Consider the following 56,731-nt stretch of genomic DNA (forward strand, 5'->3'; position numbering starts at 1 on the left):
GGCGCCGGAATGGGCAGCGGTGGATGAACTGATTCGCCGCCTGCCCCCGCAGGAGACAGAAGACCTGGCCGGCTGGCTGGGGCGCCTGCGCCGGGAAGCCGGGCTGCCGGAAAAGGAGCAGGACGAGCCGGTAGAAAAAGGTGCCGCTGCCGTGCAGGCCGGTCTGCTGCAGACCGCAGCGGAACGCTACTGGTGGCAGAACCGGACTGAGCGCCGCGAGGAGATCCGGCAGCGCTATCGCCTGGCCGGGGTGAGCTTTGACCGCCTGGACCGGGAACAGTTTGCCGCCATGCAGAAGCTGGTAATCAAGCTGGGCCGGCGGCTGGCGCACCGTCCGGGGTACCGCTACCGCCCGGCATCCCGCGGCCGGGTGGACCTGCGCCGCAGCGTGGCGGCGGCCGCCCGCCGGGGTGGTGTTCCGCTGCGCCTGTATTGCCGGCGGCGGGTGCCGGCCAGGCCGGAACTGGTCGTACTGTGCGATGTGTCCGGTTCGGTAGCCCCTTTCAGCGCCTTCATGCTGCTGCTGATTTATGCCATGCAGCATGGCTTTGCCAGTGTGCGCACCTTTGCCTTTGTGGAAGAAGTGAGCGAAATCACCCCCCTGCTGCGCCGGGCCAGACCGGAAAGCGTGCTCAGCGACATTTACCGCCAGACCGCGGTCTGGCAGAGCGGCTTTTCCGACTACGGGCGGGTGTGGCAGCAGTTTGCCGGGCAGCTGGCCGGCTTTCTCCACCCCGGGCATATCCTGCTGGTGCTGGGCGATGCGCGCAACAATTACCGCCCCTCCGGTGTGGAGTATCTGGCCGACCTGGCCCGGCGGGTGAAAAGGGTTTACTGGCTCAATCCCCTGCCGGCAGAGCGCTGGCAGGACGAGGACTGTATCATGCCGCTATATGCCGCCCATTGTGCGCAGGTGTTTGAGTGTCGCAATCTGGCCCAGCTCTCCCGGGTAGCGGCAGAAATTTTTTAAGAAATAGTGCTTGACAGTGATTCCTGGTTTATGATAACATAACTCTTGCACTGAGGAATGCGGCAGTGGCGGAATTGGCAGACGCGTAAGATTCAGGTTCTTATGGGCAGTACGCCCGTGGGGGTTCAAGTCCCTTCTGCCGCACCAGGCAGGATGCAGGTATGCCAGGCATACCTGCATTTTTGTTGTGCTGCGGGTTTTTGAACAATCATCAGCCACAGCCAAAAAAACAGCCAGCCCTGTGGAGTGGCTGGCGTTACCGGTTCAGGCGGCGTTGATGTCTTCCATATAGTAAAGCACATAGGCGCGTTCAGGATCCTGGCGGATGATTTCCATTACCTGGGGTCCCACAGAGATTTCTCCTACAAAATTAAAGCTGGCGTTAAGATCAAAATCCTCCACTTCCAGGACTTTAAAACACTCCAGTGTGGGATGGGGATCTCGGGTAGGTGATTGTAGTTTACGGTATTGGGCCCGGGCTTGTTCCGCCGAGTCTGCAAAAATGATGCGGGTGTTTGTGGGATGACGCATGGTTTAGCCTCCTGTCATTGGGGATACATTGTTGGTGTCGGATGATTATATTTTACTAAATATAAATATAGAAAACAACTATAGCAGAATTATCATAATTGTTTTATACTGGCAGACAGGAAGGAACAGGGTCGGGAAAGAATATTTTTAGTTATGCGGGTAAAGGGAGAGACGATCTTGTGCCATGGATAAAACCTGCCAGCCCACCGGTGAAATGGGCCGGCGGCAAAAGACAGCTGATTCCCCGGATGCGGCACTTTTTCCCCCGCGAGTGTCAATATAACCTGTACATTGAGCCGTTTGTGGGCGGTGGCGCGGTATTTTTTCACTTGCGTCCCGCCCGGGCCGTGCTGATTGACAGCAATGCCGAACTGATCAACTTTTACCGGGTGGTGCGGGATGAGCTGCCCGCCCTGCTGGCTGATTTTACCAGGCACCGGTTTACCAAAGAATATTACTATCAGATCAGGGATTTGCCGGTGGAAGAGATGAGTGCGGTGGAAAGGGCGTCGCGCTTTTTATACCTGAACAAGACCGCTTACAACGGTCTGTGGCGGGTCAACCGGCAGGGCAAATTCAACGTGCCCTACGGCCGCAACAGCCCTTACCGGCCCCAACCGGCATTTTTTGAGACAGTGCGGGGCGTGCTGCAGAAAGCCGAGCTGATCTGCGGCGACTTCAGTGTGGTGCTGGAATATGCTCGGGGAGAAGGCACGCTGGTGTATCTGGATCCGCCGTATCACCCCCTTTCGGCTACAGCCAGATTCACCAGTTATACCGCTGACGCCTTCAGTGAGGACGATCAGCGGCGCCTGGCCGAGGTCTACCGGGTACTGGACCGGCAAGGCTGCCTGCTCATGCTCAGCAACTCGGATACGCCGCTGATCCGGGAGCTTTATGCCGGCTACCACATCCACGTGCTGCAGGCCAGGCGCAATATCAACTGCCGGGTGCAGGACCGGGGAGAGATTAGCGAGCTGTTGATCACTAACTATCTGCCTTGAAAATATGCTTGACTTTGTTTCTGGTTGTGCTATAATAACACTTGCGGCCCGGTTGGGCGGCAAAAACATAATGCGGCAGTGGCGGAATTGGCAGACGCGTAAGATTCAGGTTCTTATGGGCAGTACGCCCGTGGGGGTTCAAGTCCCTTCTGCCGCACCAAAAAACGGTTCACTACGTTATCCGGCGTGGTGAACCGTTTTGTTTTAAACTGTTATCTTCTGCCGGGCCGCTCTAACCAGATGGAGCGGCAGCCGGGCCGTGTTCAAAACATGTGGCTATTGCTTTTTTCCTGCTTGCTCAGCTTGGTCATCAGACCGGCCAGTACCTGCCTTTCCTGCTGGTCGGCTACGCTCCACAGCTCTTTGAGTGCTTTTTGCTCCGGATTGGCCGGTTGAACGTTTTCCGCCAGCACATCGCCGGCCTGCTTGGCCAGGGAGACAATTCTCTCCCGGGAGATACCCAGTTCCTCGGCAAACTCCACCGCCTGCCCCAGGAAAGTCTTCCAATTATCCCAGCTGGTATTGATCTTGGTTCTGATATCCACAGCTTCATCCTCCCCGGTAAATTTTTCAATAGTATAAACTTTGCTCAGCAAAATTATACCATCCGGAGCAGGATCAACCGGCGGGCCGCCTGACACGAATGGCTGCAGCGATGCATATTGTAAATAAAAAAAGAGATCCTGGCGACCCTGATGGGAGGGTGGGTGTACTGATAAAATGAAAATAGGCGACATTGTGACCAGGAAGATCTTCGGCGAGGAGATGCAGTTCTGTATCCTGGGATTTTACACTCACTACGAGACAGGGGAGAAGATCGCCATCCTGGCTTTTCTGGATCCCAATCTGATTACCGAGGCTACGGTGCAGGAACTATCCCCGGTTTCCGCCCGGCACTTGTTTGCTCTGACCAGCAGTGGTCACCTGCACTGAATTGCCTGTGTTTTGCACAGGCAGTTTTTTGTTGGGTCAACAGGGATTAGCCGCGGGAAAGGGGAATAATACTAATGAAACATGGAGGTGGTTAATATTAGCAACCAGGCACAGATGGATCAGCTGGCCCGGCAGGCGCTGGAGGCAGTGCAGCGGCGGGGAGCCGGGCCGGCCGAAGTGTACATCAGCAACAACAAAGAGCTGACGGTGGAGGTGCGTCACGGCCGGGTGGAAACGCTCAAACTGGCCGAGGAGCGCGGCCTGGGTATGCGTGTGCTGGTGGGGGACAGGCTGGGTTTTGCTTTCACCACCGACCTGACACCGGGCGGCATGGAGGATGTGGCCGGGCGGGCCTATCAGAACGCTGTGGCGGCAGCACCCGACAGCCACCGCACTATACCGGAGCCGGCAGATACCTACCCGGCAGTCGATGTTTTCGACCCGGCCATCCGGAAGGCCACTGTGGAGGAAAAGACCGCGCTGGCCATGCGCATGGAGCAGGCGGCGCGGGATTACGACCCTAGGGTCAAGCTCATTGAGAGTGCAGTTTACCAGGATGGCGAGGCGGAAGTTTTTATATACAATACGCGCGGGATGCAGCTTTGCTATCGTTCGGCGGCCTGCGTGCTTTATCTGGCTCTGGTGGCCGGTCAGGGTGATGATCAGCAGACCGGTTTCGCCATTGATTATGTGCTGCGCTACGCCGACCTCAATCCGGAAAAGGTGGGGCGGGAGGCGGCACGCAAGGCCGTGGCCATGCTGGGATCCCGGCCGGTGTCCACCATGACCGGGCCGGTGGTACTGGATCCCTATGTGGCGACCAGTTTTCTGGGCCTGCTGGCTCCCTCCCTGTCGGCGGAAGCGGTGCAGAAAAACCGTTCCCTGCTGGCCGGGCGCATGGGGCAGGCTGTGGCGGCGCCCGGAGTGCGGGTGATTGATGATGGTGCCCTGCCCGGCGGGATTGCTACGGCGCCCTTTGACGGGGAGGGAGTGCCCACCCGCCGTACCGTGCTGGTGGACGGGGGGGTGCTGCAGTCCTACCTGCACAATGCCTATACGGCGGCCCGGGCGGGCGAGCGGTCCACCGGTAACGGGGTGCGCCACACCTACAAAGCCACCCCCGAAGTGGGGCCCACCAACCTGTTTATCGACCCGGGCGATACCGCCCCGGAAGCCCTGATCAAGGACATTTCCCGCGGTCTCTATATTACCGAAGTGCTGGGCATGCATACGGCCAATCCCATTTCGGGCGACTTCAGTGTGGGAGCGGCCGGCCTGCTGATTGAAAATGGTCAGCTGACCAGAGCGGTGCGCGGTGTAACCCTGGCCGGAAATATCATTGAGGTGCTGCAGAGGATCAGCGGCATCGGCAATGATCTGACCTTTTACGGAGGTAAAGGTTCGCCCACGCTGCTGGTCTCCTCTTTAACAGTGGGCGGTCACTGAAAACTGCGCTGGGGAAACTTTGCAAGGTGCCCTGACTGTGGTAAAATATCAACGTGTGTTCTGGCGGATTAACTGATGTAATGGCGGGGAGCGAATACCTTGAAGATCCTGGTTTTGCACGGGGTGAACCTGAACCTGCTGGGACAGCGGGAAGAGTCCATCTACGGCCGGGCCACCCTGGACGATATCAACAGTGAGCTGCGGGCGCTGGCCGGACAGCTGGGGGTGGAACTGGAGTGCCGGCAGTCCAACCATGAGGGGCAGCTGGTGGACTGGCTGCAGCAGGCTCCCGCCAGTTATGCGGCCGTGGTCTTCAATCCGGGCGCCTACACGCACTACAGTATAGCCCTGCGGGATGCTATTGCCGCCATCAGCATACCGGTGGTGGAAGTGCATCTATCCAACATTTATGCCCGGGAGGAGTTTCGCCACACTTCTGTGCTGGCGCCGGTGGCAGCCGGTCAGATCAGCGGGCTGGGCGCTTTAAGCTACCGGCTGGGCCTGCTGGCGGCTGTGGAACTGGGGCGCGGGAGAGGAAAAGACGGGGAGGAAAAATGTATCAAAGCAGACTGAAGAATTTGCGGTCGGCCATGCAGGAGGCCGGCCTGGCGGCGCTTTTAGTACAGGTACCCGAAAACAGGTACTATCTTTCCGGCTTTACCGGCAGTACCGGAGCGCTTTTGGTCACGCCCGGCGAGTGTTTTTTCTTTACTGATTTTCGTTACATAGAGCAGGCCACCCGGCAGTGTCCGCACTGCACAGTGGTGCGGGTTAAAGAAAGGCTGGTTGATCAGCTGGCCGACCATCTGGCCGCCTGGCCGGGCGGGGACATTGGTTTTGAAGCTCACCAGGTTACCTTTCAGCAGTATGAGCAGCTGCAGCAGAAGATTCCCCGGGTCAGCTGGCGGCCGGTGACCGATCTGGTGGAAAACCTGCGCCAGTACAAGGACGAAGGGGAAATCCGGTGCATCCGGGAGGCAGTGGCGCTGGCCGATGCCGCCTTTGCCGCCATTTTGCCCGCCATTCGGCCGGGGGTGAGTGAGCGGGAGCTGGCCTGGCAGATGGAAGCCTTTATGCGCCAGCAGGGGGCCAGCGGTACGGCCTTTCCCTTTATTTTCGCCTCCGGACCGCGGGGCGCGCTGCCCCACGGTGTGGCCAGCGAGCGGGTGCTGCAGGAGGGAGACCTGCTGACCATGGATTTTGGGGCGGTGGTCCATCATTACTGCTCGGACATGACCCGCACGGTGGCTGTGGGCAGCTACTCGCAGCGCCAGCAGGAAATCTACCAGCTGGTGCTGGTGGCCCAGCAGGCGGCGGTGGCGGCCATCAGGCCCGGGGTGAAGGCGGCCGATGTGGATGCTGCCGCTCGTCAGGTGATCACCGAGGCCGGCTATGGGGACTATTTCGGGCATGGCACCGGGCACGGTGTGGGTCTGGCGGTGCACGAGGCACCCCGCCTGAGCTGGAGCAGCGAGCAGGTGCTGCAGGCGGGCATGGTGGTGACCGTGGAACCGGGCATCTACCTGCCGGACTGGGGCGGCGTGCGCATTGAAGATATGGTGCTGGTGACCGAAAGCGGGCACGAGGTGTTGACCGCTTCGCCCCGGCAATTGCTGGTGTGCGCATAAATAATACCGAAGGGAGATGGGTAATGGATGATTTCCACCAACGATTTTCGCACCGGTCTGACCATTGAGCTGGACGGTGATGTGTATCAGGTAATTGAATTCCAGCATGTCAAGCCGGGCAAAGGAGCAGCCTTTGTGCGCTCCAAGCTGAGAAACATGCGTACCGGTGCGGTAATTGAAAAAACCTTTAACGCCGGCGAGAAAATTCCCCGGGCCCGCATTGAGCGGCGGGAGGTACAGTACCTGTACAATGACGGTACCAACTACAACTTCATGGACATGGAAACTTACGACCAGCTGGCCATGACCAGAGAGCAACTGGGCGATGCGGTGAAGTTTCTGAAAGAGAATATGACCATCAACCTGCTGCTCTTCCAGGGCAAGTCCATCGGTGTGGATCTGCCCAACTTCGTGGAGCTGGAAGTGGTGGACACCACTCCCGGGATCAAGGGCGATACGGCCAGCGGCGGTTCCAAGCCGGCCACGCTGGAAACCGGCTATGTGGTGCAGGTGCCCTTCTTCATCAATGTGGGCGATGTACTGCAAATTGATACCCGCACCGGCCAGTATATCAAGCGGGCTTGATTTTCCGGTAAACCATAAATAATGTTTAAGCTGCCCCCTGCCGAGTCATACTATAAACCGTGAGAGTTTTGCATGACCGAGGGGGTATCTGTATGCAGGAGTTAAAATCGCGGGTGGCTTATTTGAAAGGGCTGGCGGAAGGCATCAAGCTGGATACCGGCACCGACCAGGGACGCCTGATCAGCGGGATCATTGATGTGCTGGATGATGTTGCCAGTTCATTCCATGATCTGGCCGAGGCGCACGAGCAGCTGGAGGACTATCTGGAGACCATTGACCAGGATCTCTATCACCTGGAGGACCGGGTGGACGACCGGCTGGACAGCGATGCCGGGACCCTGGACTATCTGGAGGTGGATTGTCCCAACTGCGGTGAGACGGTTTGTTTTTCCGCCGAGGTGGTGGACGACGATGACATTGTCGAAGTTACCTGCCCCAACTGCGACCAGGTGGTATTTGTCAATGACGCCGATTTGACGGCGGCCGATGAGCCCGAGGTACTGGAGAACCGGACCGGCGGGAGAACTGTCACAGAGGAGGATTTTTAATTATTCAAAATGTGTAAACAATGCAGCGCGTTCGGGTGCTGCATTTTATTTTTATATAGTTATAGCGAAAACAGTGGATAATAATATCTGCAACTATTGTTGACATATGCCGGGGAGCGGCCTTAAAATAACAGCAACTGGTGTAGTAGCCAGGGCGTGGTGAGCTGTCTCTGACCGGTGCTGTGCCGGAGAATTTGAATCCGAGTGAGGTGGCGAAAATCTATGGCAGATAACCCGAGGATTGTGATCATCGGTGGGGTGGCCGCTGGCCCCAAAACTGCGGCCCGGGCCCGCCGGCTGATGCCCAATGCCGAGATCACCATTGTGGAAAAGGACGGCTACATATCCTATGCCGGTTGCGGCATGCCTTTTTATCTGGCCGGCCAGGTGCGCGATTTTAACCAGCTGTTTACGACCGCTTACGGTGTAGCCCGGGATGAGGGCTTTTTCGCCCGGGAAAAAGGCGTTACGGTGCTGACCAGGCACGAAGCGGTGGCGGTGGACCGGGAGAAAAAACAGGTGCTGGTCAGGAATCTGACCGATGGAACCGAAAAGCACATCCCTTACGACAAGCTGGTGCTGGCCACGGGCAGCAACCCGGTGGTGCCGCCGCTGCCCGGTCTGGACCTGCAGGGGGTCTACCAGCTGTACAATCCGGCCGATGCGCAGAAAATCAAGGAGCAGCTGGACGATGTGGGCGAGGCGGTGATCGTGGGAGCCGGCCTGATTGGTCTGGAGGTAGCTGACGCCCTGCGCAGCAAGAACGCTTTTGCCACCATTGTGGAACTGCAGGACCAGATTCTGCCCGGCCTGCTGGATGCCGACCTGGCGGCGATCTTGAAAGCCCGCCTGGAGGAGCAGGGCCTGGAAATTCGGCTGGGTGAAAAGGTGCTGGAGATTACCGGGGAGGACGGCCGGGTAACCGGTGTGAAGACCGACCGCGAGGCAATCTCCGGCGACATGGTGCTGATTGCCGTGGGCGTGCGGCCCAATGTCGGTCTGGCCCGGGAAGCGGGTCTGGAGATCGGCCAGACCGGGGCCATTGCGGTAAACGAATTTTTGCAAACCAGCGATCCCGATATTTACGCCGTGGGCGACTGTGTGGAAAACAGGCACCTGATTACCGGGCAAAAAGTGTATCTGCCCATGGCCACCTATGCCAACCGCCATGGACGCGTGGCCGGTGACAATCTGGCCGGCCTGGGGAGCAAGTTTGCCGGTGTGCTGGGCACCGCCGTGCTGCACGTGATGGGCTGGAATGTGGCCCGCACGGGACTGAGTGAGAAGCAGGCGCGGGCGGCCGGCTTTGCGGTGGAAACCTTCCTCATTGCCTCGCACGACCGGACCCACTACCATCCCGGACACGGTCTGGTGCTGCTTAAAGTGATTGGCGATGCCCGCACTCGCCGCCTGCTGGGCGTGCAAGGCATTGGACCGGGCGATGTGGTCAAGCGCATTGACGTGGCCGCCACGGCCATGCACTTCGGAGCTACGGTAGACCAGCTGGCCGAGGTGGATCTGGCCTATGCGCCTCCCTTCAATACGCCCATCGATCCGCTGCACCACACGGCCAATGCCTGGCGCAACAAGCTGCAGGAGCTGGTGCCCACGGTTTCGGCTGCCCAGGTCAAGGAAATGCTGGATCGGGGGGACGATTTCGTGCTGCTGGATGTGCGCACACCGCAGCAGTTTGCCGCCAAACACATCGAGGACGACCGGGTGCTGCTGGTCACTCTGGGCGATATGCGCCAGAAACTGGCCGAAATTCCGCGGGACAAGGAAATTGTCACCCTGTGCGCCATGGGCTCCCGGGCTTATGAGGCCCTGCGCATTTTGAAGGGGGCCGGTTTTGAAAACGTGAAACTGATGGAAGGCGGCCTGCAGGCCTGGCCTTACGAAATCGATTGAGCAAAGGACCGGGGCGGACAGCCCTGCCGCCGGGCTGCCGCGCGGCCACCGGCGGCAGCCTGTAGAGGTAAAGTTCTTGAACATTAGCCACCTGTTTAGCGGGTGGCTTTTTTTGTTTTGCCGGCATAATTTACCATGCCGGTTAATAACTTTAGTAAAAAGTATCCGGAAAAGAGGGAGTGAAACCATGAACAGGTCACCTGCCTCTGCAGGGGAGGAGGCGCTGTGCTGCGGGCAGGAAGTGGCAGCCATCCTGCCGCCGGTGCTGCGCCAGGCGCTGCAGGGACTGTCTCCCGATCTGGGGTGCGAACTGGAGGAAATACGCCTGCGGGCGGGCCGGCCGCTGCAGGTGCGGCTGCGGGAGCGCGACCTGTGGTTGACCGAGCGGGGCGAGGCGGTGGAGGAGCCCGAGCGGGCCTATACCGTCCGGCCCGAGGATGTGGCCTGCTGCCTGCAAATGGTGAGCGGTTTTTCCCTGTATGCCTGCGAGGAAGAAATGCGCAGCGGCTTTATCACCATCCCCGGCGGGCACCGGGTGGGGCTGGTGGGGCGGGCGGTGCTGGAGAACCAGCAGATTAAAACCTTAAAATACATTGCCGGGCTGAATATCCGGCTGGCCCGGCAGGTTCTTGGGGCGGCGGCCGGTCTGCTTCCCCGGCTGCTGGACAGGCAGCAGGGTTCGGTATACCATACCATGCTCTTTTCACCGCCCCGCTGCGGCAAAACCACTGTTTTGCGCGATCTGGTCCGCCTGATCAGCAGCGGTGTGCCCGGGCTGAACCTGCCCGGCCAGCAGGTGGGTCTGGTGGACGAGCGCTCGGAAATTGCCGGCTGTTACCGGGGCGTGCCGCAGCTGGATGTGGGTCCGCGCACCGATGTGCTGGACGGCTGTCCCAAAGGGGAGGGGATGCTGCTGCTGCTGCGGGCCATGTCTCCTCAGGTGCTGGTCACCGATGAGATCGGCCGGCGCAGTGATGTGGCGGTGCTGGAAGAAGTGGTCAACGCCGGAGTGAAAGTGATTTTTACCGTGCACGGCCGGTCGCTGGAGGAAATTATGGCCCGTCCGGCCCTGCAGTACCTGCTGGGACTGAAGGTGATTGAGCGGCTGGTACAGCTGGGCCGCAGCCGGGGGCCGGGCACGGTGGAACGGGTAATAGATGGTAAAACACTGCGCGTTCTGGGGTGATGCCGGTTGTTGCGCCTGGTGGGTTTGGTACTGATTGTGGCGGCCGGCAGCGGTGTGGGCTGGCTGAAAGCGCGCCGCTACCGGCAGGCGCCGGGTGAACTGCGCCAGCTGCTGGGGGGATTGCAGATGCTCTCCAGTGAGATTGGCTATACGGCCACACCGCTGCCCGAGGCTTTTTCCCGCATTGCCGGCTGTCTGAGCGGGCCTGCCGCCCTGCTCTTCGCCAGGGCGGCCCGGGAACTGGAGAAATCAACCGGGGAGACGGCAGCCCGGGCCTGGCAGCGGGCCTGGCAGCACTACTGCGCCGCCAGCAACCTGGGCCGGGCGGAACTGGCTGTGGTGCTGGGAGTGGGCAGTATGCTGGGGGCTACCGGGCGGGAGGATCAGCTCCGGCATCTGGAGCTGGCCCGGGAACAGCTCAAGATGTTTCTGGCCGGAGCCGAGGAGGAGGCCCGCAAGTATGCTCTGATGTGGGGATATCTGGGGGTATGCGCTTCTCTGGCCCTGGCCCTGGTTATTTATTGAGGAGGAGGCGGCATAAATGGGCGGCAGCATTGATTTGATTTTCAAAATTGCCGGGGTGGGTATTCTGGTGGCCGCGGCGCACTGGGTGCTGAAAAGTGCCGGCAAGGAGGATTACGCTTTTATCACCACCCTGGGCGGGGTGGCCGTGGTGCTGATGTGGGTGATCTACCAGCTGGGTAACCTTTTCGAGCAGGTGAAGTCGGTCTTTAAATTGTTTTAGGCGAAGAAGGTGAGGCTGTGGAGATCCTACAACTGGTGGGATTGGGCCTGGTGGTGACCGTCTGGGCGGTGGTGCTGCGCCAGAACAAGCCGGAGTGGGCGCTGTTCCTGAGCATTATGGCCGGCGTGGTGGTCTTTCTGGCCCTGCTGGGCCCCATTGGCGGGGTTGTGGATGTGCTGCGCCAGGTGGGCGAAAGAGCACAGGTGTCGGATATTTACCTGGGCACCATATTGAAAATTGTGGGCATTGCCTATCTGGCCGACTTCGGGGCCCAGGTTTGCCGCGATGCCGGTGAAGGGGCCATAGCCGGCAAAATTGAGTTTGCCGCCAAGATCCTGGTGCTGGTGCTGGCTGTGCCCATTGTGGTGGCCGTACTAAATACTCTGTTGAGGTTGCTGCCATGAAGCAGAGATGCGGGTTTGGGCTAATTCTCCTGGCCATATGCTGGCTGCTGATCCGGGCTCCGGCGGCAGCGGCGTCCCCGCTGCCGGACCAGCTGCCGGGCGCTGCCGGGCAGCTGGACATGCAGGAGATCGAAGATTATATCGGCCGGCTGGACCGGGACGTCAAGAGCTATCTGCCCACCTTCGATTTTAAAGGTCTGGTGCATGCTCTGGCCCGGCGGGATTTGCAGCCGGGTTTGGAGCAGCTATTCGGTAAGGTTCTGGACCTGTTGTTGGGTGAAGTCAGGGCCAATATGGCTTTGCTGGGCAAGCTGGTGGTGCTGGCGCTGATCAGCCTCTTGCTGAGCAACCTGGGTTACGCCTTCCGGGGGGGAGGTGCGGGGGAGACGGCCCAGCTGGTGGTCTACCTGGTGTTGGCCGTGATCGCCCTGGGCTCTTTCACCATGGCCATCCAGGCCTGCCGCGATGTGGTGGACAAGATGGTTTCCTTTATGCAGGCCCTGCTGCCGGTCCTGCTGACCTTGCTGGTCGCCGTGGGAGGGGCGGGCACCACAGCCCTGCTGCAGCCGGTGCTTTTTGTAGCCATCAACATCATTGCCACGCTGGTGAAGAATGTGGTGCTGCCGCTGATCCTGCTGGGAGCGGTGCTGGGGGTGAGCGGTGGGCTGTCCCGTCATTTTTCCACCGCCAAACTGGCCGGGCTGTTCAAAAGCGCCGCCCTGGGACTGCTGGGCCTGTTCAGTACGGTTTTTCTGGGTGTACTGTCGCTGGCCGGGGTGGCCGGAGCGCTGGGGGACGGTCTGCTCATCCGCACGGCCAAGTATGCTACCGACGCCTTTGTGCCCGTGGTGGGGGGCATGTTTGCCGATGTACTGGAAACCCTGGTGAGCACAGTGCTCTGGATGAAAAATGCCCTGGGCATCGCCGGTGTGGTGGTGATTATCGCTCTGGTGCTGCTGCCGCTGCTCAAGGTGCTGGCCCTGTACATCATTTACCGGCTTTCCGGGGCCCTGGTGCAGCCCCTGGGCGACGGACGGGTGGTGGACTGTTTGAGTGAACTGGCCGGCAGCCTGCTGCTGGTTTTTGCCGCCCTGTCCATGGTCTGCCTGATGTTTTTCTTTGCCGCGGCGGCTGTAGTGGCCCTGGGCAACCTGACGGTCATGCTGCGCTGAGGTGATGCTACTGCCGAGAAGAACTGCCGGGATGGTGTGGAGTATGGAAGAGCTGCGCATTATGGTGCAGAACATTGTGGTGGTAATAGTGCTGGCCCTGCTCCTGGAATTGCTGCTGCCAGCCGGGGACATGCGCCGCTATGTGCATCTGGTGTGCGGGCTGCTGGTGATTGTGGTGGTTTTTCAGGCTGCTGGCAATCTGGCCCGGGTGCGCTGGGCAGATTTCCCGGCCTTTGGCGCCCGGCAGCCTATCCCCGATGTGGTGGCGGCCGGCATTAAGCTGCGCGACCGGCAGCTGGGGGCGGCCAGGGACAGTATGCGCCAGGCCCTGCAGCAGCAGATCCGGTCTTTAGTAGAGGTGGGCGGTGAGTGGCAGGTGGTGGAGGTGGAGCCGGTTCTGCGCGAGGTGAGCGACAATATCTTTCAAGCCGGCCTGGAGAAACTGGTGCTCACGGTGCGCCCGCTGCGGGGCGGTAGAGATGGGGCGGTGCAGCCGGTTGAGCCGGTACAGATGGGGCCGGCGGGTGAGCAAAAGCTGCCCGGCGGCCAGGCGGGCGAGCTGGCGGGGAAGGCGGTGCGGCTAAAGCAGCAGCTGTCCGGCATTTACCAGCTGCAGCCCGAGCAGGTGGTGGTGCGAGCGGTGCCTTAGAAAATACTTAAGACAATGCTTGCGGCAAAGTGCGGTCAAGTATCACAGGGAGGTGCAGGGTATCATGGACTGGTGGCGTAAATGGCTGTCCGGGAAAGGCGGGGCGGGGAGCGGCGACGACAGCGGCGGCATACCCCGCCCGCACTGGCAGCAGGTGGTGATCCTGCTGGGCCTGGTATTTATTGGTGTGGTGCTGGTGCTGGGCGGGCGGGAAGGCCGTGCCCCGGCGGTGGACGGGCAGCAGATGCTGCTCCAGCCCAAACAGGCCGGACTGAATGTTCAGGAGGGCGCATCTGGAACTGCCGGACGAACCGGTAACAGCGCCAGCGGTCAGGAGCAGAGCGGCATGTCGGTCGAGGAGAAACAGCTGGCGGATAAACTGCAGCAGATGCTCAGCGAAGTGGCGGGTGCCGGTAAAGTGCGGGTGACGGTGCGCCTGGCCGCTTCCGCCCGGCAGGAGTTTGCCGTAAACACTACCCTGGGTCACAAGGTCACCCAGGAAAAAGATCAGAGCGGCGGCAGCCGGGAAATCAGTGAAAACAGCGATGCTACGCAGCTGGTAGTGGTACGGGGGCAAAATACCGAGCAGCCCGTGGTGAAGCAGGAGCAGGCGGCCCAGATTGCCGGTGTGCTGGTGGTAGCCAGCGGGGCGGCCGATCCGCAGGTCAAGGCGCGCCTGTTTCAGGCTGTCCAGGTTGCTCTGGCCGTACCGGGCCACAAAATTCTGGTATTACCCGCCCGGGAGGGATCGTAAATGGCCTTTTTCATCAGTCGCAAGTGGATATTAATGGGGCTGGTCCTGCTCATGGTCGGCGGGCTGGCCTGGCGCCTTAAGGCCGATCTGCCGGCCCGGGCGGTGTTTTCGGGCAGCCGGGCTGCTTCGGATCAGCCGCAGGCGGCGGTCAGCAGTTCTCCTGTGCCCAAGGAAGCCGGTGGGGTCGGGCCGGGAGAGCTGCAAGCCGGCTCGGCTGGCTCCGGCCTGGACACAGCCGGCAGCCAGGAGGCGATCGGCCAGGCTGTGCCTGCGGAAAAAAGCAATTATTTTATCGACTACCGGTTGGAGAGGGAGCGTACCCGGGGGCAGGAGATAGAGCTGCTCAAGGAAATCATCAATAATCCGGCCAGTGACGAACAGGTGAAGCAGGAAGCCAACCAGCGGCTGCTCACGCTGGTCAAGTCCAGCAGCAGCGAAAGCCAGGCGGAAAGTCTGCTTAAAGCCAAAGGGTTTCCCGAAGCGGTGGTCTGTCTGGGGCAGGAAAATGCTACCGCGGTGGTGCAGGCCAGCCAGCTGCTGCCCGATGAGGTGCTGCGCATTACCGATCTGGTTTCCCGCAGCAGCGGCATCCCGGCCGAGCGGGTGGTGATTATACCCCGGCCCTGAGGCCGGGATTTTTACGACGGGCAAGAAAAAAAAGGTGATTCGGTGCCCCGGATATTTTCTCCCGGAGCGGTGCTGTGATATAATTTTGCCAGCCAGAAATAAAAAAATTTTCAGGAGGGGATTAGGTTGAACCTGCTCATTATGGGACCGCCGGGGGCCGGCAAAGGGACTCAGGCCGAGGTGCTGGTCAAAGAGCTGAAAATTACCCATATTTCCACCGGTGATATGTTCCGCAATGCCATTAAAGAAGGCACCGAGATGGGCAAAAAGGCCAAGGAATACATGGATGCCGGCCAGCTGGTGCCCGATGAAGTGGTTATCGGTATGGTCAAGGATCGCCTGGCCAAGCCCGACTGCCAGAACGGCTTTTTGCTGGACGGTTTCCCCCGCACGGTGGAACAGGCCAGAGCCCTGGATGAAACTCTGGCCAGCCTGAACATCAAGCTGGACGGTGTGATCAACATTGTTGTTCCTCTGGACAAGCTGATGGTGCGTCTGACCGGCCGCCGGGTGTGCCGGGATTGCGGTGCTTCCTACCACGTGGTTTTCAATCCGCCCCAGGTGGAAGGCAAGTGCAACTCCTGCGGTGGCGAGCTGTACCAGCGTTCTGACGACAATGAAGAATCGGTTTCCACCCGTCTTAAAGCCTACGAAGAGAAGACCCAGCCGCTGATTGACTACTATCAGGCCAAGGGGCTCCTCCTGAACATCAACGGTGACCAGGAAATCAGCAAGGTGCTGGCCGACATCCTGGCGGCCGTAAAGAAGTAGGTTGTATACGGATTGATTGATGAGCACGGCCCGGCAATTTTTGCCCGGGCCGTTTTTCAGCCCCGGGCGTTGCCGGATCAATGGGCTGGATCAGCTGGCCGGTCCATCTGGACCTGCCGCAGGGCCCCGGGTTGTGATAAAATAAACCGCAAAGCAACCGGGAGGCGCTGGCAGTATGTTGAAACGCGGTTTATCCCGGCCGGACAAGGTGCTCTACGAAGGTCTGGCCGGTATATATGATTATCTGGTGTCCGGTGTGGACTTCACGGCCTGGATCGAATATGTCCTGCAAATGGCGGCCCGGCATGATCTGGTGCCGCGCAGTGTGCTGGATCTGGCCTGCGGCACGGGCCAGACCCTGCTGCCCCTGGCCCGGCGCGGCTGCCGGTGCAGCGGGCTGGATCTTTCACCGGCCATGCTGGAGGTGGCCCGTCGCAGGGCGGAACAGGAAAACCTGACCCTGCAGCTTTATCAGATGGACATGCGCTGCTTCGAGCTGCCGGAAAAGGTGGATCTGGTGACCTGTTTTCACGACGGGTTGAATTATCTGCTGGACTGGTCGGAGCTGGTGGCCACCTTTGCCTGTGTGCGCAGGGCGCTCCAGCCGGGCGGCCTGTTTATCTTTGATTTGAACACACTGTTCTGGTGCCGGGAGGGCGCGTCGGAGCCGGTGGTGGTGGATGAGGCTGATTTCACGCTGATCTACCGTACCTGCTGCTGGCCGGAGCGCCGGGAGTGGGAAATCGACCTGCTGGCTTTTATTCGCCGGGGGGAAAGCTATGTTCGCCAGCAGGAAAAACACCGCGAGCGGGCCTACAGCAGCGACGAGGTGCTGCGGGCTCTGCAGCAGGCCGGGCTGCTCTATCTGGACAGTTTTGATGCCTTTACTTTTGCGCCGCCCCGCCCCGACAGCCGGCGAGTATTTTATGTGGCCCGGTGTGGGTGCCCGGGGGAGGCCGCAGATTAATCCCGTGGGCCGGGCGGATGTGGGCCCGGGCCGGCAGAGGAGGTTTTTAAGCCGTGGTGCAAATACCCGCAGTTAAATATGCCCTGATCGGCGGATCCAGCACCTTCAGCCTGCAATTTCCCGAAGATCTGAACGGGGAAGGATATGCGGTGCAGGTGCTGGCCAGAGATCTGGTGTACCAGACTCCTTTCGGAGCCAGTCCGCCCTTCAAGCATTTTCGCCTGGGGGACAAGGAATTTCTGCACGTGAAGATGCACGGCTGGCGGCCCGGAGTGAGCCGGGCGGACGCTTCCCGGCAGGTTTTCTGGGTCCTGCAGCAGGCCGGAGTGAAAAAGATTATGGCCGAGGGCGGGGTGGGCAGCATCAACCACCTGCTGGAACTGCGCGATGTGTTGGTGCCGTCGGACTACCTGGATTTTTCCATGCGCAAGGATGTCAGCCTGGGCAGTACCCACCTGCTGGTGATGCGCCAGCCGGTTTGCCCGCAGATCACTGCGCTGCTCTATGAGGTAGCCCGCCGGCAGTACCACGAGGGGCGGGTCTTTTCCCGCGGCGTCTATGCGGTGACCGACGGCCGCCATTTTGAAAGCGTGGCCGAGGTGCAGATGCTCTCCCGCCTGGGGGCCGATATGGTGGGCCAGAGCATGTGTCCCGAGGTTTATCTGGCCCGGGAAATCAGTGCCTGTTACGGCCGCATCGACCTGGTGGTCAACTATGCCGAAGGCGTAGTGCGCCAGTGGACCCACGCCGAACTGGCCCATATTTTCCGCAATTCGGCCCGCCAGATTGCCGGGCTGCTTCTGGCCGCCGCCCAGCAGCTGGATGACAGCCAGCAGTGCGGTTGTCCGGACCTGCGCCATGAAACCCTGCTCAAGGAAAAGTAGTATATATTACCAGGCAAGTTTGCCGCGCGGTACCATATAAATTTACTAGAACAGCAGGGGAGGTGGGGGTTAGAGGTTTAAAGTAGGCAACGCCGTATACTAAAGACCAGCTCTAAACTCAATGGTTTAATTGGCCTCGCGCCGGAGAGCGCGGGCCATGCTCCAGGCCGGAGCAGCCCGGCATGCGGGCGATAAAGTTGGGAATGTGGCCAGGACAGGTCCGGGGGCACCGTGCGGTGCCCCCGCTGGTCTGGTTGAGAAAAAAGTTTAATCTTTTATTAATGTTTTATCCACCGCCGGAGCGCTATACTATAAATGCGCTCATTTTTCTTTTTTCTTCCGGCCCAATTCGTCCAGGATCTGGTCGGTGTACGGATGGTCGGTCTGGCCGTCCAGGTTTACGGCCGGCGCCGAACCGGTTGGTTCGGGGACAAAGTACTTGTCGCGCTGCTTTTGGGGCGGCAGGATTTCGGTAGTATGCCTGGGCAATTTGCTCGCACCTCCTGGCTTTATTTTAGCAACATGCGGTCGTATATTATGTTGGCACGCCGGCCGGCTGATTATCCGGGCCGGGTAGTTTTCAGATACAATCTGCCATCGGTCCGGTGGTCCGGGTAGGGCAGGGTACTGGGCAAGCTGTGGGGAGGTTACAAAGTTGGCAGCAGCACCAAAGGAATATCGTTTTTTGATTCGCGGCATGACCTGCGCCGCCTGTGCGGCCCGCATCGAGCGGTCGCTCTCCCGGCTGCCCGGCGTGGAGCAGGTGAGTGTCAACCTGGCAAGCGGTTCAGCCCTGGTGCGGGTGGGAGCAGACGGGCCGGCTGACGAGGAGATCGGCGACCGGATTAACCGGTTGGGCTACGAGGTGGTCCGGGCCGCCCCCGTACAGGAGGGCGGAGCGGACGGTGAGGAGTGGAGCCGGCGGGAAATTAACCGGGTGCGGCGGCTTTTCCTGATCTCGGCCTTATTCTCTCTGCCCCTGGTGTTGAATATGCTGTTCATGTTCTGGCACCGTTCGCTACCCCTGTACCTGGGACAGCCCCTGACCCAGCTGGTGCTGGCCACGGTCGTCCAGCTGGTGGGAGGTAGTTATTTTTATGCCGATGCCTACCGGTCACTGCGCGGCGGCAGCGCCAACATGGCCGTGCTGGTGGCGCTGGGCACTACGGCGGCCTACGTCTTAAGTGCCTGGAATGTCCTGGCGGCCAAAGGGCATGCCGGACACAATATCTATTTCGAAAGCGCGGCCGTGGTGATCACCCTGGTGCTGCTGGGCAAACTGCTGGAGGCCCGGGCCAAAGGTCGCACCTCGGCGGCCATCAACAAACTGCTGTCGCTGCAGGCCAGCAGCGCCGTGCTGCTGCGGGACGGTCAGGAAGTTACCGTGCCGCTGGAACAGGTGCGGCCGGGAGATCTGGTGCTGGTACGGCCGGGCCAGAAAATTCCCGTGGACGGGGAAATAGTCAGCGGGCAAACCACCGTGGACGAGTCCATGCTGACCGGGGAGAGCCTCCCGGTGGAGAAAAAGAGCGGTGACCGGGTGACGGGCGCTACTCTCAACCAGCTGGGCAGCATTACCGTCCGGGTTACCGGTGTGGGTCAGGATACGGTACTGGCCAGGATTATCCGCATTGTGGAACAGGCCCAGGGCAGTAAAGCACCCATCCAGCGCCTGGCCGACCTGGTGGCGGCCTATTTTGTACCCGCGGTGCTGGGCATAGCTGTGCTGACCTTTCTGTTCTGGTACTTTTGGGGTTTGCCGGGGCAGCTGGCGCCCGCCTTGCTGCACGCCACCGCCGTGCTGGTGATTGCCTGCCCCTGTGCTCTGGGGCTGGCCACGCCCACATCCATTATGGTAGGTACAGGCAAGGGGGCGGAAATGGGCATCCTGATCAAAGGGGGAGAATACCTGGAAAGAGCGGGCTCACTTAGTGCTATAGTGCTGGACAAGACCGGCACCCTCACCACTGGCCAGCCCGTGTTGACCGATTTATTGCCTTTGGGGAGCTGGCGGGACAGAGAGCGGGAGCTGCTGGGCCTGGTGGCGGGCGCCGAGAGTGCTTCCGAACATCCTCTGGCTGCGGCAGTGGTGGAACAGGCCCGGCAGCAGGGGGTAACAGTGGTGCCTCCGGAGGAGTTTCAGGCTCGGCCTGGCTTCGGGCTGGAGGCCCGGGTGCAGGGGCGGCAGATCCTGGTGGGCAAACCCGATTTCATCGCCAGCCGGGGGTATGATCTGGCACAGTGGCAGGGCCGGCTGGCCGAGCTGGAACAGGCGGGCAAAACCGCGGTCTTTGCTGTGCTGGATGGCGAGGTAGCCGGCCTGCTGGCTCTGGCCGATACCCTCAAACCCGAGGCCGCCAGTGTGGTGGAGCGGCTGCAGCAGATGGGCCTGGAAGTGTGGATGATCACGGGGGATAATCCGCGCACAGCTCAGGCGGTAGCCCGCCAGGCCGGCATCCGCCACGTGCTGGCAGGGGTGTTGCCCGGGGACAAGGCCGACCGGGTGGCCGAACTGAAAAAACGCGGCCTGGTGGTGGGCATGGTGGGGGACGGTATCAACGATGCCCCCGCTCTGGCGGCAGCCGATGTGGGTTTCGCCATGGGCTCGGGTACCGACATTGCCATGGAAACCGCGCCTGTAACCTTGCTGGGCGGCAATCTGCAGGGCGTGGTCAATGCCATCCGGCTCAGCCGGGCCACCCTGTGCAATATCAAGCAGAACCTGTTCTGGGCTTTCATCTTCAACACCCTGGGCATTCCTTTGGCGGCAGCCGGTTACTTGAGTCCGGTGGTGGCCGGAGCGGCCATGGCTTTTAGTTCGGTGACCGTGGTGAGCAACGCGCTGCGCCTGCGCGCATTCAAATAATTAACATATGAGGAGGAATTCACATGGCCTTACAGCAGGAAATTTATCAGGTAGAAGGTATGTCCTGCCAGCACTGCCAGATGGCGGTGGAAAAAGCGCTGAAAGCGCTGGACGGTGTGGAGGATGTGCAGGTGGATCTGGCGGCCGGCCGGGTGCAGGTGAGTTTTGATCCGGGGCGGACAACCAGCCAGGAGCTGAAAGAAGCCATTCTGGATGCCGGATACACTGTGGTGGGATAACACCGGAAAGGGAAGGGCCCGGCCCTTCCCTTCGCCATAATTTTTTCCCTGCCGGCAGGAAGTCCCGCTCCGTGACCGAACTACTATGATCTAGCGCTGCCAGGGAGCGCGGACAGCATGACGGGAAAACTGTCGCAGCACCGGGGGTGGGATAATTTCCGTGTACGAACTAACAATAAGAAAAGATTTTTCAGCGGCACACCTGCTGCAGCACTATGAGGGCAAGTGCGCCAACCTGCACGGCCATACCTGGCTGGTGGAGGTGACCGTTTCCGGCACGACACTGGACCGGGCCGGCATGCTGGTGGATTTTGGCGTGCTGAAAAAGATGCTGGCCGGCATATTGCAAAATTACGACCACACCTGTCTGAACCAGGCGGCGGACTTCCAGCAGCAAAACCCCACGGCGGAAAACATCGCCCGGCAGGTTTTCCAACACATGGCGGCCGGCCTGGTCGGGTCGGGGCTGAATGTGCGGGTGGGCCAGGTGCGGGTTTGGGAATCACCCGATGCGGCGGCCACCTACCGGGAGGATTAGCAAATTATGCGCAGTGTGGTGTTGCTTTCAGGAGGACTGGATTCCACAGTGGCGCTGGCCCAGGCCCGCCTGGACGGGCCGGTGCTGCTGGCTCTGACTTTTGACTACGGCCAGCGGGCGGCCGCTGCCGAGATCCGGGCGGCCGGGCGGATCTGTGACCGTTACGGACTGCCCCACCGGGTGGTGCAGTTGCCTTTTCTGTCGGAAATCACCACCTCCGCGCTGGTGAACCGGGACAGTGCGGTGCCCGAACTTTCGGCCGACCAGCTGGCCGATACGGCGGTTACCGCCGGGACGGCCCGGGCGGTCTGGGTACCCAACCGGAACGGCATCATGATCAACATTGCGGCCGCCTTTGCCGAAAGCCTGGGAGCCGACCGGGTGGTAGCCGGTTTCAACCGGGAGGAGGCGCAGACCTTTCCCGACAACAGTCTGGATTTTGTGCGGGCCGCCAGCCAGGCTCTGGCTTTTTCCACGCTGAACCGGGTGCAGGTGGTCAGTCCCACACTTCTGCTGGACAAAAAGGAAATTGTGGCTCTGGGACGCCGGCTGGGAGCGCCGCTGGAGCTGGTCTGGAGCTGCTACCACGGGGGCGAGGCCATGTGCGGCCGCTGTGAGAGCTGCCAGAGGTTCAGGCGGGCTCTGGAACAGCAGGATGACGGATCTGAACAGGCCTGATGCTGAAGGGAGAGATGGCATGCATTACTACCTGGTACCCGGCACACTGGCCTATACCGGCCATCAGCTGGCTTCGCTGTGGGCTTATAAAAACTTCGGCCTGCTGGGCGATTCCATCGTCGCTTTTCGGGGGCCCTGCTCCATTGATTGGGATGAAATGGTGGACGTGGAGGATGTGCTGGAGCGCTCCCCCATCTATGGTTCCGACATGCTGCACTTTGTTGTGGAGCATTTTTCCATTGATCTGGAGCAGATGATCTGCCGGCAGAGGCTGTTCATGGCCTTGATTGGCGAACAACTGACCCGGGATGGTCACCGGGTGGAGCGGCAGGGCGATGATCTGTACATAGGCGGGCGCAAGCTGTCCATTTCTATTGCTACAGCCTCACCGGTTTCTGTGTTGATGCATGTGGGTCTGAATCTGGTTTCTGCAGGTACGCCCGTACCGGCGGTGGGCCTGCTGGAACTGGGTTACCGGGAAGAGGCGGTGGGTGAACTGGCCGCCCGCTTTGCCGAAGCCTACCGGAATGAGCTGGTGGGTATGGCCCGGGCCCGCTGCAAGGTGAGAGGAGTAAAATAAATGAGCGCCGGCAGTGCTGTGGTGCGGGAGATTTTTTCTTCGGCCCAGGGAGAGGGGCCTCTGGTGGGGGTGCGGCAAGTATTTTTACGCCTGGCGGGCTGCAATCTGCGCTGTGCATACTGTGATACCAATTTGCCGCAGCCGGTTTGCTGCCGCTATCAGGCCGCTTCTGCCAGTGCGGCCGGTCTGCCACAATGGCGGGAAGTGCCCAATCCACTAACAGTTTCTCAGGTGAGAGCAATAATTGAGCAGCTCGGGCCGGCGGCCCACCATTCTTTGAGCCTTACCGGCGGAGAACCCCTGCTGTGGGTCGATTTTTTAGGCCAGTTGCTGCCCGCTCTGCGGGGCTTCCGGCAGGGTATTTTTCTGGAAACCAATGGTACGCTGCCCGACAGGCTGGAGCGGGTGCTGCCTTTGCTGCGCTGGGTCTCCATGGACATCAAGTTGCCGTGCTATTTAAGCGGTCAGGAGTACTGGACCCGGCATGAGCAGTTCCTTCACCTGGCCCGGGAAAAAAATCTGTACATAAAGATAGTAGTGGACGACGGGGCACCGCTGGAACAGTTTATGCAAGCTGTACGGCTGGTGAGCAGCTGTGATCGCAACATTCCTCTGGTGATCCAGCCGCTGACCCGAGAGGGAAAAGTGGCGTTAAGCCCGGCCCGGGCGCTGGAACTGCAGGCCCGGGCGCTGGAATACCTGGCCGATGTCCGGCTGGTGCCCCAGACCCATGTTTTGCTGGGGTTGCTTTGAGAAGGGGGAGAGGTTTGGATGATTGATAAACAAAAAATCGAACTGGCCGTGCGCATGATCCTGGAAGCCATCGGTGAGGATCCAGAAAGAGAAGGGCTGCTGGAAACGCCGGCCCGGGTGGCCCGCATGTATGAGGAGATCTTTGCCGGCATGTGGGAAGATCCGGCGGCCCACCTGCAAAAAATGTTTTCGGAAGAGCATGAGGAAATGGTACTGGTGAAGGATATTCCCTTCTACTCCATGTGCGAGCACCATTTGCTGCCATTTTTCGGCCGCGCGCATGTGGCTTACATCCCCCGCCAGGGCAATGTAACCGGTCTGTCCAAACTGGCCCGGGTGGTGGAGGGCTATAGCCGCCGCCCCCAGCTGCAGGAGAGATTGACCACCCAGATTGCCGATGCCATCATGCGCCAGCTGCGGCCCCACGGCGTACTGGTGGTGCTGGAGGCCGAGCACATGTGCATGACCCTGCGCGGAGTGCGCAAGCCGGGCTCCAAGACTGTCACCTCGGCGGTGCGCGGTTCTTTCCAGCGCAATGAGGCCACCCGGGCGGAAGCCATGGCTTTAATCAAGGGCTAAAGGAGCGTAGATTATTTCATGCAGGAGCAAAAACAGGAGACCACTCCGGGAGAACACAAAGAGGGCAAACTGGAATTGATTGCCGTGCAACAATTTGCCCCCTATGAGGAAATGTACAAGGTGGTGGACTTCTTAAACAAGCATCTCAAACATAAAAAAATTATGTTCGGCCTGACCAAGCACAAAGGCTCGGGCCAGATGGTGATCAGTGTTTACGAGGTGGAATAATGCGCGTATTGCTGAGCAATGACGACGGCTATCTGGCGGCGGGGCTGAAGGCTTTGCGGGAGGAGCTGGCCCGCCTGCCGTTGATCGATGAGCTGTATGTAGTGGCACCCGACCGGGAACGCAGCGCCGTGGGCCACGGCATCACCATGCACCGTCCGCTGCGGGCCAGGCCGCTGGACTTTGGAGCGGAAAAAACCCGGGGCTGGGCGGTGGATGGTACACCGGCCGACTGTGTCAAGCTGGCCATTGAGGAACTGCTGCCCGATGTGCCTGATCTGGTGGTTTCGGGTATCAACCAGGGGGCCAACCTGGGTACCGATGTGATCTATTCGGGTACGGTTTCGGCTGCCGTGGAGGGTGTGATCAACGGTGTGCCGGCCATGGCCATTTCTCTAACCGACTTTCACAGCCGGGACTTCAGCCAGGCTGCCCGGTTTGCCGCCCGGCTGGTGGGCCAGCTGGCCGACCTGGATCTGCCGCCGGGCGTGTTGCTCAATGTCAATGTGCCGCCGGGACAGCCGGCCGGCGTGCAGGTGGTACGCCTGGGCTGGCGGCGTTATGTGAACATTTTTGACCGGCGCACCGATCCCCGGGGACGGGAATACTTCTGGATGGCCGGCGAACCCCTGGAGGTGGACGAAAACACGCCCGACACCGACGTTTGCGCCAACCGGCTGGGATATATCACCATCACGCCGGTGAAGATTGACCTGACCGATTACCAGTTCATGGAGAAAATTGCCCGCAGGCAGTGGTGACAGTGGACAAAAATTAAAGAACCTGCTTCCCCTGGAGGACATGAATGGATAATCTTCCAATCAGGCATAATAAGACGCGTAAAAATGTTCTCAGGGGAGGAATATTTTTGAGCCGCGAGAAAGATTATCGCCTGGACGGGCGGGTCAGCATTCATGATTCAGTGCAGGAGATGTATGAAAAAATTCACCGGGACGGTTTGAGCAACGTTTTTGACCGTTTTGACCCGCAGGCCAGAATCCGGTGCAATTTCTGCTCCGAGGGGCTGAGCTGCCAGCTGTGCACCGGTGGGCCCTGTCGCATTTCGGACAAGAGCGGCGCTACGCACGGTACCTGCGGTATAGACCGCAATGCTATGGCCATGCGGGATATGCTGCTGCGCAATGTGATGGGTACATCCACCTATACCCATCATGCCTACAACGCTTTTCGCACGCTAAAATCGACCGCCGAGGGCAAAACGCCCTATCAAATCACTGATACAGACAAGCTGTACTGGATGTGTGACCGGCTGGGGCTGGATAAGGGCAGCAGCAAAGAACAGGCGGCGATCAACCTGGCCGACTTTCTGATCGGACAACTGGCCAGCGGTTATGACGAGCCGCCGCGCATGGTGGAAGTGTTCGCCCCGGAAAAACGCCGGCAAAAATGGCGGGAACTGGGTATTTACCCGGTCGGGGTGCTGCATGAAATCAAAGATGCTACCGCCAGCTGCCTGACCAATGTGGACGGCGATTATGTTTCCATGGCCAAAAAAGCCCTGCGCCTGGGCATAGCGACCATTTATGGTTCGCAGATTGGTCTGGAAATGGTGCAGGATATTCTCTTCGGCACGCCGTCGCCGCACGAGGTGCAGGTGGACCTGGGCATCATGGATCCGGACTACGTGAATATTGTCTTCAATGGACATGAACCCTGGGTGGGCGTGGCCTGCATTATGGCCGCCCGGGATCCGGCGGTGCAGGAAAAGGCCCGGCAGGCCGGTGCAAAAGGGGTCAGGGTGACCGGCTCCATCGAGTGCGGGCAGGAAGTGCTGCAGCGCTTTCCTGTAGATGAGGTCTTCGGCGGACTGACTGGCAACTGGCTGGCTATCGAGCCGCTGCTGGCCACCGGCACCGTGGATGTTTTCGCCATGGACGAGAACTGCTCTCCGCCCTATGTAGCCCCCTATGCCGAAAAATACCAGATCACCCTGGTATCGGTGAACGATCTGGTGCGGGTGCCCGGCGTACATAAAATATTCGATTACAAGCCGCCGGAAGTGGCTGGCATGGCCCGCCAGCTCATTGACCTGGCCATAGAAAATTTCCGCCAGAGACGGGCCCGCGGCATTCAGGCGCACGTTCCCGCCCGGGTACAGAAGGCCGTGGCCGGTTTTTCCACCGAGGCTGTGCTCAAGGCACTGGGCGGGAAGCTGGATCCGCTGCTGGATGTGATTAAGGCGGGGAAAATCAAAGGGGTGGTGGCCCTGGTCAACTGCACCACGCTGGCCACCGGTCCACACGACTACATGACCGTGCATGTCGCCAGAGAGCTGATCCAGCGGGATATTCTGGTGATCAGCGGTGGCTGCGGCAACCACGGGCTGGAGGTGGCCGGGCTGTGCCATCCCGAGGCGGTAGCTTAGGCCGGTACGGGGCTGCAGGAGATCTGCCGGGCCCTGAACATTCCCCCGGTGCTCAGCTTCGGTACCTGTACCGACACCGGGCGCATGTCCATGCTGGTTACCGAAATAGCCAATGCCCTGGGGGTAGATACCTGTGACCTGCCGGTGGCGGTGACTGCTCCCCAGTACCTGGAGCAGAAGGCAACCATTGACGCTATTTTTGCCCTGGCTTTTGGCCTGTATACTCACCTGGCTCCGGTGCCTCCGGTAACCGGTGGACCGGATCTGGTCAATTTGCTCACCCGGGATCTGGAGGGTTTGACTGGAGGTAAGGTAGCTTTGGGGAACACGCCGCAGGAGGCGGCGGACGGCATTGAGCAGCACATCATGAAAAAAAGAGCCCAGCTGGGTATATAACCGTGCCGGGCTTCATTCCACCAGGCTTTCGCGCAGTGCGGCAGCCAGTTTCTTCAGCGCCGAAAGGCGCTTTTGATCATACATGATGCGCTGTTTGGCGTAGGTGTACCTGTCGTCGTTGATGTGCCACCAGCTCTCTCTTCTCTGTAAAGAGGTTTCCAGTTCGTGGATTTCCTTTTCCAGCGTGTATAAATCGGTGGCGGCGGCCATAGGCATCACTCCTCTCCTGGTAAGGTATTCAACAAAAATAAGCATTTATCCTGCGAGATAATTGTAAAATTTCTGAAAAATAATGGTATTATTTTAGCCTGAGCATAAAAGAATGTCGCTCAGGCCCGGGTGTGCAGCAACTGGTTCATTTCTTCAATGCTTTTGACCAGGACGCGCTTTTTCTGAGCTTTGCTGCCGCTCAAGTCCTGACGGTCCAGGATGATCAGGGTACCGGTAACCGGGAAGTCCATGAACATGATGTCCTTGTAAGGCTGGGGGCGATCCAGGACAAACCGGACCACTTTACTGTCGGTTGTATAATAAAGATCCTTGATCACGGGGAACATCTCCTTAAAACGTTATATCTCTGGTTTATAGATTTTACAAATTAATTATACTCCGACAGTCAAACCCGGGAAAGTGCATTAAAGAGGCATTTTTGCCGGTTAAACCCGGAAATTTGCCCGCCTGATGGTTGCGGGGCAATAAATAAACAGCCACAGCTCGCGCTGTGGCTGCAGTAAACTGCTTGTGCCCATCAGGCCAGGAAGAGGCCCTCGGGATCGATGACGTTGTACAGCAAATGCAGTTCGTGGTAGGTGGGCGGTTTGGTGGTACCCCGGCAGCGGCTGATGTCCAGGTCGAAGGAGACGTTTTGCCGGACATCTTCCGGGGTGAAGCCGGGGTGGACGGTATCCAGGTACATCAGGCCGGTTTTTTCATCAAAGCGGAACACAGCCATATTGGTGATCACCGCATAGGGGCCGCCGCGGAATACTGAACCGAAAGCTTCCTGCCGGCTGATCCATTCTCCGCCGGGGAATTTTTTCACCCGCCAGCCCGGAGAGGTAACATAATCCACCTGCTCTTTAAAACGGCGCTTTTCCTGCACCATGATGAAAACGGTACGGCGGGCCAGGGAGTTGATGTCCGGGTTGCCGCCCGAGCCGGTAAAACGCACTTTGGGGCTAAAGTAGTCGCCAATGCAGGTGGTATTCACATTGCCGTACTTGTCAATCTCGGCGCCGCCTAAAAAGGCCAGATCCACCACGCCGCGCTGTAGCTGGCCGAAGACATCAAACAGGCCGGAAGCGCAGGAGGCTTGATATTCGCAGCGGGCGTCGCCCACACTGGCCGGCAGGTGGGCGGGGCGTCCGTCCATGGAGCCCGCTTCGTAGATAATTGAAGCATGGGGAGCGGTGGTCTTCTGGGCCAGGGTGACGGCCAGCATGGGTAAGCCGGTACCGGCGAATACCACTTCGCCGTCCCGCACTTCCCGGGCCCCCGCCACGGCTAGCAGATCGATAACTTTAAAATCGCCGATTCTGGCTTCCTGATGGTTGTTCAGCATTATCTGGCACCCCGCTTTACATGTGTGCTGTATTTGTAGGAAGAATTGGCCCGCAAAGTGTCCAGGCGGCCAAAGCCCAGCTTGTACAGGTATTCGTTGAAGTCGCCCACTTTGAGGATCCATTCTTCCGCCCAGGCGTCAAACCCTTCCTGGGTTTTGGTCTTGTTGTAGAAATCGCGGATAAAAGCGCCGTCCACTTCGTAGTAGCCGAAGCAGCCGGTGGGATGGGCGCCCCAGGGTTGCTCCACGATGGCATCCACCAGATAGTGGGGGATCAGGTTGGCCGTGGGTTCGCGGCGAATTACTTCCTCGGGTACAATCTCTTCAGCTACAACAATAAGGGTTTTGGCGGCTTTCATGGCTTCGGCATCCGAATAGCGCTGGCCCATCACCCGCACAGTGCCCTGGTCGCCCACCTGCTGCACGTGGGCAATACACACGTCGGGGCGGGCGGCCGGTACCAGAATAATATCTCCCTCTTCGCCGTAGAACGGGTCTTTGGCATAAGAAAATTTCTGGCGGGGGATGACCGGATTCTGTCCCTGGCGCAGGCCGTGTTTGCCCAGCACATCATACTTGGGGTTTAAAATGTCCGTGCCCAGAGAAGCCCGGGTGGGCAGGAAAGGTACGCCGATAGCGCCGGCCATCAGGCGCATTACCATGTGCACGTGGCTGTAATCCTCGACAATCAGTTCACCGCTCTGCAGTTTGCGGGCCATATTGGCGCCCAGCTTGCCGAACAGTTCATGGCCAATCCAGCAGGACTCAAAAATTTTCACACAGCCGGCGCCGATGAGTATCTCGCCGTGTGTGCCCGAGTTGACCTCAATCAAGTGCAGGTTTCTTTTTCTCTGGCGGACAATCTCGTAAACCGCGGCCATGGGCCGGCGCCAGATGGTAAAGCCGCTGAAGGTGATGGAATCGCCGTCCTTGATCAATTCCACCGCTTCGGCTATGGTCATGCGCTTATCTTTCAAAGACATGCGCTGTTCCTCCTTAAAAATATCTTCAACAGGTGAAAGATTTGCGATATAATTAATTGAGCAATACTGTATCCGCCCCAGGGCGGTTTTTTTATGGTACCTGGTACAGTATTATATATATCTGTGTATAAATTGTAAATATTCAGCCGGATGTTTTCCCGGCGGGTTACATTTTCATTAGCTGCTTGGCAATCACAATGCGCTGGATCTGGTTGGTGCCTTCATAAATCTGGGTGATCTTGGCATCGCGCATCATGCGCTCCACCGGATACTCCCGGCAATAACCGTAGCCGCCCAGGATCTGCACGGCATTAGTGGTGACCATCATGGCCGTGTCGGTGGCGTACATCTTGGCCATGGAAGCTTCTTTGGTGAAGGGCAGACCCATATCCTTCATCCGGGCAGCGCGGTAAACCAGCATGCGGGCTGCATCAATCTGGGTGGCCATGTCGGCCAGCATGAAGCCAACCGCCTGGTGTTCAATGATCGGTTTGCCGAACATGACTCTTTCTTTGGCGTAAGCCAGAGCCACATCCAAGGCGCCCTGGGCAATGCCCAGGCCCTGGGCGGCGATACCGATCCGGCCGCTGTCCAGCAGGGCCATGGCTACTTTAAAGCCTTCGCCTTCCACACCCAGCAGGTTTTCCCGGGGCACTCTGGCGTTGTCAAAGATCAACTCGGTGGTCTGGGAGGCATTCAGTCCCATTTTTTCCTCTCGCTTGCCTACGGAAAAGCCCGGTGTGTCTTTGTCCACCAGCAGGCAGCTGATGCCTTTATAGCCTTTGCTGCCCGCCTCGGTGCGGACAAAGGTGACATAGACATCGGCCACACCGCCGTTGGTGATGAAGATCTTGTTGCCGTTGACAATGTAGTGGTCGCCTTCCAGCCGGGCTGAGGTGGACAGGTTGGAAGGATCGGAACCGGCATTGCTCTCGGTCAGGGCAAAAGCGCCAATCCACTGTCCGGAGGCCAGTTTGGGCAGATATTTTTTCTTTTGCTCTTCCGTACCGAAAAGCAGAATGGGCATGGTGCCTACCGAAGTGTGTACGGCCAGGATGACACCGGTAGAAGCGCAGGCCCGGGAGATTTCTTCAATGGTAATAATATAAGAAAGGAAATCACAACCGGCGCCGCCCCATTCTTCCGGAATGGGTACGCCCATCAGGCCCAGTTCGCTCATTTTGCGAATGTTTTCCCAGGGAAACTCGTGGGTTTTGTCATAATGAGCCGCCCGGGGGGCCAGCTCGTTCTGAGCCAGCTTGCGCACCATCTCACGCATCATCAATTGTTCTTCGGTTAGATGTAGTGGCATGTTCATCCTCCTAAATAATATCTAGTCTACTCTGACCAGAATGGCATCGCCCTGAGCTGCCCCGCTGCATATGGCGGCGATGCCCAGCCCGCCGCCGCGACGGCGCAGCTCATAAACCAGCGTCATCAGGATACGGGCTCCACTGGCGCCAATGGGGTGTCCAAAGGCTACCGCTCCGCCGTTGACATTGACCCGGTCATGAGGCAGACTGGCGATTTTGCTGCTCACCAGCGCCACGGCGGCAAAAGCTTCATTAACTTCGAACAGATCAATCTGCTCGGCTTTCAGGCCTTTTTGAGCCAGCAGTTTGTTGATAGATAGGCCGGGAACCGTGGCGATATATTGAGCTTCCTGGGAAACCGAGGCATGACCCAGGATGGTGGCCAGCGGTCTTAAGCCCAGCTCCCGGGCCTTTTCATCCGACATGATCACCAGGGCACCTGCTCCGTCGTTGACTCCGGGCGCATTGCCGGCTGTGACCGTGTTTTCCGGGTCAAAGACGGGGGGCAGGCGGCGCAGCGCCTCCAGGCTGGTGTCGCGGCGCGGACCCTCGTCCTGGCGGATCACCACCGGGTCACCTTTCTTCTGGGGAATGGAAACCGGGATGATCTCATCATTCAACCGGCCGGCGTCCATGGCCTCCAGGGCCAGGCGGTGGCTGCGCAGGGCCCATTCGTCCTGTTCTTCCCGGCTGATGCCGTATTCCCTGGCTACTACACCGCCGTGAATGGCCATGTGGCGGTTGTAGAAGGCACACCACAGTCCGTCGTGCACCATCAGGTCAATCAGTTTGCTGTCCCCCATGCGCAGGCCCCAGCGGGCCCGGGCGAAATAGGGGGCGTTGCTCATGCTTTCCATGCCGCCGGCGACGATGATGTCGGCATCGCCGGCCCGGATGATCTGGTCGCCCAGGGTAACGCTGCGCAGGCCGGAAGCGCAGACCTTGTTGATGGTCTCCGAGGGCACCTCCCAGGGCAGGCCGGCCAGGCGGGTGGCCTGCCGGGAAGGGATCTGTCCGCACCCTCCCTGGAGCACCATGCCCATGAGTACATTTTCCACCTGTTCGCCGCTGATACCGGCCCGGGTTATCGCTTCCTTAATTACCAGGCCTCCCAGCTGTACAGCGGGCAGGGGGCTGAGACCGCCGCCCAGTCTGCCGAAGGGGGTACGGGCCGCGCTGACAATTACGGTTTGTCGCAATTTATTTTACCGCTCCTTTCGCAAGATGTGTCTGTGATGCCTGGCGCGTTGTTGTGCTGGCGGAAAAAAGGTAAAGTTACGGGTAGCGTTCACCTCCTCCCGGGTGTTGAAAGGGGATGGAGTTATCTTCAGCAGCGAATGCTGCGCGGGGGCATGGTGACTTCAGCGGATTATAAAGCAAGTGTCGTGCCAAAAAGTGAGAGCGGCAGCGGCAGGTTCAGAAATTTAAAAAAGCTAGAATTTATAGTAAAAGTCAGAAATGGGTGTCTTTTTAAAGGGGTACCGCTGTGTTTAACCGGTGGACAGGTGTAAATGTTGTAGTCAGGGCCAGGTAAACATGGTGTCCCCAACGGGTATAATGGTGATGTAGTTAAAAACTTTTTATGTTGGTCAGACCGGTCGGTGGTTGAAATATGACCTGGATTCAAGGTAAAATACTATACTGGCTGAAATTGTTACGGGCGGTTAATCCAGGAACAATGTGGGGGATGAAAAAGGCGAGCACATATTTGTACCGTTAAAGAGGAAATACCTATGCCGCTGTAGAATACTCATAAAGCAATTGCCTGCTATCGGGTATGAGTATTGCGTAAAGAAAAAATTCAAGGGGGACCAGTGTTCAAGATGAAGGCGACCGCGGAGAGAATAGAGAAAAACACTGTGCTGCTGGAAGTGGAAGTTGAACCGAGCCAATTTGAGCAAGCTGTGGATAGAGCTTATCGCAAGCTGGTTCATAAAGTAAGTATTCCCGGCTTTCGCAAAGGCAAGGCGCCCCGGGTTATTTTTGAAAGATTTGTGGGTAAAGAAGTGCTGATGAATGAAGCGGTGGAACTGGTGGTGCCCGATGCCTACCAGCAGGCGGTACAGGACACCGGTGTGGAGCCGGTGGCTCCCCCCGAGCTGGAGGTAGTGCAGCTGGAGGACGGCAAGCCTTTTGTTTTCAAAGCCAGGATTGTGGTTAAACCCGAAGTAAAGTTGGGACAATATAAGGGCCTGGAAGTGTCAACACCCGATGTTACTGTTACGGATGAAGACATTGATAACGAACTGAAAAAGTTGCAGAATCGCTACGCCCGCCTGCTCACGCTGGAAGAAGGCCAGGTGCAGAATGGTGATCTGGTGTCCATTGACTTTGAAGGTAAAATTGACGGTGAACCTTTTGCCGGCGGGCAGGCCAGTGACTATACCCTGGAGATCGGTTCCCGCACCTTCATTGAGGGCTTCGAAGAACAGCTCGTGGGCATGAGCGTGGGTGAGACGCGCGATATCAACGTGCGCTTCCCGGATGATTACGGCAAAGAAGAACTGGCGGGCAAAGATGCCGTCTTCACGGTTACAGTCAAGCTGATCAAGCGCAAGGAACTATCTCCGCTGGATGACGAGTTTGCCAAAGATGTCAGCGAGTTTGATACCCTGGCCGAACTGCGGGAAGATATTGCCGGCAAACTGCAGGAAGCCGCCCGGGAGAAGGCTGATGCCCAGGTGAAACAGCAGGTGCTGGAAAAGGCCGTGGCCCAGGCCGAAATGGACATTCCGGAGGAAATGATTGCCGCTCAGACCGAGGAAACCTTGCAAAACATGGAGACCAGATTGCTCAATCAGGGACTTTCCCTGGACAATTATCTTCAGTATACTAACAGTAACCGGGATGAATTAAGGGTCAAAATGCGTGAAGATGTAATCAGCAACATTAAGCAAAGCCTGGTGCTGGAAGCGGTGGCCCGGGCCGAGGGTCTGGGAGTGTCCGAGGAGGAAGTGGACGCCGAGATCAACAAAATGAGCGAGCGTTTAAGACAGGATGCAGCAGTGGTGCGCAAAATTCTGGAAGCCAGGGGACAGCTTGGTGCGGTCAAGGAAAACCTGCTGCGGGAAAAAGCCCTGCAGCTTCTAGCCGACAGCGCCGTTTACGTTTAAATAGCGACCTCAATCATGCCAACTGGTCAGGGCAGTTTATTTGGTGAATATAATACACAGGAGGCGAATTTAAAGAGTGTCCAGCCTGGTACCCATTGTTGTAGAACAGACCAACCGCGGTGAGAGGGCGTATGATATATACTCCCGCCTGCTCAAGGACAGGATTATTTTTATCGGCGGGCCGATAGACGATTATGTGGCCAACCTGGTCATTGCCCAGATGCTTTTCCTGGAGGCCGAGGATCCGGAAAAGGACATTCACGTTTACATCAATTCTCCGGGTGGTGTGGTAACCGCGGGTATGGCCATCTATGACACCATGCAGTACGTTAAACCGCCGGTTTCCACCATCTGCCTGGGTCAGGCGGCCAGCATGGGCTCTTTCCTGCTGGCGGCGGGCACCAAAGGCAAGCGCTACGCCCTGCCCTACGCCCGCATCATGATCCACCAGCCCCTGGGTGGCGTGCAGGGGCAGGCTACCGATATTGATATTCACGCCCGCGAGATATTGCGCATGAAAGATACCCTGAACAAGTTGCTGGCACAGCATACCGGTCAGCCTCTGGAAAGGATTGCCCGGGATACCGAACGCGATTACTTCATGTCGGCCCAGGAGGCCAAAGAATACGGCATCATTGATGAGGTGTTCGACGTTCGGAAGCAAAGGTAAAAGAGGTGGGAAAATGTTCAATGAAAAGGGTCAGCTGAAGTGTTCATTCTGCGGCAAGTTGCAGGATCAGGTGAAGAAGCTGGTTGCCGGTCCCGGGGTATATATTTGCGACGAATGCATTGAGCTGTGCAACGAAATCATCGAAGAAGAACTGAGCGAAGATATTGGTCTGGATCTGGGTGACATTCCCAAGCCGCGGGAGATCAAGGAGATCCTTGATCAGTACGTCATCGGCCAGGAACAGGCCAAAAAATCGCTGGCCGTGGCGGTTTACAACCACTATAAGCGGATTAACCTGGGCGGCAAAATAGACGATGTGGAGTTGCAAAAAAGCAACATTATCATGCTTGGACCGACGGGTAGCGGCAAAACACTGCTGGCCCAAACATTGGCCCGCCTGCTCAATGTACCCTTTGCTATTGCCGATGCCACCTCGCTTACCGAAGCCGGTTATGTTGGCGAGGACGTAGAAAACATCTTGCTCAAGCTGATTCAGGCCGCTGACTACGATGTGGAGCGGGCCGAAAAGGGCATTGTCTACATTGATGAAATTGATAAAATCGCCCGCAAGTCAGAGAACCCTTCCATTACCCGCGATGTTTCGGGAGAAGGTGTGCAGCAGGCTCTGCTGAAAATCCTGGAAGGGACTGTGGCCAGCGTTCCCCCGCAGGGCGGCCGCAAGCACCCGCACCAGGAATTCATCCAGCTGGATACTACCAACATCCTGTTTATCTGCGGCGGGGCTTTTGATGGGATTGAAAAGATCATCCAGAACCGCATTGGTAAGAAGACCATGGGCTTCGGCGCCGAGATTCAGTCCCGCAAGGAGATGAAAATTGGCGAGATCTTAAGCCACATCATGCCCGAGGACCTGCTCAAGTTCGGCCTGATCCCCGAGTTCGTGGGCCGGGTGCCCATTATTGTCACCCTGGACGCTCTGGACGAGGAGGCGCTGGTGCGCGTATTGACCGAGCCGCGCAATGCTCTGACCAGGCAGTATGAGAAACTCTTTGAAATTGATGGGGTTACCCTGGAGTTTCAGCCCGATGCGCTGCGCACAGTAGCCCAGGAGGCGCTCAAGCGTAAAACCGGGGCGCGGGGCCTACGGGCCATTCTGGAAGAAATTATGCTGGAAGTGATGTACGACGTGCCTTCGCGGGAGGATGTTTCCAAGGTGGTCATCACCCGGGACACCATCCTGCGCAAGGAAAAACCGCTGATTATGTCGGTGGACCGCAAAAAGAAAAAGGAAGTAACCGCATAGGACAGCAGGGGAATAAACCAGTGCGAAAAGCAGCGGCGGCCGTGCCCAGCGCCGCTGCTTTCTTTTGCCCGGGAGCAGGCATAAAACAAGCAAAATTTAGCAATAATACCGGTATACAGTCAAGGGAGGTCTGGAGCAGTGCGTGATAGCGGTATGGCCATTGGCAACCTGCTCATATTCGTGCAAGTTATTCTGGGAGTAATCATAGGCATGTATATTTTCCACCTGCTGCGCTCCCAGCCCGGCGGCAAACAGTCCCCGGTGCGGGAAAACAGCCGGGAGGCCGAGAAGATCAGAAAACTGCGCCAGATCAGCCTGACCGAGCCGCTGGCGGAAAAAACCCGGCCCCAGATGTTCAGCGAAATTATCGGTCAGGAGGACGGCATTAGAGCCCTGCAGGCGGCCCTGTGCGGTCCCAACCCGCAGCATGTGATCATCTACGGGCCGCCCGGAGTGGGCAAGACGGCAGCCGCCCGGCTGGTGCTGGAGTACGCCCGCCAGAATCCACTTTCGCCCTTTAAGCAGGAGGCCCGGTTTGTGGAAATCGACGCCACTACGGCCCGCTTCGACGAGCGGGGTATCGCCGACCCGCTGATCGGGTCGGTGCACGACCCCATCTACCAGGGAGCCGGCCCGCTGGGCCTGGCCGGGGTGCCCCAGCCCAAGCCGGGTGCCGTGACCCGGGCCCACGGCGGGATCCTATTTATTGATGAAATTGGTGAACTGCACCACATCCAGTTAAACAAGCTGCTCAAAGTAATGGAAGACCGGCGGGTGATGCTGGAAAGCGCTTATTACAACCCCGACGATACCAATATACCCGCCTATATCCACGATATATTTCAAAACGGCTTGCCGGCCGATTTTCGCCTGGTCGGTGCCACGACGCGCCAGCCCGAGGAAATTCCCCTGGCCATTCGCTCCCGCTGCCTGGAGGTTTTTTTTCGCGCCCTGACGCCGGATGAAATCGAACTCATAGCCGCCAACGCCGCGCGACGGGTGGGCATGCCGCTGGAAGCCGGAGCCCGGGAGCTGATCTCCCGCTATGCCGTCAGCGGCCGGGAAGCAGTGAACATGATCCAGCTGGCCGCCGGGACGGTGCTCACCGAGGGGAGGAGCAGCATTACCCGGGCTGATGTGGAATGGGTGATCAGCAGCGGTCAGTATACCCCCCGGCTGGAGAAAAAGGTTTCCTCCCGGCCCCAGGTGGGAGTGGTGAACGGGCTGGCGGTGGTGGGGCCGGGGCAGGGAGTGCTGCTGGAAATTGAAGCCACGGCCATACCGGCCGCGTCCGGTGCGGGCCGGCTGGTGGTTACCGGTGTGGTGGAGGAGGAAGAGCTGTCCGGCCGGGGCAGGCGGTCCCGGCGCAAGAGCAGTGCCCGCAGTGCGGTGGAAAATGTGCTCACCGTGCTGGATTCGCTGACCAGCCTGCGCCCTTACGATTACCACCTGCATGTCAATTTTCCCGGTGGCATACCGGTGGATGGCCCTTCAGCCGGCATTGCCGTGGCTACCGCCGTATATTCGGCCATCAAAAAGGTGCCCGTGGACAACCTGGTGGCCATGACCGGGGAACTGTCCATAAAAGGCAATATATTGCCGGTGGGCGGCGTCGTGGCTAAAGTGGCCGCTGCCCGCCAGGCGGGTGTAAAAAAGGTAATCATCCCGTTTTTAAACTACCAGGAGCTGTTTCAAAAGTGGACCGACATTCAGGTGGTCGGTGTCTACACCTGGCAGGATGTGTTGAGCACTCTGGGCTGGGCGGAAAATGTCCCAGCGGTAGCAATAAACAGCAACCTGCCCGTATGCCTGACGTAAACCCGGTTTTTGCCGGGTTTACGTCATTTGTGTCAGTTATTGCTATAGCGGTACTGCAGTCTGTATGATAGAATAATATATACTTTGGCGAACCAGTTGGTTGACCCGTTGGTCATCATCAGGGAGGTGTTGTAATGAACGGGCAAATACTGGAGTTACCTTTGCTACCCCTGCGCGGCATACTGGTTTTCCCATACATGATTGTTCACCTGGACGTAGGTCGTCATAAATCGGTTCAGGCCATTGAAGAAGCCATGTCCGGGGACAAAGCCATCTTCCTGGCCACCCAGAAAGATGTGCACAATGAAGAACCCGGGGAAGAGGATATCTACCCGATTGGCATAGTGGCCGAAGTCAAGCAACTGCTCAAGCTGCCCGGCGGCACCATTCGCATTCTGGTGGAAGGCGTGGCCCGGGCCAGAATACTGCGCTATGTAGCCCAGGAACCTTATTTCCTGGTGCAGGTGGAGCAGCTTTCCGAAGAAAGCCGCAAGACACCCGAAGTCGAGGCGCTGATGCGCAATCTGACCTACAGCTTTGAACAGTATGTCAAGCTCTCCAAAAAAATACCCCCGGAAACCATGGTGGCAGTGGCCAACCTGCAGGATCCGGGACGGCTGGCCGATATTGTGGCCTCGCACCTGCCCTTGCGCCTGGAAGAAAAACAAAGCGTGCTGGAAGCCCTGGATGTGGCCAGGCGCCTGGAAAGACTGTGCGCACTGGTGAGCAAGGAACTGGAAATTGTCGAGCTGGAGCGCAAGATCAGCATTCGCGTGCGCAAGCAGATGGAGAAAACCCAGAAGGAATATTACCTGCGAGAGCAAATCAAGGCCATCCAGAATGAATTGGGAGAAAGAGACGAGCGCCTGGCCGAAGGGGAAGAATACCGGCGCAAGATTGCCCAGGCCAAACTGCCCAGAGAGGTGGAGGAAAAGGCGCTCAAGGAAGTGGAACGCCTGGAGAAAATGTCGCCCATGGCCGCCGAGGTCACCGTGGTGCGCAACTACCTGGACTGGCTGGTGGCCCTGCCCTGGAGCAAGAGCACTCGCGACCGGCTGGATCTGACCCAGGCCGAGAAAATTCTGGAAGAAGACCATTACGGGCTGCAGGAGCCCAAGGAGAGGATTCTGGAGTACCTGGCCATCCGCAAGCTGGCCAGAAAGCTCAAAGGGCCGATCATCTGCCTGGTGGGACCGCCCGGTGTGGGCAAGACCTCGCTGGGTCGCTCCATCGCCCGGGCCCTGGATCGCAAATTTGTGCGCATCTCCCTGGGCGGCGTGCGGGATGAGGCCGAGATCCGCGGTCACCGCCGCACCTATGTAGGGGCCCTGCCCGGCCGGATCATTCAGGGGATGAAAAATGCGGGCACCAAAAACCCGGTCTTTCTGCTGGACGAAATTGATAAGATGAGCAGCGATTTCCGCGGCGACCCGGCTTCGGCGCTGCTGGAAGTGCTGGATCCCGAGCAGAACAACACTTTCAGCGACCACTATATTGAGGTGCCCTTCGATCTGTCCAATGTCATGTTCATCACCACGGCCAATGTCAAGTACAACATTCCCCGGCCGCTGCTGGACCGCATGGAACTGATTGAAATACCCGGTTACACCGAGGAGGAGAAGCTGCAGATTGCCCTGCGCCACCTGGTGCCCAAGCAGGTCAAGGAGCACGGTCTATCTCCGGACAACTTTACGGTTTCGGAGAAGGCTCTGCGGCGCATCATCCGCGAGTACACGCGGGAGAGCGGTGTGCGTAACCTGGAGCGCAAAATAGCTGCCCTCTGCCGCAAGGCGGCCCGGCAGATTGTTACCGGCAAAGCAGAAAAAGTGAAGATTACCGCCCAGAATATAGAAACCTACCTGGGCATGCCCCGCTACCGCTACGGCATGGCCGAGCAGGAAGATCAGGTGGGCGTGGCCACCGGTCTGGCCTGGACCGAGGTTGGGGGCGATACTCTGGCGGTGGAAGTGACGCTGTACCAGGGCAGTGGCAAGCTCACCCTGACCGGCAAGCTGGGCGAAGTGATGCGCGAGTCGGCCCAGGCCGCCTACAGCTATGTGCGCAGCCGGGCCGCCGAGCTGAATATTGACCGGGAAATGTTTGAGAAGTATGATGTGCACATTCACCTGCCCGAAGGAGCCATTCCCAAAGATGGACCTTCCGCCGGCATCACTCTGGCCTGTGCTCTGGCTTCGGCCCTCACCGGCCGCAAAGTGCGCTGCGATGTGGCCATGACCGGCGAGATCACCCTGCGCGGCCGGGTGCTGCCGGTGGGCGGCATCAAAGAAAAAGTGCTGGCGGCGCACCGCGCCGGTATTAAAACCGTGCTATTGCCCCAAGATAATAACAAAGACCTGGAAGAAATTCCGGCCAATGTGAAGCGCCATCTGGAATTTAAGCTGGTAACCCATATGGATGAGGTGCTGGAGGTGGCGCTGCAGCCGGCCGAAAGCGATGATGAGAACGCTGCGGTGGGCAACCTGCCCGAGCTGCTGCCGCCCGAGGTGGCGGGCTACCAGCCGGTGATTGCCCCCGGGGGAGGAACCCAGATCCATTCATGAAGATCCTGAGTGCCGAGTTTGTCAAAAGTGCTGTATCCTTAAAACAGTGCCCGGATACCGCCCTGCCGGAAGTGGCAGTATCCGGGCGTTCCAATGTGGGCAAGTCGTCTCTGATCAACAAACTGGTGCGGCGGCAGGGTCTGGCCAAATCCAGCAAAACTCCCGGCCGGACCAGGGCGCTGAATTTCTTCCTGATCAACCGGAGCTTCCATCTCGTGGACCTGCCGGGTTACGGTTATGCTGCCGTTTCGGAAGAGATGAAGCAGCAGTGGGGTGCCATGATTGAGGAATACCTGCTCCAGCGCTCGCAGCTGCGGGGCGTGCTGCTGCTGCTGGATATCCGCCACACGCCCGGCCAGCACGACCGGCAGCTCTGGGAGTGGCTGGTCTACTACCGGGTGCCCGCCGTGCTGGTGGCCACCAAGGCGGACAAGCTCTCCGGCAACCAGAAGACGAAGCAACTGGCTGTGATTAAGCACACATTACAGTTGCCCGAGGAACAGCCGCTAATCCCCTTTTCTGCCCGCACCGCGGAGGGTCTGCCCCAGTTGTGGAAGCAGATTGAGCTGCTCTTGAAAATGCCCGCCCGGGGGGAGTAACCGGTATGTTATTTCTTTTCCGGTGTTAACCGGGCCTGCTGCAGGGCGGTGCGGGCCAGATCCTGAAAAATCAGGCCATCCGGCAGGGATACCTTTTCGCTGCTGGCCTGCAGGATTTTCTCTAGCATTTTCCACTCGCCGGCAGCGGCCAGCGGGCGGTCATACCACCATCCGCCACTATGAGCCTCCTGCAGCAGGGCCGGGCTGAAGGCCGGCACCGGCTGCGCGGGCTCCCTCTGCAGGGCGGTGCGGATCTGGTCCGGATCGTTTTGCTGCAGCCACTGCTGGGAACGGTAGAGGGCGTTGACCAGGGCCTGCAGGGCCGCTTTCTTTTCCTGCAGTGCCTGGCGGGTGGTGACGCAGGTTGCGGCGGGAAAACGGCCGGTGAAACTGTCCAGCCGGGCCAGCGGGTAGATCCCGGGCTCGCTCTGGGCATATACTTCTTCAGCGGGCAGGACGGCATAATGGGCCAGGCGCGTTGTGACAATGGCCCGCCGCACCTGGACGGGGATGCTGTCATAAAGCAGCACACTGGCAAAGGGCCGCAGGCCATTTTGCTGCAGGATATACCGGAGCAGGATGCTGTCCTGTTCGGTGTCCGTACCGGTCAGGATGGAGCGATCTTTCAGATCGGTCCAGGCAAAACCGGGCGTATTTTCCGCCCCTACCAGGTAGATGGCCGGACTGGCGGCTATGGCGGCGATGAAAACCGGCCGGCCGCCCTGCGCTAGCCCTGCAGCGGTTTCCATTACCGGTAAAAGCTCCAGACTGTGCACCAGGGCCACATCGGCCTCTTTTTTTTGTACTTTTTCCCAGGCCGCTGCACTGGAAGGGCAGGCCATCTGGCTGATGGTCAGATGTTCCTGGCTGGCGTACCCCAGCGGTACCATCAGCAGGTGCGGCAGACTGGTGATGTTCGGGGGAGGTACGGCCACCCGCAGGGTGTATCCGGCAAACTCCCGGTCCTTTCCCCACCAGAACAGATAATAGGAAAGCACGGCCAGCGCGGCGCTGAGCAGCACCATGAGCAGGGCCGGCAGGCGGTAGCGCATGGCTCAAGACACCTCCTCCCGCACTATATTTATTGGGCGACGCCCGGTAATATGACCGGAGGCAGGGAAATCACTTGACACTTTCCGGCCGGTTTGGTTAAGATAAACCTGAATTGCGGGCTGGCAGGCTCCTTTTCGTCAAAACACGAAAGGGGCTTTTCTCTATTTGTTGAATTCCTATGATTGTAAATCACGGGGGAAGGAGTAGAATACGGATGGATAAAGAAACGGGTTTTAATATGCCCAAAACCTATAACCCGCAGGATGTGGAAGACCGGTGGTACCGCTACTGGGAGGAGAGCGGCTTTTTTCACGCCACGCCGGATGGAGATAAAGAACCCTTTTGTATAGTGATGCCACCGCCCAATGTGACCGGTCAGCTGCATATGGGACACGCTCTGGACAATACGCTGCAGGACATCCTCACCCGCTGGCGGCGTATGCAGGGCTATAATACCCTCTGGCTGCCCGGCACCGACCATGCCGGTATCGCTACCCAGGCCAAAGTGGAGGAACAGCTGGCCAGAGAAGGCCTGAACAAATATGATCTGGGCCGGGAGAAGTTCCTGGAGCGGGTGTGGGAATGGAAGCGGCAGTACGGGGGGCGCATCACCACCCAGCTGCGCCGCCTGGGAGCCTCCTGTGACTGGCAGCGGGAGCGCTTCACCATGGATGAAGGTTGTTCGGCGGCGGTGCGGGAGGTTTTTGTGCAGCTGTACGAGCGCGGGCTGATTTACCGCGACTACTACATTACCAACTGGTGTCCCCGCTGCCACACCACCATTTCGGATATAGAAGTGGAACACCTGGAAAAACCCGGCCAGCTGTACTATGTGCACTATCCCTTGAAAGACGGCAGCGGCGGCATCACCGTAGCCACCACCCGGCCGGAAACCATCCTGGGCGATGTGGCCGTGGCCGTGCATCCGGAAGACGAGCGTTACCGGCACCTGGTAGGTAAGACCCTGGTGCTGCCTCTGGTGGGGCGGGAGATACCGGTAATTGCTGACGAGTATGTGGACCCGGCTTTTGGAACCGGCGCGGTGAAAATTACCCCCGCTCATGATCCCAATGACTTTGAGGTAGGCCAGCGCCACGGTTTGCCCCAGGTCATCGTGATCAACAAGGATGCGGTGATGACGGCCGAGGCGGGCGTCTACCAGGGCCTGGACCGCTGGGAGTGCCGCAAGAAGCTGGTGCGGGATCTGGAAAGCCAGGGGTATCTGGTAAAGATTGACGACCACAACCATGCCGTGGGGCACTGTTACCGCTGCAACACGGTTATTGAGCCCATGCTCTCCAAACAGTGGTTTGTGCGCATGAAGCCGCTGGCCGGGCCGGCTATTCAGGTGGCCGAGAGCGGGCGGGTGAAATTCATACCGGAACGGTTTACCAGGATTTATTTGAACTGGCTGGAGAACATCCGGGACTGGTGCATCTCCCGCCAGCTGTGGTGGGGCCACCGCATTCCGGTCTGGTACTGCGCGGACTGCGGGGCCACCATCGTATCCCGGGACGATCCCGCCCGCTGCAGCGGCTGCCAGGGCAGTAATCTAACCCAGGATCCTGATGTGCTGGACACCTGGTTTTCTTCCGCCCTGTGGCCTTTTTCCACCCTGGGCTGGCCCAACCAGACCGTGGATCTGGCCTGCTATTACCCCACCACCGTACTGGTCACCGGGCGGGACATCATCTTTTTCTGGGTGGCCCGGATGATTTTCAGCGGGCTGGCTTTTATGAACGATGTTCCCTTCCGCCATGTGTTCATCCACGGTCTGGTGCTGGATGCCATGGGGCGCAAGATGAGCAAGTCCCTGGGCAACGGGGTGGACCCCATTGATGTAATTGAGAGCCACGGTGCCGACAGCCTGCGCTTCATGCTGGTGACGGGTAACACGCCGGGCAATGACCTGCGCTTCCACTTTGAAAGGCTGGATGGGGCGCGCAACTTTGCCAACAAAATCTGGAACGCTTCGCGCTTTGTGCTGATGAATCTGCAGGATTACCAGCCCGGTCAGGTGCCGGAGCGGGAGAAACTGCTTCTGGCCGACCGCTGGATTATCAGCCGCCTGCAGCAGGTGATTGGGGAAGTTACGGAGTATCTGGAAAAATACGAACTGGGTGAAGCGGCCCGCGTGCTGTATGATTTCATCTGGAGTGAGTTCTGCGACTGGTATATCGAGCTGGCCAAGCCGCGTCTGTACCGGTCGGAAGGCGAGCAGCGCCAGGTGGCCCAGTATGTGCTGGCCAGCGTGCTCAAGACCACGCTGGAATTGCTGCATCCCTTCATGCCCTTTATCACCGAGGAGATCTGGCAGCGCCTGCCGGGGCATGGACAGACCATCATGAAGGCACCCTGGCCCAAACCGGCCTCTCTGTATCGCGATCCGGTCGCCGAGCAGCAGATGGATGTGCTGGTGGAGATTATCCGTTCTATCCGGCATATCCGCAGTGAGATGAATGTGCCGCTGGGCAAACAGGCTGACGTGGTGCTGCTCTGTCCGGACGCCGGAACCAGAAGCCTGCTGGAGTCCTGCCGGGCCGACATTGATCATCTGGCTACAGCCCGGACGACGATAGTGGCGGAAATGGCCAGCAGGCCGGAACAGGCGGCCCATGCTGTGGCCCGCGGTGTGGAAATATACCTGCCGCTGAAAGGGTTGATTGACATAGACCGGGAAAAGGCCAGACTGCAGAAAGAACTGCAGGCAGTGGAGAAGGATCTGGCCCGGGTGAGCGGCAAGCTGGGCAACCAGGGCTTTTTGAGCAAGGCGCCGCCTGAAGTGATTCAGAAAGAAAAGGAAAAAGAGGCCGAACTGTCCGATAAGGCGGCCGCCTTGCAGCGCCGCTTGCAAATGCTGGGCTGATATTGTAAGATAACATAAAATTCATCATTAACGGGGAGCTCATGTTATGGGCTGAGAAAGGGCTTTAAGCACCTGACCCGCAGAACCTGAACGGGGTAATGCCCGCGGAGGGAAGTGCTTGCTGAGGATTTACCAGCGCATCCTGAAGCCGGGGTGCGCTTTTACTTTTTGGGGGAGTATAAAACAAAGTGAACGGGAGGATGGAGCAATGACCCAGCTGGAAGCGGCCCGGGCCGGTAAGATTACTGAGGCCATGGAGCAGGTAGCTGAAAAGGAAAAAATAGCGGTGCAGGAAGTTTGCCAGGGAGTGGCCCGGGGAGAGATCGTCATTCCCGCCAATGTACGTCATGAAAATATCCAGCCGGCCGGGGTGGGCAAAGGACTGCGGGTCAAGGTGAATGCCAATATTGGTACATCCACCGCTTATCCCGAGTTGGCACCGGAGCTGGAAAAACTGGCTGCGGCGCTGGAGGCGGGCGCGGACAGTGTGATGGATTTGAGCACGGGCGGCGATTTGCCGGCCATCCGGCAGGAGATCATCGCCCGCTGCCCGGTGATGCTGGGCACCGTGCCGGTATACCAGGCCTGGGTGGAGGCGGCCCGGCGCGGTGGGCACATTCTGGACATGAGCGAGGATGAGCTGTTTGCCGTGATTGAGGAGCACGCCCGCAGCGGGGTGGACTTCATCACCGTGCACTGCGGGGTGACCAGTCAGGTGATCCGCACGCTCAAAGAGCAGGGCCGGGTGACCGACATTGTCAGCCGGGGTGGCTCCTTCATGGCCGCCTGGGTGCTCCATCACGGGCGAGAAAACCCGCTCTACAGCCAGTTCGACCGCCTGCTGGAAATCTGCCGGCAGTATGATGTAACCTTAAGCCTGGGGGATGGGCTGCGGCCGGGCGCCCTGGCCGATGCCACCGACCGGGCCCAGGTGGCCGAACTGCTGGTGCTGGGCGAGCTGGTGGACCGGGCCCGCCGGGCCGGTGTGCAGGTGATGGTGGAAGGCCCGGGTCACGTGCCTCTGCACCAGGTCGCGGCCAATATTCAGCTGCAGAAGTCGCTCTGCCAGGGGGCGCCGTTCTATGTGCTGGGGCCGCTGGTGACCGATGTGGCGCCGGGCTACGACCACATTACTTCGGCCATTGGCGGTGCGCTGGCGGCCTGGGCGGGAGCCGACTTTCTGTGCTATGTCACGCCGGCCGAGCACCTGGGACTGCCCACGGTGGAGGACGTCCGGGCCGGGGTGATTGCGGCCCGCATTGCCGGTCATGCCGCCGACATTGCCCGCGGCCTGCCGGGAGCGCTGGAATGGGACCGGGCCATGGCCCAGGCCCGGCGGGCCCTGGACTGGGAAGAGCAGCTGCGGCTGGCTATAGATCCCGTGCGGGCCCGCCAGGTGCGGGAGCAGCGCAACCAGGCCGGAGCCCAGGCCTGCTCCATGTGCGGAGACTTTTGTGCCATGCAGTTGGTGGCCGATTATTTGGGCAAAGATTTTATGCCCTGCTGATTTCTCTAAAGCCCTGCTGACAGGCGGGGCTTTTGCTGTTATCATTGCATTTGAGGGGTAATGATTATTAAAAAAGGAGTTAGCAACAGGTGAACTACCAGCAAGCGCTTGAATTTCTGCAAAACCTAACCAAATTCGGCATAAATTTGGGCCTGGGCCGCATCACCCACCTGCTCGGGCTGCTGGGCAACCCGCAGGAAAAGCTGCAAATCGTCCACATCGGCGGTACCAACGGTAAAGGTTCCACCTCGGCCATGGTGGCTGCCGTCCTGCAGGAGGCGGGCTATCAAACCGGCGTTTTCACTTCCCCGCACCTGCACGACTACACCGAGCGTTATTGCATCAACGGCCGGCCGGCCGACCGGGAGGACCTCGCCGCTCTGCTGACCGAAATGCGGCCATATCTGGAAAAAATGGTTGATGACGGCCTGGAACACCCCACCGAGTTCGAGGTGTGCACAGCGCTGGCCTTCCTCTACTTCTACCGCCGGCAGGTGGACTATCTGGTGCTGGAAGTGGGTCTGGGCGGGGCCATTGATTCGACCAATGTGGTCCACCCGCTGGTTGCGGTGATCACCAATGTGGCCCTGGATCATATGGATTATCTGGGCCAGACCATTGGCGAGATCGCCACGGCCAAAGCGGGGATTATCAAACCAAACACACCCGTGGTAACGGCGGCAACCGGCGAGGCGCTGGATGTGATTCAGGATTTCAGCCGGCGCCATGCCGCCCCCCTGTACGTGGTGGGGCGGGATATTACCTGGCAGGAAAAGTCCTTCCGCTTTGAACGCCAGGTGATTGATGTGCAGGGCCGTTTGGCGATGTACCGGGATCTGGCTTTACCCTTGCCCGGGCGGCACCAGCAGATCAATGCCGCTACGGCGGTGGCGGCGCTGGAGGTATTAATTGAAAAAAGAGCCCGGATCACCCCGCAGCAGCTCCGCTCCGGACTGGCCCGGGTACAGTGGCCGGCCCGGCTGGAAGTGCTGCGCCGCAGTCCCCTGGTGTTACTGGACGGCGCCCACAACCATGCCGGGGCGGCGGCGCTGGCGGCGGCGCTGCGCGATTGTTTCGCCGGCCGGCGCATTCACCTGGTGCTGGGGATGCTGGGAGACAAGGAGCGCAGCAAGGTGTTGGCCGAACTGGCTCCCTGCGCCGCTTCCGTGGTGGTGACCAGACCCAACAGCCCGCGGGCCGGTGATTGGCAGCAGCTGGCGGAGGAGGCGCGGCGCTTTGTGCCGGATGTTCAGGTGGTGGAGGACGTGGCCGGTGCGGTGGAGGCAGCCCTGGGCAGGGCCGGGTCAGAAGACGTGGTTTTGATTACCGGGTCACTCTACATGGTGGGGGAAGCCCGGGAGCTGTTCACCTAAAAATTACCTCAGCGACTTGCCGCCGGGCTGATTTCATTGTAAACTGAAGTTAATGTCAGCACTGGCCTTTGCGGTCAGCGGATTTGGTGGTTGGCACAGGATTATGGGTAAGGCATCTTATCAACCCAAAAGCGTTTGGGTATTGCTCCTGCTTATGACTATGGGCGGGCTGGCCGGCAGTGCTCTGGCCGGCCAGCTGGGTAACTACTGGCCGGTGCTCAGCTCCACGGCTCATTTCGGGCTCAATCCGGCGACGCTGGATCTGCATTTCTTGCGCGTCACCTTCGGTTTTACCATGTCGCTGGGGCCGCTGACGGCCCTGGGCCTTTTCCTGGGCTACTGGGTCTATTCCCGTCTCTGACAGCCGGCCGCAGATACTGTTTCATTGCGCCAGCATCATGGACAAGACATATGTGTTGACCTAACGGGGTGAGAAGTATTGCTCATACTGGCTTCGGCTTCGCCGCGGCGGCAGGAATTGCTCCGCCAGCTGGGAGCCGATTTTGTGGTAAAGACTGCCCGGGTCAGTGAGGATTTTCCGGCTGACTGGCCGCCGGCCCGGGTGGTGGAGATGCTGGCCCTGCGCAAGGCGGCGGCGGTGGCCGGTGAGCTTACCGCCGGGCTGGTGGTCGGGGCCGATACAGTGGTGGTGCTGGACGGGTGCATTATGGGCAAGCCGGCGGACAACCGGGATGCCCTGCGCATGCTGCGCCTGCTGGACGGCAGAACGCACAGCGTGTTCACCGGCCTGGCGGTGGTGGATGCCGCCGGAGGGAAACAGGTTGTGGCGCATGAAGAAACCCGGGTATTTTTTTCCGCACCCGATAAGCGCCAGCTGGCCGACTATGCGGCCAGTACGGAAGTTTTGGATAAGGCCGGCGCCTATGCCGTGCAGGGGCGGGGTGCCAGGTTTGTGCAGCGCATTGAGGGCTGCTATTTTAATGTGGTCGGTCTCCCCCTGGCTCTGCTGAATCAAATACTCTGCCAGGAGTTTTCCTTTATATTGTAAGCCCGGGATGGGCAGGCGGGGACCGGAGCGTTACGGGCGGGTGAGGATGTTGTCCTACCGGGTCACAGTGAAGGACATGCCCCGGGAACTGCGGCCGCGGGAGAAACTCCTGGACTGCGGCGTGGACAGGTTGAGCGACAGCGAACTGCTGGCCATCATCCTGCGCACCGGCAGCCGGGAGAAAAGCGCCATCGAACTGGCCGGCAGCATTATCGCCGCTTTTGGCGGCCTGCGCCAGCTGCTGGACGCCAGCATGGAGGAGCTGTGTGCCATCGGCGGGGTGGGGCTGGCCAAAGCGGCCCAGATCAAAGCGGCGCTGGAGGTAGGGCGCCGGGTGGCCTTGAGCTCGTATGGTTTAAGACCGGTCATTCGCAGCCCGCAGGATGCCGCCGGCATGGTCATGGAAGAAATGCGCCACCTGGACCGGGAACATTTCGTGGTTTTGCTCTTGAATACTAAAAACCAGGTGCTGGCCCGGGAAGTGGTGGCGGTGGGCACCCTTTCCTCGTCCACCGTGCATCCGCGCGAGCTTTTCAAACTGGCCATCCGCCGCAGCGCGGCGGCGGTTATTTTATTGCATAACCACCCCAGCGGCGATCCCTGGCCCAGTCCGGAAGATATTCAGGTGACGCAGCGTCTTTTAGAGGCGGGACGCATTATTGGCATTGAAGTGCTGGATCATATCATCATTGGAGATAATAAGTATATCAGCCTGAAAGCAGAGAATCTGCTGGCATGATCACGCGGCGAAAGGGGCTATATAAATAAATGCGATTTGGTCTGTTTTCCAAAGATATGGGCATTGACCTGGGTACGGCCAACTCCCTGGTCTACGTCAAAGGTAAGGGTATTGTGCTGCGCGAACCGTCCGTGGTGGCCATCCAGCGGGACAACGGTCAGGTCATGGCGGTGGGCGAGGAAGCCAAGCAGATGATTGGCCGTACACCGGGCAACATTGTGGCCATTCGGCCCATGAAAGACGGCGTGATTGCCGATTTTGACACCACCCAGAGCATGATCAAATATTTTATCAACAAGGCCCTGCACGGACGAACCTTTCTGGTCCACCCGCGGGTGGTGGTCTCGGTTCCCTCGGGGGTAACCGCGGTGGAAGAGCGGGCGGTCCGGGAGGCCGCCCTGCAGGCGGGGGCTCGCGAGGCCTACCTGATTGAGGAACCCATGGCCGCCGCCATTGGTGCGGGTTTGCCCGTACACGAGCCCACCGGCAACATGATTGTGGACATCGGCGGCGGTACCACCGAAGTGGCAGTAATCTCCCTGGGCGGTATTGTCACCAGCCGTTCCATCCGCATTGCCGGTGATGAGATGGACGACGCCATCATCCAGCATGTGAAGAAGACTTACAATTTGATGATTGGTGAACGCACAGCCGAAGAAATCAAGATTGAAATTGGCACCGCCTATCCCACCGAGGGGCTGCAGCCTTATGATATCCGGGGACGGGATTTGATCTCCGGCCTGCCCAAGACGGTGACGGTTTCTCCTGAGGAAATTTACAAAGCTCTTTCCGAACCGGTATCGGCCATCCTGGAGGCCATCAAAGCCACCCTGGAACAAACCCCGCCCGAGCTGGCGGCCGACATTATGGACCGGGGCATTGTGATGGCCGGCGGGGGGTCGCTGCTGCGCGGTCTGGATGTGCTGGTCAGCGAACAAACCGGTATGCCGGTCTATCTGGCCGAGGAACCGCTGCTGGCGGTGGCCTACGGCACCGGCCGGGTGCTGGAGAACATTGATGTGCTGCGCAAGGTGCTTATCCAGCCCAAAAAGCTGGCCTGAGAGGGTGTCAAGAAGGTAAAGTTCATAAGTCGGGCCCGGATACTCCAGAATAATTGGGTAGACCGGGTCTTGTTTTTGGGGCAAAATTTTGCTGTAAAGTTGCCGGGCCTGGCGATATAATGTTGTTGTCGCGATTTTTCTGCACGAGGTGAGATCTTTTGAAGGCAAGAGTGCCCTGGCGGGTCCTGGTGATAACCGTCATTCTGGTCATGGCCACATTGTCCCTGATTCGCTATACCGCGCCGGGCCGGGGCGGTTTTACCCCCCTGGAAGCCGCCCTGCGCGATGTAACCGCGCCTGTGGGCAGCGTATTCACCGGGGTGGGACGCGCTCTCGGCCGGGCACTGGCCTTTCCCGCCTCTCTGCCCCGGCTGGCCGGAGAGAACCGGCAGCTCAAGCAGGAGGTGGCGCAGCTCCAGTCGCAGCTGCTGACAGCCCGGGAATATCAGCTGGAAAACCAGCGCCTGAAGCAACTGCTGGATTTTCAGAGCCGGCTGGCTCCGGTGCTGCAGATGCAAACCGTGGCGGCGGCAGTGGCCGGGCGCGATCCGTCTAACTGGTCGGGGATGATCTTGCTCAACCGTGGCTCAGCCAGCGGGATCCGGGCCGGACAGGCGGTGATTACACCGGCCGGGCTGGTGGGCCGGGTGGTGGCGGTCAGCCCGCACAGCGCCCAGGTGCTGCTGATCACTGATCCCCGCAGCGGGGTGGGTGCTTACCTGCAGCAGAGCCGCTCTCCGGGCATTGTACTGGGCCAGGCAGGGGCGATGAGCAGCGTGGTGATGACCCACATCCCCAGCGACGTTCCAGTACAGGAGGGGGATATTGCTCTGACTTCGGGCTTAAGCGGCCTATATCCCAAAGGTGTGCCCATAGGTCGGGTGCGGGGGGTGAGCCGGGAGAGCTCGGGGCTCTTTCAGCAGGCCAGCCTGGATACTTTTGTGGACTTTGAGCGCCTGGAAGAAGTGCTGGTGGTGACCGGCTACCGGCCCGTGACCGTACCGGCCGGTGCCCTGCCCTATCCCTGGGGTGACGGTACCGGCAGCGGTCCGGGATCGCCGGGAGCCATCGGGGCCGGTGAATCGCCGGAACCGGGCGGGAGCAGGCGGTGAACGGCGCTATGCGGATTTTATATTTACTGGGTTATTGTTTGGCGGCACTATTTCTTCAGATGACTCTGTTTGCCGCCTTTGCTCCGGGGGGAATCGTTCCCTGCCTGTACCTGCTGCCCGTGGTTCTGGCCGCCTTCTGGTCGGGTCGGGGGGAAGGGGCGCTGCTGGGTTTGTGGGCCGGCATCCTGGTGGATATTGCGGCGGGATACAATTTGGGGCAGCATGCGCTGGCCACCGCCGCGACAGGGTACCTGGCGGGTCTGGCGCATAACAAGATTTACAAGGAGAGCGCCCTGCTGCTCACCCTGTTCATGTTTTTAGCCGCATTTGTGCATCAGCTGCTGTACTACCTGCTGCTGGGCCTGGCGGGCGTGGCGGTTTCACCTGCTCCGGGTCTGGGGCGGATCATTCTGCCTACCGCATTATATACAGCGCTTTTTGTCCCTTTTTTGTTCCGGTACTTTTACCGCTGGTTTTATCGCAGCCGCTGGCGAGAACAAGAATACTGACAGGCAGGCGGAGGCTCTATGGACAATAAAAAGCTGGAAAAAAAATACCGCGCATTGCTGGTACTCATGGCCATCGGTTTGGGGCTGATCGTCAGCCGTCTGGTTTATTTACAGGTAATCGATGCCGCGCGTTACCAGACCCTGGCTACCATGAACCACGTGCGTCTGGTAACCGTACCCGCCCCCCGGGGCGAGGTTTTTGATCGCCACGGGGGGCGCCTGGTGGCCAACCGGCCGGTGTTTGTGCTGAAAACAGCCAACCGGTCGCTGGACAGCAGGCTGCTGGGTGATTTGCTGGAGCTGATTGGGCAGGATGCCAATTTTCGGGGCAAGATTACTCCCGGAGAGCTGGCAAAAGAATTCCAAAACCGCCTCAAGGCGGCCCGGCCGCACGAGTATATTGTGATTGCCAAGGATGTAACCCGGGAAACCGTAGAGAAGATTATGGAGCAGCAGGAAAAATACCAGAGCATAGTTATAGATGTGGAACCCATCCGTTACTATCCTTTCGGTGACCTGGGCGGTGAGGTTTTCGGCTATGTCCGGGAAATAACGGAAAAGCAGTTGGAAGAACACGCCGACGAGGGATACAAGCTGGGGGATCAGTTTGGGCAGGTGGGGTTGGAGTATACCTTTGAAAGCTATCTGCGCGGTACCGACGGTGCTCATCAGGTAGAGGTGGATGCACAGGGCAAGCCGGTGCGCGACCTGGGTCTGAAGGCGCCCGTACCGGGCAACAACCTGTATCTGACTCTGGACCAGCCATTGCAGCGGGTGGCTCAGGATGCGGTGAGCGAAGCGATCGCCCGGGCCCGGCAACTGGGCTACGCCAAACTGCCGGAAGGAAAATCCATGAGCGGGGCGGCGGTGGTTATGGATGTGCACTCGGGAGCGGTTCTGGCCATGGCCTCCCTGCCTTCCTACGATCTGAATATTTTCTCCGGTCCTCTCAGTCCGGTGGTGTACAGCCAGCTGCTGAGCAGCCGGGCGCTGCGCAATCACGCCATCAGCGATATTTACACGCCGGGTTCCACATTCAAGATGGTGTCCCTGGCCGCCATGCTGGAGAAAGGCATTGTGGACAGGGGGACGGTGATCTCGGACCCGGGTTACTACAAGTATAAAAAAGACTGGAAGCCGGGCGGGCACGGTCTGGTCAGTCCGGTGGAAGCCCTCAAGTATTCCTGTGATACCTTTTTTTACATCTTCGGACCGCGGGCGGGGCCGGAACTGATGCAGGAGTACGCCGATAAATTCGGTTTCGGGCGAGTTACCGGTATCGAACTGCCGGGGGAGGAAAAGGGTTATGTGGCTTCCCGGGAACTGAAGAAAAAGCACTGGGCCGGCGATCCGTGGGAGTCGCAGTGGCATGAATATGACAGTATGGACATGGCCATCGGGCAGCAGGAAACAAAGGTGACCGCGCTGCAGCTGGCCCGGTATGTGGCGGCCATTGCCAACGGGGGTACTCTTTACCGGCCCTATCTGGTGGAAAAAATAACCGCTCCGGATGGCGGGACCATCCACGCTTTCACTCCCCAGGTCATGGGCAAAGTGGATCTGTCGCCGGACACCTGGGAGATCCTGCACCGCGGCATGCATGAGGTCACCACCACCAACGGTACGGCATCCGGCGTGTTTGCCGGTGCCGCATACAGCGCTGCGGCCAAGACGGGCACGGCCGAGGTGGGTGACCGGGCCAAAAACAGCCACGCCCTTTTTGTAGCATATGCACCTTACGAAAAACCCGAAGTCGCTGTGGCGGTGATTATCGAATACGGTGGTAAGGGCAGCGGTATTGCCGGTCCGGCGGCCCGGAAGATCCTGGACGCCTATTTCGCCGGCAAAGCTGCTCCGGGGCCCGCCAATGCGGAACATTAAATTTATTTCATCATAATAGCTATTTTAGCAGGATTTGGTTTTTGGCTGTAGAAATTTTCTGGGGGAAAGAATATGTGGGGCAGGATAACAAGGGGGATGTGTTTTTTTGGCCAGGGAGAAAGCGAGCGGTCATTGGCTGGCGGACTGGTCCGGGGAGACCGGTGAGGAAGGCCATACTTTGCTGATCAAACGGACTCTGCGCTCCGGGCAGAGAATAAATTTTGACGGTAATGTGGTGATTGTGGGCGATGTGAATCCAGGCGCGGAAGTGGTGGCAGCCGGGCATGTGATTGTAATGGGACAGCTGCGGGGAGTGGTGCATGCCGGGGCCGCCGGTGATGAAAATGCAGTGGTGATGGCGCTGAAACTGCTGCCCACGCAACTCCGGATTGCCGGGCATATCACCCGCCCCCCCGATGAAGAAAAGCAGGGCGGCAGCGGTCCGGAAATAGCCAGCATTAAAAACGGCATTGTCACCATTGAAAGTTATTATTAACTGGTTGCTCAACTATTGACGGGGAGGATGCAATACCATGAGCCAGGTGATTGTGGTTACTTCGGGTAAAGGCGGCGTGGGCAAGACGACTACGACGGCCAATATTGGAGTGGGGCTGGCGGCGGCCGGGCATAAAGTGGTGCTGGTGGATGCCGATATCGGCCTGCGCAATCTGGATGTGGTGCTGGGCCTGGAAAACCGGATTGTCTACGATCTGACCAATGTTACTGATGGCCAGGTACCCTATCGCAAAGCCCTGATTAAGGACAAGCGGTTTGATAATCTATTCCTGCTGCCGGCGGCGCAGACCAAGGACAAAACCGCGGTCAGCCCGGAACAGATGAGGGCGCTTTGCCAGGAACTCCGGCAGGAATTTGAGTATGTAATTATCGACTGTCCGGCGGGCATTGAACAGGGCTTTAAAAACGCCATCGCCGGCGCGGAAAAAGCCATTGTGGTGACCACGCCCGAAGTTTCCGCCGTGCGCGATGCCGACCGGATTATCGGCCTTTTAGAGGCGCACGAGTTGCGCCGGCCGGCCCTGATTATCAACCGCCTGCGTTACCGTATGGTCAAGGCCGGAGACATGATGAGCATTGACGATATTATTGATATTCTTTCTATTGACCTGCTGGGTGTGGTTCCCGAAGATGAGCTGGTGGTGATCAACACCAACCGGGGAGAACCGGTGGTACAGGACAGCAAATCACGGTCGGGACAGGCCTACCGGAACATCGTCCGGCGGCTCAAAGGGGAACAGGTGCCCCTGATGGATCTGGAGGAAGAGGGCTTTGTGGCCAGGCTGCGCCGGATGATCGGCTGGAAATAACAGGGCAAAGGGGGTTAAGGCCCGTGCTGGATTTTATTACCCGCATTTTTTCCCGGGAGGCGGCCAGCAAGAATGTGGCCAAGGAGAGGTTGCGCCTGGTGCTGGTGCACGACCGGGCCGATGTGTCGCCCGAGCTGATGCAATTGCTCAAGGCCGACCTGATCCGGGTGATTAAGAACTACATGGAAATAGATGAAAATGCTCTGGAAGTCAACTTGGACAGCAGCGACAGCCAGGTGGCCCTGGTGGCCAACATTCCCGTCAAGAGCATGAAAAGGCTGAGCAGCATTCCCACACATAGCTGAAAGTGCCACTTTTGCGTGGCACTTATTTTTCTGGCGCGGGCTCACCAGGGCGGGTATAATGTATAGCGGTGGTGATAGCAGATGTACCAGCGTTTGTGGAAAAACATGGACCATGTGCTGCTGGCGGCGGTGGGGGTGCTGCTGGTATTCAGCCTGATTACCATTGGTTCGGCCACTCTGGAGTACAGCGACCCCGGCTATTTACAGCTGAAAAGTTTGAGCTTTTTCTGGCGCCTGACCAAACTGGACTTCACCTATGTGGTCAAGCAGCTGGTCTGGATTGTGCTCGGTCTGGGGGCTTTCGGACTGCTGATCAGTGTGGATTATGAAGTTCTGATCAAGCACTCCCGCCTGCTGTATGCGATTAACCTGTTGTTGCTGCTTCTGGTGATATTTCTGGGACACACGGCGCTGGGAGCGCAGCGCTGGATTGCCATCGGGCCCTTTCAGTTTCAGCCTTCTGAATTTTCCAAGTTGATTCTGATTATTACCCTGGCCCGTTTTTTGGCGGAACGGGAAGGCCGTTTGAGCAAATTTAGAGAACTGATCCCCTGCTTTGCCTTTGTTGGTCTGCCCACATTGCTGGTGCTCAAACAGCCCGACCTGGGTACCTCCCTGGTCTTTGTGGCCATCATGTTCGGTATGCTGTTTATGGCCGGAGCCAGGCCCTCCGTGCTGGTGACCATAATCGGTCTGGGCCTGGCGGCCGGTGTGGCGCTGTATTTTACCCATCATTATGTGCATCAGCCTGATGTCTTGCTGGAAGAACGGCTGGCTTATGTGAACAAAGCCCTGGAAGGCAATGCTTATTATGTGAATACAGATGAAAATATTGTCCGGGAGATGAGGAGTCTGCACCTTTCTACGGATAGAAAGGCTGATTTGCTCAAATTCAGGCAAGTGCTGGAAGAAAGGCACCGTATCTGGCATGCCCGGCATGAAAAGTTCCATAAATTCACTCTCAAAGAGTATCAAATGACCCGCCTGACCATCTTTGTCGATCCGGAAAGCGATTTGCTGGGTGCCGGCTATCACGTCTGGCAGTCCCGGATTGCCATCGGATCGGGGGGCATCCAGGGTAAAGGTCTGCTGGGGGGAACCCAGACCCACTTTACCTTTTTGCCCATCCGGCATACCGACTTTATTTTTTCCGTGGT

At 58.9% G+C, this 56,731-nt stretch carries 59 protein-coding genes, 2 tRNA genes, 1 pseudogene and 1 riboswitch (1 of these 63 cut by a window edge); of the genes and pseudogenes, 52 read left to right on the forward strand and 10 right to left on the reverse strand.

Going from position 1 to position 56,731, the window contains the following annotated elements; all coding sequences use genetic code 11:
* Positions 1–970, forward strand: a 970-nt coding sequence (locus ACUVTU_RS00775) for a VWA domain-containing protein (protein ID WP_445888051.1), incomplete at its 5' end; no start/stop codon positions are given.
* Positions 971–1,029: 59 nt separating this feature from the next.
* Positions 1,030–1,117: transfer RNA gene (locus ACUVTU_RS00780), tRNA-Leu, on the forward strand.
* Between the two features lie 117 nt (positions 1,118–1,234).
* Here ACUVTU_RS00780 and ACUVTU_RS00785 read toward each other — a convergent pair.
* Positions 1,235–1,501 carry a hypothetical protein gene (locus tag ACUVTU_RS00785; RefSeq protein WP_445888052.1) on the reverse strand — a complete coding sequence of 89 codons (267 nt, stop codon included), beginning with the start codon at positions 1,499–1,501 and terminating at the stop codon, positions 1,235–1,237.
* 179 nt (positions 1,502–1,680) lie between these two features.
* On the opposite strand from ACUVTU_RS00785, the gene ACUVTU_RS00790 reads away from it, so the two are divergent.
* Together ACUVTU_RS00790 and ACUVTU_RS00795 are read left to right on the forward strand one after the other, a co-directional pair.
* Complete coding sequence (locus tag ACUVTU_RS00790; RefSeq protein ID WP_445888053.1) at positions 1,681–2,505, forward strand: DNA adenine methylase; 825 nt, start codon at positions 1,681–1,683, stop codon at positions 2,503–2,505.
* A gap of 72 nt (positions 2,506–2,577) precedes the next feature.
* A tRNA-Leu gene (locus tag ACUVTU_RS00795) sits at positions 2,578–2,665 on the forward strand.
* 103 nt (positions 2,666–2,768) lie between these two features.
* On the opposite strand, the gene ACUVTU_RS00800 is transcribed toward ACUVTU_RS00795, so the two are convergent.
* Complete coding sequence (locus ACUVTU_RS00800) at positions 2,769–3,050, reverse strand: DUF3243 domain-containing protein (protein WP_445888054.1); 282 nt, start codon at positions 3,048–3,050, stop codon at positions 2,769–2,771.
* A 175-nt stretch (positions 3,051–3,225) separates the two neighbouring features.
* Between ACUVTU_RS00800 and ACUVTU_RS00805 the strand changes: the two genes are divergently transcribed.
* The 18 genes from ACUVTU_RS00805 (at position 3,226) to ACUVTU_RS00890 (ending at position 17,712) form a co-directional block, all read left to right on the forward strand.
* The gene (locus ACUVTU_RS00805) at positions 3,226–3,438 is read left to right on the forward strand and encodes a hypothetical protein (protein ID WP_445888055.1); all 213 of its coding nucleotides are present in this window, start codon (positions 3,226–3,228) and stop codon (positions 3,436–3,438) included.
* An 81-nt stretch (positions 3,439–3,519) separates the two neighbouring features.
* Complete coding sequence (locus ACUVTU_RS00810; RefSeq protein WP_445888056.1) at positions 3,520–4,884, forward strand: TldD/PmbA family protein; 1,365 nt, start codon at positions 3,520–3,522, stop codon at positions 4,882–4,884.
* A 99-nt stretch (positions 4,885–4,983) separates the two neighbouring features.
* Entirely contained in the window at positions 4,984–5,457 is a 474-nt protein-coding gene (aroQ, locus tag ACUVTU_RS00815) for a type II 3-dehydroquinate dehydratase (RefSeq protein ID WP_445888057.1), read from the forward strand.
* A complete protein-coding gene (locus tag ACUVTU_RS00820; RefSeq protein ID WP_445888058.1) occupies positions 5,439–6,512 on the forward strand; it encodes a M24 family metallopeptidase in 1,074 nt (357 codons plus the stop codon). The genes aroQ and ACUVTU_RS00820 overlap by 19 nt, the downstream gene beginning before the upstream one ends.
* Before the next feature lie 27 nt (positions 6,513–6,539).
* Positions 6,540–7,097, forward strand: a complete 558-nt coding sequence (gene efp, locus ACUVTU_RS00825; protein ID WP_445888059.1) for an elongation factor P — start codon at positions 6,540–6,542, stop codon at positions 7,095–7,097.
* A gap of 92 nt (positions 7,098–7,189) precedes the next feature.
* Complete coding sequence (locus tag ACUVTU_RS00830) at positions 7,190–7,645, forward strand: CD1247 N-terminal domain-containing protein (protein WP_445888060.1); 456 nt, start codon at positions 7,190–7,192, stop codon at positions 7,643–7,645.
* 222 nt (positions 7,646–7,867) lie between these two features.
* Positions 7,868–9,553 (forward strand): FAD-dependent oxidoreductase, encoded by a 1,686-nt coding sequence (locus ACUVTU_RS00835; protein ID WP_445888061.1) that lies wholly within the window; start codon positions 7,868–7,870, stop codon positions 9,551–9,553.
* 187 nt (positions 9,554–9,740) lie between these two features.
* Positions 9,741–10,739, forward strand: coding sequence for a stage III sporulation protein AA (spoIIIAA, locus tag ACUVTU_RS00840; protein ID WP_445888062.1), 999 nt, complete (start codon positions 9,741–9,743; stop codon positions 10,737–10,739).
* A 6-nt stretch (positions 10,740–10,745) separates the two neighbouring features.
* Complete coding sequence (locus ACUVTU_RS00845) at positions 10,746–11,264, forward strand: stage III sporulation protein AB (RefSeq protein WP_445888063.1); 519 nt, start codon at positions 10,746–10,748, stop codon at positions 11,262–11,264.
* Between the two features lie 16 nt (positions 11,265–11,280).
* Positions 11,281–11,484, forward strand: a complete 204-nt coding sequence (gene spoIIIAC, locus ACUVTU_RS00850; protein ID WP_445888064.1) for a stage III sporulation protein AC — start codon at positions 11,281–11,283, stop codon at positions 11,482–11,484.
* 17 nt (positions 11,485–11,501) lie between these two features.
* A complete protein-coding gene (gene spoIIIAD / locus ACUVTU_RS00855; RefSeq protein ID WP_445888065.1) occupies positions 11,502–11,888 on the forward strand; it encodes a stage III sporulation protein AD in 387 nt (128 codons plus the stop codon).
* Entirely contained in the window at positions 11,885–13,060 is a 1,176-nt protein-coding gene (gene spoIIIAE / locus ACUVTU_RS00860) for a stage III sporulation protein AE (RefSeq protein ID WP_445888066.1), read from the forward strand. The genes spoIIIAD and spoIIIAE overlap by 4 nt, the downstream gene beginning before the upstream one ends.
* Positions 13,061–13,103: 43 nt before the next feature.
* The gene (locus ACUVTU_RS00865) at positions 13,104–13,709 is read left to right on the forward strand and encodes a stage III sporulation protein AF (protein ID WP_445888067.1); all 606 of its coding nucleotides are present in this window, start codon (positions 13,104–13,106) and stop codon (positions 13,707–13,709) included.
* Positions 13,710–13,773: 64 nt separating this feature from the next.
* Positions 13,774–14,463, forward strand: coding sequence for a hypothetical protein (locus tag ACUVTU_RS00870; protein ID WP_445888068.1), 690 nt, complete (start codon positions 13,774–13,776; stop codon positions 14,461–14,463).
* The gene (locus ACUVTU_RS00875; protein WP_445888069.1) at positions 14,464–15,090 is read left to right on the forward strand and encodes a SpoIIIAH-like family protein; all 627 of its coding nucleotides are present in this window, start codon (positions 14,464–14,466) and stop codon (positions 15,088–15,090) included.
* 126 nt (positions 15,091–15,216) lie between these two features.
* A complete protein-coding gene (locus tag ACUVTU_RS00880) occupies positions 15,217–15,861 on the forward strand; it encodes an adenylate kinase (RefSeq protein WP_445888070.1) in 645 nt (214 codons plus the stop codon).
* A gap of 175 nt (positions 15,862–16,036) precedes the next feature.
* A complete protein-coding gene (locus ACUVTU_RS00885; protein WP_445888071.1) occupies positions 16,037–16,828 on the forward strand; it encodes a class I SAM-dependent DNA methyltransferase in 792 nt (263 codons plus the stop codon).
* A gap of 53 nt (positions 16,829–16,881) precedes the next feature.
* Positions 16,882–17,712, forward strand: a complete 831-nt coding sequence (locus ACUVTU_RS00890; protein WP_445888072.1) for an MTAP family purine nucleoside phosphorylase — start codon at positions 16,882–16,884, stop codon at positions 17,710–17,712.
* Between the two features lie 321 nt (positions 17,713–18,033).
* Here the strand turns inward: ACUVTU_RS00890 and ACUVTU_RS00895 are convergent, their stop codons facing one another.
* Positions 18,034–18,201, reverse strand: a complete 168-nt coding sequence (locus tag ACUVTU_RS00895) for a hypothetical protein (RefSeq protein ID WP_445888073.1) — start codon at positions 18,199–18,201, stop codon at positions 18,034–18,036.
* A 166-nt stretch (positions 18,202–18,367) separates the two neighbouring features.
* On the opposite strand from ACUVTU_RS00895, the gene ACUVTU_RS00900 reads away from it, so the two are divergent.
* The 10 genes and pseudogenes from ACUVTU_RS00900 (at position 18,368) to cooS (ending at position 26,952) form a co-directional block, all read left to right on the forward strand.
* Positions 18,368–20,578: a heavy metal translocating P-type ATPase gene (locus ACUVTU_RS00900; protein ID WP_445888074.1), complete on the forward strand. Its 2,211-nt coding sequence runs from the start codon at positions 18,368–18,370 to the stop codon at positions 20,576–20,578.
* Positions 20,579–20,601: 23 nt separating this feature from the next.
* Positions 20,602–20,817 (forward strand): heavy-metal-associated domain-containing protein, encoded by a 216-nt coding sequence (locus tag ACUVTU_RS00905; protein WP_445888075.1) that lies wholly within the window; start codon positions 20,602–20,604, stop codon positions 20,815–20,817.
* Positions 20,818–20,977: 160 nt separating this feature from the next.
* The gene (queD, locus tag ACUVTU_RS00910; RefSeq protein ID WP_445888076.1) at positions 20,978–21,355 is read left to right on the forward strand and encodes a 6-carboxytetrahydropterin synthase QueD; all 378 of its coding nucleotides are present in this window, start codon (positions 20,978–20,980) and stop codon (positions 21,353–21,355) included.
* Between the two features lie 6 nt (positions 21,356–21,361).
* The gene (gene queC, locus ACUVTU_RS00915) at positions 21,362–22,033 is read left to right on the forward strand and encodes a 7-cyano-7-deazaguanine synthase QueC (RefSeq protein WP_445888077.1); all 672 of its coding nucleotides are present in this window, start codon (positions 21,362–21,364) and stop codon (positions 22,031–22,033) included.
* A 19-nt stretch (positions 22,034–22,052) separates the two neighbouring features.
* A complete protein-coding gene (locus tag ACUVTU_RS00920) occupies positions 22,053–22,613 on the forward strand; it encodes a DUF366 family protein (RefSeq protein ID WP_445888078.1) in 561 nt (186 codons plus the stop codon).
* Positions 22,614–23,366 carry a 7-carboxy-7-deazaguanine synthase QueE gene (locus ACUVTU_RS00925; protein ID WP_445888079.1) on the forward strand — a complete coding sequence of 251 codons (753 nt, stop codon included), beginning with the start codon at positions 22,614–22,616 and terminating at the stop codon, positions 23,364–23,366. It abuts the gene before it with no gap.
* 18 nt (positions 23,367–23,384) lie between these two features.
* Positions 23,385–23,945 carry a GTP cyclohydrolase I FolE gene (gene folE, locus ACUVTU_RS00930; RefSeq protein WP_445888080.1) on the forward strand — a complete coding sequence of 187 codons (561 nt, stop codon included), beginning with the start codon at positions 23,385–23,387 and terminating at the stop codon, positions 23,943–23,945.
* An 18-nt stretch (positions 23,946–23,963) separates the two neighbouring features.
* The gene (locus ACUVTU_RS00935; RefSeq protein WP_445888081.1) at positions 23,964–24,173 is read left to right on the forward strand and encodes a YpmA family protein; all 210 of its coding nucleotides are present in this window, start codon (positions 23,964–23,966) and stop codon (positions 24,171–24,173) included.
* Positions 24,173–24,931 carry a 5'/3'-nucleotidase SurE gene (gene surE / locus ACUVTU_RS00940; protein WP_445888082.1) on the forward strand — a complete coding sequence of 253 codons (759 nt, stop codon included), beginning with the start codon at positions 24,173–24,175 and terminating at the stop codon, positions 24,929–24,931. Before ACUVTU_RS00935 ends, surE begins: the two co-directional genes overlap by 1 nt.
* 107 nt (positions 24,932–25,038) lie before the next feature.
* Positions 25,039–26,952: pseudogene (gene cooS / locus ACUVTU_RS00945) on the forward strand (anaerobic carbon-monoxide dehydrogenase catalytic subunit).
* Between the two features lie 12 nt (positions 26,953–26,964).
* On the opposite strand, the gene ACUVTU_RS00950 reads toward cooS, so the two are convergent.
* From ACUVTU_RS00950 to ACUVTU_RS00975, 6 genes are all read right to left on the reverse strand, one after another.
* A complete protein-coding gene (locus ACUVTU_RS00950) occupies positions 26,965–27,162 on the reverse strand; it encodes a hypothetical protein (protein ID WP_445888083.1) in 198 nt (65 codons plus the stop codon).
* Between the two features lie 119 nt (positions 27,163–27,281).
* Positions 27,282–27,500: a hypothetical protein gene (locus tag ACUVTU_RS00955; RefSeq protein ID WP_445888084.1), complete on the reverse strand. Its 219-nt coding sequence runs from the start codon at positions 27,498–27,500 to the stop codon at positions 27,282–27,284.
* A gap of 200 nt (positions 27,501–27,700) precedes the next feature.
* A complete protein-coding gene (locus ACUVTU_RS00960; protein WP_445888085.1) occupies positions 27,701–28,513 on the reverse strand; it encodes a CoA-transferase subunit beta in 813 nt (270 codons plus the stop codon).
* Positions 28,513–29,496, reverse strand: a complete 984-nt coding sequence (locus ACUVTU_RS00965; protein ID WP_445888086.1) for a CoA transferase subunit A — start codon at positions 29,494–29,496, stop codon at positions 28,513–28,515. The genes ACUVTU_RS00960 and ACUVTU_RS00965 overlap by 1 nt, the downstream gene beginning before the upstream one ends.
* Positions 29,497–29,662: 166 nt before the next feature.
* On the reverse strand, positions 29,663–30,808 hold the full coding sequence (locus ACUVTU_RS00970) for an acyl-CoA dehydrogenase (protein WP_445888087.1): 1,146 nt from the start codon (positions 30,806–30,808) through the stop codon (positions 29,663–29,665).
* 21 nt (positions 30,809–30,829) lie between these two features.
* Positions 30,830–32,008 carry an acetyl-CoA C-acetyltransferase gene (locus ACUVTU_RS00975; RefSeq protein WP_445888088.1) on the reverse strand — a complete coding sequence of 393 codons (1,179 nt, stop codon included), beginning with the start codon at positions 32,006–32,008 and terminating at the stop codon, positions 30,830–30,832.
* Positions 32,009–32,632: 624 nt separating this feature from the next.
* On the opposite strand from ACUVTU_RS00975, the gene tig reads away from it, so the two are divergent.
* The 6 genes from tig (at position 32,633) to yihA (ending at position 40,834) form a co-directional block, all read left to right on the forward strand.
* Entirely contained in the window at positions 32,633–33,922 is a 1,290-nt protein-coding gene (tig, locus tag ACUVTU_RS00980) for a trigger factor (protein WP_445888089.1), read from the forward strand.
* Between the two features lie 76 nt (positions 33,923–33,998).
* Positions 33,999–34,592, forward strand: coding sequence for an ATP-dependent Clp endopeptidase proteolytic subunit ClpP (gene clpP / locus ACUVTU_RS00985; RefSeq protein ID WP_445888090.1), 594 nt, complete (start codon positions 33,999–34,001; stop codon positions 34,590–34,592).
* Between the two features lie 13 nt (positions 34,593–34,605).
* Positions 34,606–35,856 carry an ATP-dependent Clp protease ATP-binding subunit ClpX gene (clpX, locus tag ACUVTU_RS00990; protein ID WP_445888091.1) on the forward strand — a complete coding sequence of 417 codons (1,251 nt, stop codon included), beginning with the start codon at positions 34,606–34,608 and terminating at the stop codon, positions 35,854–35,856.
* A gap of 153 nt (positions 35,857–36,009) precedes the next feature.
* Complete coding sequence (gene lonB, locus ACUVTU_RS00995) at positions 36,010–37,674, forward strand: ATP-dependent protease LonB (protein ID WP_445888148.1); 1,665 nt, start codon at positions 36,010–36,012, stop codon at positions 37,672–37,674.
* 134 nt (positions 37,675–37,808) lie between these two features.
* Positions 37,809–40,235: an endopeptidase La gene (gene lon / locus ACUVTU_RS01000; protein ID WP_445888092.1), complete on the forward strand. Its 2,427-nt coding sequence runs from the start codon at positions 37,809–37,811 to the stop codon at positions 40,233–40,235.
* A complete protein-coding gene (gene yihA / locus ACUVTU_RS01005) occupies positions 40,232–40,834 on the forward strand; it encodes a ribosome biogenesis GTP-binding protein YihA/YsxC (protein ID WP_445888093.1) in 603 nt (200 codons plus the stop codon). The genes lon and yihA overlap by 4 nt, the downstream gene beginning before the upstream one ends.
* 8 nt (positions 40,835–40,842) lie before the next feature.
* Here yihA and ACUVTU_RS01010 read toward each other — a convergent pair whose 3' ends face one another.
* Positions 40,843–41,886 carry an ABC transporter substrate-binding protein gene (locus tag ACUVTU_RS01010; RefSeq protein ID WP_445888094.1) on the reverse strand — a complete coding sequence of 348 codons (1,044 nt, stop codon included), beginning with the start codon at positions 41,884–41,886 and terminating at the stop codon, positions 40,843–40,845.
* 215 nt (positions 41,887–42,101) lie between these two features.
* Between ACUVTU_RS01010 and ACUVTU_RS01015 the strand changes: the two genes are divergently transcribed.
* The 14 genes from ACUVTU_RS01015 to rodA all read left to right on the forward strand — a co-directional run.
* Entirely contained in the window at positions 42,102–44,753 is a 2,652-nt protein-coding gene (locus ACUVTU_RS01015) for a valine--tRNA ligase (protein WP_445888095.1), read from the forward strand.
* A gap of 21 nt (positions 44,754–44,774) precedes the next feature.
* A riboswitch (TPP riboswitch) is annotated at positions 44,775–44,884 on the forward strand.
* 77 nt (positions 44,885–44,961) lie between these two features.
* Positions 44,962–46,260 (forward strand): phosphomethylpyrimidine synthase ThiC, encoded by a 1,299-nt coding sequence (gene thiC, locus ACUVTU_RS01020; protein ID WP_445888096.1) that lies wholly within the window; start codon positions 44,962–44,964, stop codon positions 46,258–46,260.
* 89 nt (positions 46,261–46,349) lie between these two features.
* A complete protein-coding gene (locus tag ACUVTU_RS01025; RefSeq protein WP_445888097.1) occupies positions 46,350–47,633 on the forward strand; it encodes a bifunctional folylpolyglutamate synthase/dihydrofolate synthase in 1,284 nt (427 codons plus the stop codon).
* 103 nt (positions 47,634–47,736) lie between these two features.
* Complete coding sequence (locus ACUVTU_RS01030) at positions 47,737–47,994, forward strand: DUF4321 domain-containing protein (RefSeq protein ID WP_445888098.1); 258 nt, start codon at positions 47,737–47,739, stop codon at positions 47,992–47,994.
* Positions 47,995–48,072: 78 nt separating this feature from the next.
* On the forward strand, positions 48,073–48,642 hold the full coding sequence (locus ACUVTU_RS01035; protein ID WP_445888099.1) for a Maf family protein: 570 nt from the start codon (positions 48,073–48,075) through the stop codon (positions 48,640–48,642).
* 49 nt (positions 48,643–48,691) lie between these two features.
* Positions 48,692–49,381 (forward strand): RadC family protein, encoded by a 690-nt coding sequence (radC, locus tag ACUVTU_RS01040; protein WP_445888149.1) that lies wholly within the window; start codon positions 48,692–48,694, stop codon positions 49,379–49,381.
* Between the two features lie 29 nt (positions 49,382–49,410).
* Complete coding sequence (locus ACUVTU_RS01045; protein ID WP_445888100.1) at positions 49,411–50,442, forward strand: rod shape-determining protein; 1,032 nt, start codon at positions 49,411–49,413, stop codon at positions 50,440–50,442.
* Positions 50,443–50,600: 158 nt separating this feature from the next.
* A complete protein-coding gene (gene mreC / locus ACUVTU_RS01050; protein ID WP_445888101.1) occupies positions 50,601–51,554 on the forward strand; it encodes a rod shape-determining protein MreC in 954 nt (317 codons plus the stop codon).
* An 8-nt stretch (positions 51,555–51,562) separates the two neighbouring features.
* A complete protein-coding gene (mreD, locus tag ACUVTU_RS01055; RefSeq protein WP_445888102.1) occupies positions 51,563–52,063 on the forward strand; it encodes a rod shape-determining protein MreD in 501 nt (166 codons plus the stop codon).
* An 18-nt stretch (positions 52,064–52,081) separates the two neighbouring features.
* Entirely contained in the window at positions 52,082–53,944 is a 1,863-nt protein-coding gene (mrdA, locus tag ACUVTU_RS01060) for a penicillin-binding protein 2 (protein ID WP_445888103.1), read from the forward strand.
* Between the two features lie 136 nt (positions 53,945–54,080).
* Positions 54,081–54,440: a septum site-determining protein MinC gene (gene minC / locus ACUVTU_RS01065; RefSeq protein WP_445888150.1), complete on the forward strand. Its 360-nt coding sequence runs from the start codon at positions 54,081–54,083 to the stop codon at positions 54,438–54,440.
* A gap of 37 nt (positions 54,441–54,477) precedes the next feature.
* On the forward strand, positions 54,478–55,269 hold the full coding sequence (gene minD, locus ACUVTU_RS01070) for a septum site-determining protein MinD (RefSeq protein WP_445888104.1): 792 nt from the start codon (positions 54,478–54,480) through the stop codon (positions 55,267–55,269).
* Positions 55,270–55,292: 23 nt separating this feature from the next.
* On the forward strand, positions 55,293–55,574 hold the full coding sequence (gene minE / locus ACUVTU_RS01075; protein ID WP_445888105.1) for a cell division topological specificity factor MinE: 282 nt from the start codon (positions 55,293–55,295) through the stop codon (positions 55,572–55,574).
* A gap of 81 nt (positions 55,575–55,655) precedes the next feature.
* A protein-coding gene (gene rodA / locus ACUVTU_RS01080) for a rod shape-determining protein RodA (RefSeq protein ID WP_445888106.1) crosses the window boundary here: on the forward strand, positions 55,656–56,731 show its 5' portion. It continues 304 nt past the right edge of the window; 1,076 of the gene's 1,380 nt are visible here — the first part of the coding sequence; it begins with the start codon at positions 55,656–55,658; its stop codon lies off the right edge, out of view.

The sequence above is a fragment of the Desulfurispora sp. genome (assembly GCF_052744395.1).

Excerpts from the sequence above, each read along its gene's own strand:
- queC (WP_445888077.1), top strand. The coding sequence starts at position 21,362 with ATGCGCAGTGTGGTGTTGCTTTCAGGAGGACTGGATTCCACAGTGGCG.
- ACUVTU_RS00830 (WP_445888060.1), top strand. The coding sequence starts at position 7,190 with ATGCAGGAGTTAAAATCGCGGGTGGCTTATTTGAAAGGGCTGGCGGAA.
- folE (WP_445888080.1), top strand. The coding sequence starts at position 23,385 with ATGATTGATAAACAAAAAATCGAACTGGCCGTGCGCATGATCCTGGAA.
- ACUVTU_RS00865 (WP_445888067.1), top strand. The coding sequence starts at position 13,104 with ATGGAAGAGCTGCGCATTATGGTGCAGAACATTGTGGTGGTAATAGTG.
- mreD (WP_445888102.1), top strand. The coding sequence starts at position 51,563 with ATGCGGATTTTATATTTACTGGGTTATTGTTTGGCGGCACTATTTCTT.
- ACUVTU_RS00835 (WP_445888061.1), top strand. The coding sequence starts at position 7,868 with ATGGCAGATAACCCGAGGATTGTGATCATCGGTGGGGTGGCCGCTGGC.
- ACUVTU_RS00965 (WP_445888086.1), bottom strand. The coding sequence starts at position 29,496 with ATGTCTTTGAAAGATAAGCGCATGACCATAGCCGAAGCGGTGGAATTG.
- ACUVTU_RS00920 (WP_445888078.1), top strand. The coding sequence starts at position 22,053 with ATGCATTACTACCTGGTACCCGGCACACTGGCCTATACCGGCCATCAG.
- spoIIIAE (WP_445888066.1), top strand. The coding sequence starts at position 11,885 with ATGAAGCAGAGATGCGGGTTTGGGCTAATTCTCCTGGCCATATGCTGG.
- thiC (WP_445888096.1), top strand. The coding sequence starts at position 44,962 with ATGACCCAGCTGGAAGCGGCCCGGGCCGGTAAGATTACTGAGGCCATG.
- mrdA (WP_445888103.1), top strand. The coding sequence starts at position 52,082 with ATGGACAATAAAAAGCTGGAAAAAAAATACCGCGCATTGCTGGTACTC.
- ACUVTU_RS00885 (WP_445888071.1), top strand. The coding sequence starts at position 16,037 with ATGTTGAAACGCGGTTTATCCCGGCCGGACAAGGTGCTCTACGAAGGT.
- minD (WP_445888104.1), top strand. The coding sequence starts at position 54,478 with ATGAGCCAGGTGATTGTGGTTACTTCGGGTAAAGGCGGCGTGGGCAAG.
- ACUVTU_RS00950 (WP_445888083.1), bottom strand. The coding sequence starts at position 27,162 with ATGGCCGCCGCCACCGATTTATACACGCTGGAAAAGGAAATCCACGAA.
- ACUVTU_RS00805 (WP_445888055.1), top strand. The coding sequence starts at position 3,226 with ATGAAAATAGGCGACATTGTGACCAGGAAGATCTTCGGCGAGGAGATG.
- efp (WP_445888059.1), top strand. The coding sequence starts at position 6,540 with ATGATTTCCACCAACGATTTTCGCACCGGTCTGACCATTGAGCTGGAC.
- ACUVTU_RS01045 (WP_445888100.1), top strand. The coding sequence starts at position 49,411 with ATGCGATTTGGTCTGTTTTCCAAAGATATGGGCATTGACCTGGGTACG.
- ACUVTU_RS00870 (WP_445888068.1), top strand. The coding sequence starts at position 13,774 with ATGGACTGGTGGCGTAAATGGCTGTCCGGGAAAGGCGGGGCGGGGAGC.
- ACUVTU_RS00875 (WP_445888069.1), top strand. The coding sequence starts at position 14,464 with ATGGCCTTTTTCATCAGTCGCAAGTGGATATTAATGGGGCTGGTCCTG.
- tig (WP_445888089.1), top strand. The coding sequence starts at position 32,633 with ATGAAGGCGACCGCGGAGAGAATAGAGAAAAACACTGTGCTGCTGGAA.
- ACUVTU_RS00970 (WP_445888087.1), bottom strand. The coding sequence starts at position 30,808 with ATGCCACTACATCTAACCGAAGAACAATTGATGATGCGTGAGATGGTG.
- surE (WP_445888082.1), top strand. The coding sequence starts at position 24,173 with ATGCGCGTATTGCTGAGCAATGACGACGGCTATCTGGCGGCGGGGCTG.
- ACUVTU_RS01015 (WP_445888095.1), top strand. The coding sequence starts at position 42,102 with ATGGATAAAGAAACGGGTTTTAATATGCCCAAAACCTATAACCCGCAG.
- ACUVTU_RS00810 (WP_445888056.1), top strand. The coding sequence starts at position 3,520 with ATGGAGGTGGTTAATATTAGCAACCAGGCACAGATGGATCAGCTGGCC.
- lonB (WP_445888148.1), top strand. The coding sequence starts at position 36,010 with ATGGCCATTGGCAACCTGCTCATATTCGTGCAAGTTATTCTGGGAGTA.
- ACUVTU_RS00820 (WP_445888058.1), top strand. The coding sequence starts at position 5,439 with ATGTATCAAAGCAGACTGAAGAATTTGCGGTCGGCCATGCAGGAGGCC.
- ACUVTU_RS01010 (WP_445888094.1), bottom strand. The coding sequence starts at position 41,886 with ATGCGCTACCGCCTGCCGGCCCTGCTCATGGTGCTGCTCAGCGCCGCG.
- ACUVTU_RS00960 (WP_445888085.1), bottom strand. The coding sequence starts at position 28,513 with ATGCTGAACAACCATCAGGAAGCCAGAATCGGCGATTTTAAAGTTATC.
- ACUVTU_RS00785 (WP_445888052.1), bottom strand. The coding sequence starts at position 1,501 with ATGCGTCATCCCACAAACACCCGCATCATTTTTGCAGACTCGGCGGAA.
- ACUVTU_RS00935 (WP_445888081.1), top strand. The coding sequence starts at position 23,964 with ATGCAGGAGCAAAAACAGGAGACCACTCCGGGAGAACACAAAGAGGGC.
- ACUVTU_RS00905 (WP_445888075.1), top strand. The coding sequence starts at position 20,602 with ATGGCCTTACAGCAGGAAATTTATCAGGTAGAAGGTATGTCCTGCCAG.
- clpX (WP_445888091.1), top strand. The coding sequence starts at position 34,606 with ATGTTCAATGAAAAGGGTCAGCTGAAGTGTTCATTCTGCGGCAAGTTG.
- ACUVTU_RS00925 (WP_445888079.1), top strand. The coding sequence starts at position 22,614 with ATGAGCGCCGGCAGTGCTGTGGTGCGGGAGATTTTTTCTTCGGCCCAG.
- spoIIIAC (WP_445888064.1), top strand. The coding sequence starts at position 11,281 with ATGGGCGGCAGCATTGATTTGATTTTCAAAATTGCCGGGGTGGGTATT.
- lon (WP_445888092.1), top strand. The coding sequence starts at position 37,809 with ATGAACGGGCAAATACTGGAGTTACCTTTGCTACCCCTGCGCGGCATA.
- yihA (WP_445888093.1), top strand. The coding sequence starts at position 40,232 with ATGAAGATCCTGAGTGCCGAGTTTGTCAAAAGTGCTGTATCCTTAAAA.
- ACUVTU_RS01030 (WP_445888098.1), top strand. The coding sequence starts at position 47,737 with ATGGGTAAGGCATCTTATCAACCCAAAAGCGTTTGGGTATTGCTCCTG.
- spoIIIAA (WP_445888062.1), top strand. The coding sequence starts at position 9,741 with ATGAACAGGTCACCTGCCTCTGCAGGGGAGGAGGCGCTGTGCTGCGGG.